Source organism: Pseudomonas sp. BS-2016 (assembly GCF_001806145.1).
Lineage (GTDB): Bacteria > Pseudomonadota > Gammaproteobacteria > Pseudomonadales > Pseudomonadaceae > Aquipseudomonas > Aquipseudomonas lundensis.
In genome coordinates this window covers 455012-512682 of the sequence record NZ_MLCT01000019.1, presented here as the reverse complement: position 1 = coordinate 512682, position 57671 = coordinate 455012, and the positions used below count along the sequence as shown (strand labels likewise).

General features: G+C 59.2%; 45 protein-coding genes and 2 pseudogenes (2 of these 47 running past the window's edge). 21 read left to right on the top strand and 26 right to left on the bottom strand.

Translation table 11 applies throughout. The features are described from left to right. Nucleotides 1-947, bottom strand: partial view of an aminopeptidase P family protein gene (locus BKD70_RS12740; RefSeq protein WP_047276464.1) — the 5' portion only. 877 nt of this gene lie to the left of the window's left edge; only the first 947 of its 1824 coding nucleotides appear in the window; its start codon is at nucleotides 945-947; the stop codon falls past the left edge of the window. A 56-nt stretch (nucleotides 948-1003) separates the two neighbouring features. Further along, the gene (locus BKD70_RS12735) at nucleotides 1004-2173 is read right to left on the bottom strand and encodes a cysteine desulfurase family protein (protein ID WP_047276466.1); all 1170 of its coding nucleotides are present in this window, start codon (nucleotides 2171-2173) and stop codon (nucleotides 1004-1006) included. 526 nt (nucleotides 2174-2699) lie between these two features. On the opposite strand from BKD70_RS12735, the gene BKD70_RS12730 reads away from it, so the two are divergent. Beyond that, complete coding sequence (locus BKD70_RS12730; RefSeq protein ID WP_047276468.1) at nucleotides 2700-3479, top strand: TSUP family transporter; 780 nt, start codon at nucleotides 2700-2702, stop codon at nucleotides 3477-3479. On the opposite strand, the gene nudC is transcribed toward BKD70_RS12730, so the two are convergent. The 5 genes from nudC to gnd all read right to left on the bottom strand — a co-directional run bounded on the left by nudC (nucleotide 3447) and on the right by gnd (nucleotide 8568). Further along, nucleotides 3447-4277: an NAD(+) diphosphatase gene (gene nudC / locus BKD70_RS12725; protein ID WP_047276470.1), complete on the bottom strand. Its 831-nt coding sequence runs from the start codon at nucleotides 4275-4277 to the stop codon at nucleotides 3447-3449. The genes BKD70_RS12730 and nudC overlap by 33 nt on opposite strands. A gap of 42 nt (nucleotides 4278-4319) precedes the next feature. Beyond that, on the bottom strand, nucleotides 4320-5132 hold the full coding sequence (locus BKD70_RS12720; RefSeq protein WP_047276472.1) for a crotonase/enoyl-CoA hydratase family protein: 813 nt from the start codon (nucleotides 5130-5132) through the stop codon (nucleotides 4320-4322). A 112-nt stretch (nucleotides 5133-5244) separates the two neighbouring features. Beyond that, entirely contained in the window at nucleotides 5245-6027 is a 783-nt protein-coding gene (locus tag BKD70_RS12715) for a Cof-type HAD-IIB family hydrolase (protein WP_047277290.1), read from the bottom strand. Between the two features lie 40 nt (nucleotides 6028-6067). Then, nucleotides 6068-7591 carry a glucose-6-phosphate dehydrogenase gene (gene zwf / locus BKD70_RS12710; protein ID WP_047276474.1) on the bottom strand — a complete coding sequence of 508 codons (1524 nt, stop codon included), beginning with the start codon at nucleotides 7589-7591 and terminating at the stop codon, nucleotides 6068-6070. Continuing rightward, nucleotides 7588-8568 carry a phosphogluconate dehydrogenase (NAD(+)-dependent, decarboxylating) gene (gene gnd, locus BKD70_RS12705; RefSeq protein ID WP_047276476.1) on the bottom strand — a complete coding sequence of 327 codons (981 nt, stop codon included), beginning with the start codon at nucleotides 8566-8568 and terminating at the stop codon, nucleotides 7588-7590. The genes zwf and gnd overlap by 4 nt, the downstream gene beginning before the upstream one ends. A 291-nt stretch (nucleotides 8569-8859) precedes the next feature. On the opposite strand from gnd, the gene BKD70_RS12700 reads away from it, so the two are divergent. The 3 genes from BKD70_RS12700 to BKD70_RS12690 all read left to right on the top strand — a co-directional run bounded on the left by BKD70_RS12700 (nucleotide 8860) and on the right by BKD70_RS12690 (nucleotide 13350). Beyond that, nucleotides 8860-9042: a DUF6026 family protein gene (locus BKD70_RS12700; RefSeq protein ID WP_047276477.1), complete on the top strand. Its 183-nt coding sequence runs from the start codon at nucleotides 8860-8862 to the stop codon at nucleotides 9040-9042. Nucleotides 9043-9210: 168 nt separating this feature from the next. Beyond that, on the top strand, nucleotides 9211-10953 hold the full coding sequence (locus tag BKD70_RS12695; protein WP_047276479.1) for a phosphoethanolamine transferase CptA: 1743 nt from the start codon (nucleotides 9211-9213) through the stop codon (nucleotides 10951-10953). Nucleotides 10954-11103: 150 nt separating this feature from the next. Then, nucleotides 11104-13350, top strand: coding sequence for a TonB-dependent siderophore receptor (locus BKD70_RS12690; RefSeq protein ID WP_047276481.1), 2247 nt, complete (start codon nucleotides 11104-11106; stop codon nucleotides 13348-13350). Between the two features lie 115 nt (nucleotides 13351-13465). Here BKD70_RS12690 and BKD70_RS12685 read toward each other — a convergent pair whose 3' ends face one another. The 8 genes and pseudogenes from BKD70_RS12685 to BKD70_RS12650 form a co-directional block, all read right to left on the bottom strand. Beyond that, nucleotides 13466-13951, bottom strand: a complete 486-nt coding sequence (locus BKD70_RS12685; protein WP_047276483.1) for a GNAT family N-acetyltransferase — start codon at nucleotides 13949-13951, stop codon at nucleotides 13466-13468. A 56-nt stretch (nucleotides 13952-14007) separates the two neighbouring features. Further along, the gene (locus BKD70_RS12680; protein ID WP_047276485.1) at nucleotides 14008-14352 is read right to left on the bottom strand and encodes a hypothetical protein; all 345 of its coding nucleotides are present in this window, start codon (nucleotides 14350-14352) and stop codon (nucleotides 14008-14010) included. Between the two features lie 118 nt (nucleotides 14353-14470). Next, nucleotides 14471-17728: a transporter substrate-binding domain-containing protein gene (locus BKD70_RS12675; protein WP_047276487.1), complete on the bottom strand. Its 3258-nt coding sequence runs from the start codon at nucleotides 17726-17728 to the stop codon at nucleotides 14471-14473. After that, on the bottom strand, nucleotides 17729-18355 hold the full coding sequence (locus BKD70_RS12670) for a response regulator transcription factor (RefSeq protein ID WP_047276489.1): 627 nt from the start codon (nucleotides 18353-18355) through the stop codon (nucleotides 17729-17731). A gap of 288 nt (nucleotides 18356-18643) precedes the next feature. Next, a pseudogene (locus BKD70_RS12665) lies at nucleotides 18644-19361 on the bottom strand (MgtC/SapB family protein). Between the two features lie 70 nt (nucleotides 19362-19431). Continuing rightward, a complete protein-coding gene (gene mgtA, locus BKD70_RS12660) occupies nucleotides 19432-22194 on the bottom strand; it encodes a magnesium-translocating P-type ATPase (RefSeq protein WP_047276492.1) in 2763 nt (920 codons plus the stop codon). 708 nt (nucleotides 22195-22902) lie between these two features. Beyond that, nucleotides 22903-24240, bottom strand: a complete 1338-nt coding sequence (locus BKD70_RS12655; RefSeq protein WP_047276493.1) for a lysine N(6)-hydroxylase/L-ornithine N(5)-oxygenase family protein — start codon at nucleotides 24238-24240, stop codon at nucleotides 22903-22905. A 117-nt stretch (nucleotides 24241-24357) separates the two neighbouring features. Beyond that, a complete protein-coding gene (locus BKD70_RS12650; RefSeq protein ID WP_047276495.1) occupies nucleotides 24358-24837 on the bottom strand; it encodes a sigma-70 family RNA polymerase sigma factor in 480 nt (159 codons plus the stop codon). Nucleotides 24838-25149: 312 nt separating this feature from the next. On the opposite strand from BKD70_RS12650, the gene BKD70_RS12645 reads away from it, so the two are divergent. The 5 genes from BKD70_RS12645 (at nucleotide 25150) to BKD70_RS12625 (ending at nucleotide 31897) form a co-directional block, all read left to right on the top strand. Next, the gene (locus BKD70_RS12645; protein WP_047276498.1) at nucleotides 25150-26322 is read left to right on the top strand and encodes an efflux RND transporter periplasmic adaptor subunit; all 1173 of its coding nucleotides are present in this window, start codon (nucleotides 25150-25152) and stop codon (nucleotides 26320-26322) included. Further along, the gene (locus BKD70_RS12640; RefSeq protein WP_047276500.1) at nucleotides 26323-28290 is read left to right on the top strand and encodes a MacB family efflux pump subunit; all 1968 of its coding nucleotides are present in this window, start codon (nucleotides 26323-26325) and stop codon (nucleotides 28288-28290) included. Nucleotides 28291-28297: 7 nt separating this feature from the next. After that, complete coding sequence (locus tag BKD70_RS12635; RefSeq protein ID WP_047277292.1) at nucleotides 28298-29692, top strand: efflux transporter outer membrane subunit; 1395 nt, start codon at nucleotides 28298-28300, stop codon at nucleotides 29690-29692. Between the two features lie 281 nt (nucleotides 29693-29973). Continuing rightward, entirely contained in the window at nucleotides 29974-30924 is a 951-nt protein-coding gene (locus BKD70_RS24750) for a hypothetical protein (RefSeq protein ID WP_047282896.1), read from the top strand. A gap of 31 nt (nucleotides 30925-30955) precedes the next feature. Further along, the gene (locus BKD70_RS12625) at nucleotides 30956-31897 is read left to right on the top strand and encodes a hypothetical protein (protein ID WP_139047516.1); all 942 of its coding nucleotides are present in this window, start codon (nucleotides 30956-30958) and stop codon (nucleotides 31895-31897) included. Nucleotides 31898-31970: 73 nt separating this feature from the next. On the opposite strand, the gene BKD70_RS12620 is transcribed toward BKD70_RS12625, so the two are convergent. Next, a complete protein-coding gene (locus BKD70_RS12620) occupies nucleotides 31971-33599 on the bottom strand; it encodes a twin-arginine translocation signal domain-containing protein (protein ID WP_047276506.1) in 1629 nt (542 codons plus the stop codon). A 227-nt stretch (nucleotides 33600-33826) separates the two neighbouring features. Between BKD70_RS12620 and dkgB the strand changes: the two genes are divergently transcribed. Then, nucleotides 33827-34630: a 2,5-didehydrogluconate reductase DkgB gene (dkgB, locus tag BKD70_RS12615; protein WP_047276508.1), complete on the top strand. Its 804-nt coding sequence runs from the start codon at nucleotides 33827-33829 to the stop codon at nucleotides 34628-34630. A 26-nt stretch (nucleotides 34631-34656) separates the two neighbouring features. Here the strand turns inward: dkgB and zapE are convergent, their stop codons facing one another. Then, complete coding sequence (gene zapE, locus BKD70_RS12610; RefSeq protein WP_047276510.1) at nucleotides 34657-35778, bottom strand: cell division protein ZapE; 1122 nt, start codon at nucleotides 35776-35778, stop codon at nucleotides 34657-34659. Between the two features lie 305 nt (nucleotides 35779-36083). Between zapE and BKD70_RS12605 the strand changes: the two genes are divergently transcribed. After that, the gene (locus BKD70_RS12605; protein WP_047276512.1) at nucleotides 36084-36338 is read left to right on the top strand and encodes a DUF2790 domain-containing protein; all 255 of its coding nucleotides are present in this window, start codon (nucleotides 36084-36086) and stop codon (nucleotides 36336-36338) included. A gap of 300 nt (nucleotides 36339-36638) precedes the next feature. Then, nucleotides 36639-36896 (top strand): DUF2790 domain-containing protein, encoded by a 258-nt coding sequence (locus BKD70_RS12600; RefSeq protein WP_047276514.1) that lies wholly within the window; start codon nucleotides 36639-36641, stop codon nucleotides 36894-36896. A gap of 133 nt (nucleotides 36897-37029) precedes the next feature. Here BKD70_RS12600 and BKD70_RS12595 read toward each other — a convergent pair whose 3' ends face one another. Beyond that, nucleotides 37030-37314 (bottom strand): hypothetical protein, encoded by a 285-nt coding sequence (locus BKD70_RS12595; protein WP_047276516.1) that lies wholly within the window; start codon nucleotides 37312-37314, stop codon nucleotides 37030-37032. A gap of 164 nt (nucleotides 37315-37478) precedes the next feature. Between BKD70_RS12595 and BKD70_RS12590 the strand changes: the two genes are divergently transcribed. Further along, on the top strand, nucleotides 37479-38480 hold the full coding sequence (locus BKD70_RS12590) for a FecR family protein (protein WP_047276518.1): 1002 nt from the start codon (nucleotides 37479-37481) through the stop codon (nucleotides 38478-38480). Here the strand turns inward: BKD70_RS12590 and BKD70_RS12585 are convergent. Continuing rightward, nucleotides 38477-40771 (bottom strand): acylase, encoded by a 2295-nt coding sequence (locus BKD70_RS12585; RefSeq protein ID WP_047276520.1) that lies wholly within the window; start codon nucleotides 40769-40771, stop codon nucleotides 38477-38479. The genes BKD70_RS12590 and BKD70_RS12585 overlap by 4 nt on opposite strands. A 312-nt stretch (nucleotides 40772-41083) precedes the next feature. Here BKD70_RS12585 and BKD70_RS12580 point away from each other — a divergent pair, with 312 nt between their 5' ends. Beyond that, nucleotides 41084-41467: a hypothetical protein gene (locus tag BKD70_RS12580; RefSeq protein WP_047276522.1), complete on the top strand. Its 384-nt coding sequence runs from the start codon at nucleotides 41084-41086 to the stop codon at nucleotides 41465-41467. Here BKD70_RS12580 and BKD70_RS12575 read toward each other — a convergent pair. Continuing rightward, nucleotides 41464-41652: a hypothetical protein gene (locus BKD70_RS12575; protein ID WP_047276524.1), complete on the bottom strand. Its 189-nt coding sequence runs from the start codon at nucleotides 41650-41652 to the stop codon at nucleotides 41464-41466. The genes BKD70_RS12580 and BKD70_RS12575 overlap by 4 nt on opposite strands. Nucleotides 41653-41801: 149 nt before the next feature. Here BKD70_RS12575 and BKD70_RS24250 point away from each other — a divergent pair, with 149 nt between their 5' ends. Beyond that, complete coding sequence (locus tag BKD70_RS24250) at nucleotides 41802-41987, top strand: hypothetical protein (RefSeq protein ID WP_080960359.1); 186 nt, start codon at nucleotides 41802-41804, stop codon at nucleotides 41985-41987. 12 nt (nucleotides 41988-41999) lie between these two features. Here BKD70_RS24250 and BKD70_RS12570 read toward each other — a convergent pair whose 3' ends face one another. Then, nucleotides 42000-42905, bottom strand: a complete 906-nt coding sequence (locus BKD70_RS12570) for a LysR family transcriptional regulator (RefSeq protein WP_047276526.1) — start codon at nucleotides 42903-42905, stop codon at nucleotides 42000-42002. Nucleotides 42906-43023: 118 nt separating this feature from the next. Here BKD70_RS12570 and BKD70_RS12565 point away from each other — a divergent pair. After that, a pseudogene (locus tag BKD70_RS12565) lies at nucleotides 43024-44019 on the top strand (aldo/keto reductase). A 59-nt stretch (nucleotides 44020-44078) separates the two neighbouring features. Here the strand turns inward: BKD70_RS12565 and BKD70_RS12560 are convergent. From BKD70_RS12560 to BKD70_RS12550, 3 genes are all read right to left on the bottom strand, one after another. Further along, a complete protein-coding gene (locus BKD70_RS12560; RefSeq protein ID WP_047276528.1) occupies nucleotides 44079-47753 on the bottom strand; it encodes a translocation/assembly module TamB domain-containing protein in 3675 nt (1224 codons plus the stop codon). Next, nucleotides 47750-49477, bottom strand: coding sequence for an autotransporter assembly complex family protein (locus BKD70_RS12555; protein WP_047276530.1), 1728 nt, complete (start codon nucleotides 49475-49477; stop codon nucleotides 47750-47752). The genes BKD70_RS12560 and BKD70_RS12555 overlap by 4 nt, the downstream gene beginning before the upstream one ends. Nucleotides 49478-49540: 63 nt before the next feature. Further along, nucleotides 49541-50191 (bottom strand): N-acetyltransferase, encoded by a 651-nt coding sequence (locus BKD70_RS12550; RefSeq protein WP_047276532.1) that lies wholly within the window; start codon nucleotides 50189-50191, stop codon nucleotides 49541-49543. 185 nt (nucleotides 50192-50376) lie between these two features. Here BKD70_RS12550 and xthA point away from each other — a divergent pair, with 185 nt between their 5' ends. Together xthA and BKD70_RS12540 are read left to right on the top strand one after the other, a co-directional pair. Further along, a complete protein-coding gene (gene xthA / locus BKD70_RS12545) occupies nucleotides 50377-51189 on the top strand; it encodes an exodeoxyribonuclease III (RefSeq protein ID WP_047276533.1) in 813 nt (270 codons plus the stop codon). Between the two features lie 142 nt (nucleotides 51190-51331). Beyond that, complete coding sequence (locus BKD70_RS12540) at nucleotides 51332-52648, top strand: substrate-binding domain-containing protein (protein WP_047276534.1); 1317 nt, start codon at nucleotides 51332-51334, stop codon at nucleotides 52646-52648. Nucleotides 52649-52709: 61 nt separating this feature from the next. Here the strand turns inward: BKD70_RS12540 and BKD70_RS12535 are convergent, their stop codons facing one another. Continuing rightward, nucleotides 52710-53924: an acyl-CoA dehydrogenase gene (locus tag BKD70_RS12535; protein ID WP_047276535.1), complete on the bottom strand. Its 1215-nt coding sequence runs from the start codon at nucleotides 53922-53924 to the stop codon at nucleotides 52710-52712. A gap of 154 nt (nucleotides 53925-54078) precedes the next feature. Here BKD70_RS12535 and BKD70_RS12530 point away from each other — a divergent pair, with 154 nt between their 5' ends. Genes BKD70_RS12530 through BKD70_RS12520 form a run of 3 tightly spaced genes read left to right on the top strand, consistent with a single transcriptional unit; the run spans nucleotide 54079 to nucleotide 56420 of the window. After that, a complete protein-coding gene (locus tag BKD70_RS12530; RefSeq protein ID WP_047276536.1) occupies nucleotides 54079-55044 on the top strand; it encodes a LysR family transcriptional regulator in 966 nt (321 codons plus the stop codon). 26 nt (nucleotides 55045-55070) lie between these two features. Then, nucleotides 55071-55466, top strand: a complete 396-nt coding sequence (locus tag BKD70_RS12525) for a MerR family DNA-binding transcriptional regulator (RefSeq protein ID WP_047276537.1) — start codon at nucleotides 55071-55073, stop codon at nucleotides 55464-55466. Nucleotides 55467-55523: 57 nt separating this feature from the next. Further along, the gene (locus BKD70_RS12520) at nucleotides 55524-56420 is read left to right on the top strand and encodes a hydroxymethylglutaryl-CoA lyase (RefSeq protein WP_047276538.1); all 897 of its coding nucleotides are present in this window, start codon (nucleotides 55524-55526) and stop codon (nucleotides 56418-56420) included. A gap of 541 nt (nucleotides 56421-56961) precedes the next feature. Here BKD70_RS12520 and BKD70_RS12515 read toward each other — a convergent pair. Continuing rightward, nucleotides 56962-57671, bottom strand: partial view of an AMP-binding protein gene (locus BKD70_RS12515; RefSeq protein ID WP_047276539.1) — the 3' end only. Its footprint extends 988 nt past the window's final position; 710 of the gene's 1698 nt are visible here — the last part of the coding sequence; the start codon falls outside the window, past its right edge; its stop codon occupies nucleotides 56962-56964.

The window sequence follows — 57671 nt, the reverse complement described above, 5'->3', positions numbered from 1 at the left end:
ACGGCATCTTCGGGCTTCTTTTGGGCTTTAGCTAACGTTGTAGGGTTTATGCCTTCAACCAGCTTGACCTCCTTGTTTACATTGGCAATCAGCCCACACGTGACACGCGCAGGATCCAGCAGTAAACGGGTCGACGCTGGCAAGGCCGCCAAGGCGTCTGCGATCTCGCTGTAATCGCGCAGCATTACGCCCTCACGCTGCAAAGTACGCTTGAGTTCGGCACCGACCTTGTTCAGATCGACAAACAAAGAGGCTTGTGTGTGTTCAATCAATGCAAACGAGAGGAATACAGGATTAAAGGAAACGTCCGAACCGCGGAGATTAAAAAGCCAGGCGATATCGTCCAACGTAGCAATAAAGTGCGCATCGGCCTGACGCTGTTGCAGCGTTTCTCGCAATTGCGCCAGCTTTTCTGCACGGCTCACAGTGGCCTGTGGCGCCGCATGTTCGTACAACGGCTGAACAGGGAGCGAGGGACGCCCCTCCCACACCAGCCCCAACACGTCGATATCGGTACGCAATTGCGCACCCCGCTCTTTCAACCTGTTTTCCAGTGTGCGGGAAGGCGCCAAGGCCAGCACTGAACCGTCCACTGCGACGGTTTCACCTTCAGGGGTTTGCTCGGCCAGCCATTCAAGCGGGCCAGGTTGCCCGGGCATCAGTTTGACCAATTCGATGCCGCTGCCCGCTAGCTCTTTGGCCGCCTGTTCCCAGTAGCGGCTATCGGCCCATAAACCTGCAAATGTCGGCGTCACGATCAACGTACCGACCGAACCCTGAAAACCCGACAACCACTGCCGACCTTGCCAGTACGCAGGCAAATACTCTGATAGATGAGGATCGGCGGAAGGCACCAGCAACGCATGGACGCCATGCTCGCTCATGACTGACCGGACCCGCGCCAGGCGCTGCACAACCGATCCTTGATTCAACAACTGAGTACTCATCCTCTCTCCTGCAGGCCAATGGTCATTGTTATGAAGCCCTGATCATGAATCAGCAACTAAGGTTGAGCAACTGCCCAAAACGGCGTGGCGACGTGTGTTGCCGCGTGAATAGCGCTGGCCAGCGCATCAACGTCTTCCTCAGATGTAAAGCGTCCAAAACTCAAGCGAAGGGTGCGCGATGCTTCTTCTGCACTCAGGCCCAAGGCGAGCAGTACATGGGACGGGGCATGACTGGCCGAATTACACGCCGACGTGGCCGAATACGCTACATCAGCCGCCAGCACCGCACTGTCGAAGTTGCCCTCAACGAAAGTCAGACTCAGTGTGTGAGGAATCCGATGAGTCTGACAACCGTTACACCGCAAACCGGCAATACCGGCCAGTTGATCCAGTAAACGCTCACGTAAGCGGCAGATATGCGCCAGCTCTTCACTAAACTGCTGCTCGGCCAGCTCAAACGCCGCGCCCATGCCTGCAATTTGGTGTGTGGCCAACGTACCGGAGCGCAGACCCAACTCATGCCCCCCGCCATGCATCTGCGCATGCAGCCGGTCCTGAGCCCGTGGGCCAACATACAAAGCGCCAATTCCTTTAGGCCCGTAAATCTTGTGCCCAGAAAAGGACATCAAATCCACCGGCAAACGGCTGAGATCAATGGCCATCTTTCCTGCGCCTTGTGCGGCATCCACGTGGAAAAGGGCTCCATGCTCGCGCACCTGCTGCCCGATGGACTGGATATCGTTGACTGTTCCCAGTTCGTTGTTCACCAGCATCAACGAAACCAGCAAGGTATCTTCGCGCAACGCATCCCGGACTTGCTGCACACTGATCAGCCCGTTGACGTCCGGCTTCAGCCAGGTCACATCAAAGCCTGATTGCTGCAAAAACAACGCGGTGTCCAAGACGGCCTTGTGCTCGATCTGGCTGGTAATGATATGTCCGCGGGTCAAGCCACTGCCTGACGCCACTCCCTTGAGCGCCAGGTTGTTGGACTCCGTGGCCCCGGATGTCCAGACAATCTGTGAGGGCATGGCTCCAACCAACCGGGCAACTTGCGCCCGGGCCTGCTCAACCACGGCACGCGCTTGCCGACCGAACACATGTGAACTGGAAGCCGGGTTCCCGAAGTTACCCTCGAAACTGAGGCAATCCACCATCACCTGAATGACGCGAGGATCGGCAGGCGTGGTGGCAGCGTAATCGAAATAAAGAGGTCGTTTGTCCATTGTGAACACTCACTGATCGAATTCCGGCATCAGGCATTGCTTGATAACAGAAGCGGGAGGCAAACAGGTTCAGGGGCCTTTACAACTACCCTATCGAAGCCTGCGAAAAAAGAGCCGCGCACAAGAAAAGCCGTAGGAGCATTCCCAAATTCTGATCTTGCACCGCAATGGCCTTAATAAAGCGCCAGAACACCGATCAAGCGCAAGTCTTATATGCAATACAGATATATAAATATGGAATTAGATAGATTTAAGGAATATAAACCCTCGCCTTTCAAGCTGACTCCGACTGACCGGTGAAAGTCAGAGCCTCAAGCAATGGCAGCGTCGGGGTCATTGGGGGGAAACCGGCAATAACACTTGCACAGGCTGCAGGGCCACGCGGTTTGTTTTACCTGACCAATTGTTGACCCAGCGGCACGTGGCAAATCATCGACATGCCTGTCGCCGCCCTGTCGGGTTATGGGTAAGATGATGCCCTTCCCGCGCACCTGCGCCGTACGTCCCGCCGAATTAAGTCGATCCCATGCCTTTTGAACTCAGCGTAGATTTGACCACCCTCGCCATTCTGGCTGCCGTGGCCTTTGTGGCCGGCTTCATCGATGCCATCGCCGGCGGTGGCGGCCTGCTTACCACGCCTGCATTGCTCACCGCAGGGTTACCGCCGCACTTGGTACTGGGCACCAACAAGCTCAGCTCGACCTTCGGCGCCGCCACTGCCAGCTTCACCTTTTACCGGCGCAAGCTGTTTCACCCACGGGAGTGGAAACTGGCGATTTTCGGCACGTTGGCGGGCGCCCTGATTGGCGCCATCGTCGCGCATTACATGCCTGCCGAATGGCTCAATAAAATGCTGCCAGTGATTGTTTTTGCGTGCGGGTTGTACCTTTTATTCGGAGGCACGCCCAAAACCCCGATCGACAACGAGGCTCCGATCAAAAAGAAGTGGCAGTTGCCTCAAGGTTTCAGTCTCGGGTTCTACGACGGCGTTGCAGGGCCTGGAACGGGGGCCTTCTGGACCGTCAGCAGCATGCTGCTTTATCCCATCGATCTGGTGAAAGCCAGCGGGGTAGCGCGCAGCATGAACTTCGTGAGCAATATTGCAGCCCTGTCGGTGTTCATCTTTTCCGGGCATGTGGACTGGATCATTGGCCTGAGCATGGGCCTGGCAGTCATGGTCGGCGCCTTCTTTGGCGCCCGCAGCGCAATCAGCGGCGGGGCCAAATTCATTCGTCCGGTATTCATCACCGTGGTATTGGGGCTGACTGTACGCCTAGCCTGGCAACACTGGTTCGGCCAGGCCTAAACGACGCGCCACGTACAGGTCGATGAGATAACGCGCAATCGAGCGCGACGCCGGCAACGGCGGCAGGTGATGCACATTGAACCATTGCGCATCTTCAATCTCGTCGGGCTGTGGCACGATTTCCCCGCCGGCATACTCCGCATGAAAACCCAACATCATGGAGTGCGGGAACGGCCAGCACTGGCTGCCCACATACTGGATATTCTTGACCTCAAGCTGCACTTCTTCGCGCACCTCGCGGATCAGGCACTCCTCCGCCGACTCCCCCGGCTCGGCAAACCCCGCCAATGTGCTGTAGACACCAGGGACAAAGCGCGGGGACCGCGCCAACAACACCTCATCTCCTCGGGTAATCAGCACGATCATGCTCGGTGAAATACGCGGATAACTGCGCAACTCGCAAGGCGAGCAGTACATCGCCCGCTCCCCGGGCACTTGAATCATCGCCCGGCCGCAACGCCCGCAGAACCGATGCTCGCGCGCCCACGTCGCAATCTGAGCGGCATAGCCCAACACCTTGTACAACGTGTGATCGCCTTCCAGCATAAAGGCGCGCAACCCTTGCCAGCGACAGCCCTCCACCTCCACCGCGCGCTCCAGCTCCAGCACATACACCGGCTCGCCATCCAGATAACCGATCCCGTGTTCAGCCATCACCGGTAGCGACTGTGAAGCCAGCCACTCACGCGAAAACAGCGGCCCATCATCGTTAACCAGAAAGCCCTCCGGGCTGCGCGCCACGGCACGGCCGCCCGAAAGGTTGGTGTCCAGTACTGCGGTGGTCCAACGCGGTGTCATACAAGGTCCTTGTCAGGGTTAAACGCTGACGCCGCGCAGGCGTCAGTCGAGAAATTGCGGAGTGTTCTTGGTCATGTGCGCCGTCATCGCGACGCGCAAATCGGCGGATTGCAGCATGGCTGCGTTCCAGGTAGCCACGTATTCCAGGCCATCGTCCACCCGGTGATCGCGCATGTAACCGATCATCTGCTTGGTGCCACCAATCGCAATAGGCGACTTGCCGGCAATCTCACGTGCGATCCCCATAACGCCTGCAAGCAGCGCATCATGGTCGGGGTAAACACGGTTGACCAGCCCGATGGCGCGCGCCTCTTCGGCACCGACCATACGCCCGGTGTAGGCCATTTCGCGGAGCATGCCATCGCCAATGATGCGCGGCAAACGCTGGAGAGTACCCACGTCGGCGGCCATGCCCATGTCGATTTCCTTGATCGAAAACTGCGCGTCTTCAGCGGCATATCGCATGTCACACGCGGCAATCAGATCAATCGCACCGCCCAGACAGTAACCTTGAACCGCCGCCAGTACAGGCTTACGGCAGCGATCCACGGCATTGAAAGAGTCTTGCATCTGCAAGATCTTGCGCCGCAACAAGCGCGCATTGCGCCCTACATCCTTGCCCATTTCGTTGGCGACCGAGGCCAGCAACATGAGGTCGATACCCGCCGAGAAATGCTTGCCGGCACCGCTGATGACCACTGCCCGAACGGCATCGGTCTCGTCGATCCAGCGGAAAATATCGATGATCTCAGTCCAGAACGCCGCATTCATCGCGTTGACCTTTTCCGGTCGATTGATCCGCACGTGAGCAATATTGCCGTCTAACTCAACCTCAAACGCCTGGTACTGAGACATCACCTGAATCCTTTGTTAAGTGCCGTTGCCGGCCATAAGCCAAGGACTATAACAAGCCGCAAACCACGCTAGCAGGCCGCGATCCTGCCAAACGCCGGACAAAATGACTTACTCAGTGCTTCTGAGGCCGAAGGACATAGCGCTCGAGCGCCTGCGCAACACCGTCTTGCACATTGGTGCCCGTGACATGGGTCGCCTTCACCTTGATGGCTTCATCCGCTTGCCCCATGGCGATTGATAGCCCGGCCTTTTCGAACATCGCCGGATCATTGCCCCCATCACCAATGGCCATGGTCCGGGACAACGGCACATCCAGCATGTGCGCCAACGCCACCAGGGCTTCGTCCTTGTTCGCCTTCGGCGCCGTGATATCGAGATAGAACGCTTGAGAGCGGCTCGCCAGTGCCTTGCCAGCCAGTTCGTCGTGCAGGCGGTGCTCAAGCTGGATCAACAGTTGCGCGTCACGACTGGCGGCCACGATTTTGTCAACGCGCTCCAGGTGCGGCTCAAAACAGTCAACCACCACAGGGGCGTAACCGAGTGCGCGCTGCTCATGATCCACCATCGGGCCGTCTGGATCGCGCAAATACCATTGATCATCAGCGAACACCCACAGATCCACCGGGTAGGCTGACAACACCTTCAAGCTCTGGCGTACCGCGTCTACCGGTATGTGGTGCGACTTCAGGTACTGGCCATCTGCATCGACCAATACTCCGCCATTGAAGGCCGCCGTGGGCAAGATGATGCCCAACTGCTCGATCTGATCGCGCATCGCGCGCGGCGGGCGCCCCGAAGCCAATGTGAACGAGACGTCAGCATCTTGCAGTTGCCTGACCGCCGCCACCGTGGCCTCACTCAGGGAGTGGTCCGGGCGCAGCAGGGTGCCGTCCATGTCGCACAGCACCAGTTGGATTGAATCGGATTTCACGCGCTCATCCTATGTTCAGCCACACCCGGCCATCGCGGGCCAACAGGTCTTTAGCTGCTTCAGGACCATCTTCGCCGGCCCTGTAGGATTGGACTTCAGTGTGTTCGCGCCAGGCGTCCAAAAAGGGCTGCACGCCTCGCCAGCCGTTTTCGATGTTATCGGCGCGCTGGAACAGCGTCTGATCGCCCGTCAGGCAATCGTAAATCAACGTTTCGTAACCCGAGGAAGGCTGGATTTTGAAGAAATCCTTGTAGGCAAATCCCAACTCGATATTGGCCATTTTCAGGCCCGGTCCCGGACGCTTGGCCTGCAAGTCAAACCACATGCCTTCATTGGGCTGGATCTGAATGCGCAAATAGTTGGGCTGCATGCGCTCAACGTCGGTATCACGAAACTGCGCATAAGGCGCAGGCTTGAAGCAAATGGCAATTTCCGTGTCCCGGGCACTCATACGCTTGCCGGTGCGCAGATAAAACGGCACGCCTACCCAGCGCCAGTTGTCGATCATCACTTTGAGAGCGACGTAGGTTTCCGTCGTGCTGTCGGGCGCCACATTGTTTTCTTCGCGGTAACCGGGCACTGGCTTACCGCCGGACTCACCCTGGGTGTACTGCCCGCGCACTGAATATTTGCGCGCGTCTTCAATCGACCAGGGACGAATCGCGCCGATGACCTTGGCCTTTTCGCCCCGCACCGCGTCTGCGCCGAACGCGGCAGGTGGCTCCATGGCCACCATCGCCAACAACTGAAACAGGTGATTGGGCAGCATGTCGCGCAACGCACCCGTGTGTTCGTAAAAACTGCCGCGTGTCTCGACCCCCACGGTTTCGGCCGCGGTGATCTGCACATGGTCAATGTAATGATTGTTCCAAAAGGCTTCGAACAGCCCGTTGGAAAAGCGGCTGACCAAAATGTTCTGGACCGTCTCTTTGCCCAGGTAGTGGTCTATCCGGTAGATCTGCTTCTCGCTCATGACCCTTAGCAGGCAAGCGTTCAATGCCTGGGCTGTTTCGAGGTCCGAGCCAAAAGGTTTTTCAATCACGACCCGGCGAAATGCATCCGGGGTTTCATTGAGCAACCCGCTGGCACCCAGACGCTGCGCCACTTCACTGAAGAAGCGCGGCGCAGTCGCCAGGTAAAACACCGCATTGCCCGTGCCACTGGCGGCAATCTTCTGTTCCAGCGCCGCGTAGGTACTGTCGTCCAGAAAGTCGCCCTGCACGTAGCTGATGTTTTTTGCCAGCGAGGCCCATAACGCGGCATCCAAGCCATGACCATCAGGATGATCGACCTTGCTGGAGGCTTCCGTGCGAATGAAGTCCTCCAGCTTCTTGGCAAAGCCTTCATCACTGATCGCATTGTGGTCAACGCCCACAATGCGCAGGCCATCGTCCAGCAAACCGTCACGACTCAAGTTATACAGCGCGGGCATCAGCAAGCGCTTGACCAGGTCACCGTGCGCACCAAACAGAAACAGTGTGGTGGGCGGTGCCGGCTTGGCGTCGGGTTGGCTGGACAGGTCAGTCATTTTTTAGGGGTCTCAACGTGGCCGCCGAAACCAAAGCGCATGGCCGACAACATTTTGTCGCCATACAGGCTTTGCTGACGGGAGCTGTAACGGGCAAACAATGCGCTGGACAGGACAGGAACCGGCGTCGATTGCTCCATGGCCGCTTCGATGGTCCAGCGACCTTCGCCGCTGTCAGCCACCGCACCCGAGAAACCGTCCAGCGGTGCATCGGTGGCCAGAGCATCGGCTGTCAGGTCCAGCAACCAGGACGACACCACGCTGCCACGGCGCCAGACTTCAGCGATATCGGCCAGGTTGAGATCAAAGCGCTGGTCTTCCGGCAAGTTTTCGGAAGCCTTCATTTTCATCACGTTGAAGCCTTCGGCATAAGCCTGCATCAGGCCGTACTCGATACCGTTGTGAACCATTTTCACGAAGTGACCGGAACCCGCTGGGCCTGCATGAATGTAGCCACGTTCGGCACGGTCATCGTCAGACACGCGGTCTTTGGTACGCGGGATGTCTCCCATGCCCGGCGCCAGCGTGGCGAACAACGGGTCGAGGTGCTTAACCACCGCCGTGTCACCGCCGATCATCATGCAGTAACCGCGCTCCAGGCCCCACACACCGCCCGACGTGCCGACATCCACATAACGGATGCCTTTTGCGGCCAGCGATGCGGCACGCCGGATGTCATCTTTATAGAACGTGTTGCCACCGTCGATGATGATGTCATCGGCATCGAGCAGTTGGCTCAAGGTCTCGATGGTGTCTTCGGTCGGTGCACCGGAGGGCAGCATCACCCACACTGCACGTGGCTTGGACAGGCCGTCGACCAGCGCCTGAAGGTCGGCAACACCGGTTGCACCGTCCTTTTCCAGCGCGCTGACGAAATCGGTATTGCGGTCAAAAACCACGGTGGTATGCCCATTGAGCATCAGACGCCGTGCGATATTACCGCCCATACGGCCCAATCCAATAATTCCCAACTGCATGTACTGATGCTCCAAACACAAAATAAAAAAGGGTTACAACACTCTAGTGCAGCGATGCGTAAAGTGCCTCGCTGAGGATTAGTCCTAGCGCATGGCGCATAGTTTCGCACATGAGAGGTAACAGATTCCCTATTCAATACGTTCTGGCGACGGACGAAGGCACGCGGACAACGAAAAATATAAAAGTTCACTTCACTGACAAAAGAAATCACAATTCACCCCGGCAGTGACCCACGACCCGCAGCGGGCCGTTCGGGTACTCGATCGAAGATGTCAAAAAAGAGGTGAACCATGACCACAGTACTGTCCGCACGACCCGCGCAAACCCTCTATGTCACGATCCGTCGTGATGAGTTGCGTCAGCTCAAGGACGACAACGCGCAGTTACTGCAACAGGTCGAGCACTTGCGCCAGCAACTGGCCCTCGGCCAATCGCCTCTTTCCCTGACACGCTCAGCCGCCCACCTGAACTGACACCCGCCCGCCATGGCGAGTGAATGCTCGCCATTTCGCGACAAAGTTTTCACATCCCCTTGTTGATACTTCAACGCTCGAATGCTGCTCAACTCTTGATGCAGCGCTGACGCGTTGGCCACGCCTTGCTGCGCCAACCATCCAAGTGGTTATCAGCTGGAGCGCTGTATGGGGATGTTTAAACGCGATGCCACCTCGGCTAAAGGGTTCGACTGGGCAGGCCTGGGCTGGCTGTTTCTGTTCTTCTGGTACTTTTCCGGCATCACTCAACTGTTGATCCAGCTGACCGGCACCTCGGGCTTTTCCGGCTTCCGTCAGGCCTTCGTCATGAGCGCAATCTGGCTCGCCCCGATGCTGCTCTTCCCCGCCCGCACTCGCGTACTCGCGGCGATTATTGGCGTTGTGTTGTGGGCTTGTTCCCTGGCCAGCCTCGGCTATTTCTTCATCTATCAGCAGGAATTTTCCCAAAGCGTCATCTTCATCATGTTCGAATCGAACATCTCTGAAGCGGGCGAATACCTGACCCAGTACTTTGCCTGGTGGATGGTGCTGGCCTTCCTGGCACATACCGCCGTGGCCGTATTCCTGTGGACGCGTTTAAGGCCGGTGTACTTGCCCCGCGTTCAGGCATGGGCCGCCGCCGTCGGTATTCTGGTCGCCGTCGTGGGTTACCCGTTGATCAAGCAAACGCTCAAACACGACACCCTGGCCGCTGCGATGGAAAGCTTTGAAAGCCGCGTCGAACCTGCGGTGCCATGGCAGATGGTAGTGGCGTATCGCCGTTACCTTGAGCAACTGGACAGCATGCAGGGCATGTTGGCCAGCGCCAGCAAAATCCCGCCGTTGACCCATCTCAAGGACAGTGAAGCGGGCAAGCCTGCCACGCTGGTGCTGATCATCGGTGAGTCAACCAACCGCCAGCGCATGAGCCTGTATGGCTACAACCGCAAAACCACGCCCAACCTCGACGCACTGCGCGATCAGCTGTCGATTTTCGACAACGTCGTGACCCCGCGTCCGTACACCATCGAGGCCTTGCAACAAGTGCTGACGTTTGCGGACGAAGAAAACCCCGACCTGTACCTGAGCACGCCGTCGCTGGTCAGTGTGATGAAGCAGGCGGGCTACAAAACCTTCTGGGTGACCAACCAGCAGACCATGACCAAGCGCAACACCATGCTCACCACCTTCTCCGAGCAAGCGGACGAACAGGTCTACCTCAACAACAACCGCAATCAGAACGCCCGTCAGTACGATGGCGACGTGCTGGAGCCGTTCTCGAAAATCCTCGCCGACAGCGCACCGCGAAAACTGATCGTGGTTCACTTGCTGGGCACCCACATGAGCTACCAGTACCGTTACCCGCCCAGCTTCGACACATTTACTGACCGCACAGGTGTACCCGCCGGCCTGACGGACGATCAGGTGCCGACCTACAACAGTTACGACAATGCGGTGCTGTACAACGACTTCGTGGTGTCGAGCCTGATCAAGGACTTCGCCAAGACCGATCCCAACGGTTTCCTGCTGTACCTGTCCGACCACGGCGAAGACGTGTTCGACTCGGTCGGCCACAGCACGCTGGGGCGCAACGAAGCAAAACCGACGGCCCCGATGTACACCATTCCCTTCATGGCCTGGGCCTCACCGAAATGGCGTGAAAACCACCCATGGAATTTCACCCGTGACCTGAGTCGCCCGTACAGCAGCTCGCAATTCATTCACACCTGGAGCGACCTGGCCGGGCTGTCCGCCGATGAGCTGGACGACAAGAAAAGCCTGGTCAGCGATCAATTCGTAGCCCGCCCGCAACTGATCGGCGACCCCTACTCGCGTCCGCAAAAAGCCTTGATCGACTTCAGCCTGATCAAACCCAAACACCCGGCTCCCGGCGAAATCGCCAAGCAATAACCCCACAACGAGGCGGCCCGACCGCCTCGTTGACCTTGAGTTGCGCAAAGACATATTTTGAAATAAGAACATTTCCCATTTGGCTAATTTGCCTCCTTATCGCTCGTTTTATGTGAACCACTTCACAACAACGATAAGGAGCCGACAGCCATGTACGCGCCCATACCCCGTCCCGTCACGTTCGCCCTCGGCCTGCTCGGCAGTGTTTTCACCGCCCAACTGCTGGCAGCGTCCGAGGCCGAGAAGGATGAGCCAGCCCCAACCCCCACGCTGGAACTCCCCAAGACCAGCATCACCGCCCAGGGTTTAGGCGCCATCACTGAGCACACAGGCGCTTACACCACCGGTTCGACCAATACCGCCACCCGGCTCAATCTGAGCATCCGCGACACCCCGCAGTCGGTTTCGGTCGTCACCCGTCAGGAAATGGACGACTTCAACCTCAACACCCTCACCGAAGCGATGCGCCATACCACCGGCGTGGTGGTGCAACACAACGACACAGATCGCGTCAGTTATTCATCCCGGGGCTATTCCATCCAGAACTTTCAAATCGACGGGATGCTCAACACATTCAGCAACATGAAAACCGACGCCGACACGATCATTTATGACCGCATCGAGCTGGTGCGCGGCGCCACGGGCCTGACCACCGGTGCGGGTGATCCGTCCGCCACTATCAACATGATCCGCAAGCGCCCGACTCATGAACTGGCCGCCAAAGTGGGCGTCAGTGGCGGTAGTTACGACGACTATTACAGCTACGTGGATGTCGGCGGTCCATTGGGCCTTGACGGCCGTTTGCGCGGCCGCAGCGTACTGGCCTACCGTGACGCCAAGTCCTTTCGCGATCACTACGCCCTCAAACGAGAAGTGGCCTACGGCATTCTTGAAGCCGACCTCACCGACGACACCACCCTCTCGGTGGGTTATGACTACTTCAACAAAGAGGTCCAGGGCACATCCTGGGGCACATTGCCCTATTGGAATGGCGCAGGGGGAAAAGCCGGGCTGGGCCGTGCAACCAATTGGGTAGCGCCCTGGAGTTCATGGCCCAAACAAGACAAAACGGCGTTTGCCACGCTGGATCAACGTCTATTCAGCGACTGGCGCCTCAAAGCGGCTTACACCCATCGCATCAGCAGTACAGACGGCAGTGTTTATTACGCCGGGGGCGGTTTTCCGCAAGCCGATGGCACGGGCATGCAGGCCTATACCAAGCACATGACGGGCGACGAATCCATGACCGCCATGGACATCAATATTTCAGGCACGTACCCGCTGTTCGGTCGCGATCACGAGCTGATGTTTGGCTACGGGGAGGCAACGTTCGTCAATACCTCGCCCTGGTTAATTGATCGCAACCCGGAAGGTTACATACAGGTGCCCGACTGGCAGAACCTGAGCAACGTGCCCAAATTCCAGGACATCAACACCGGGCTGGAGCAAAGCCGGGACACCACCCAGCAGAAAGCCGGGTACCTGGCAACACGCTTTAACCTCAGCGATCAATGGCACGCGGTGCTGGGCACGCGTTACGGCAGCTGGAAAGGCACCAACCTCAACAAGGAATACGACGAAACCACGTACCGACTGACCCAAAAAAACAAAGTCACCCAACTGCATAACGACATGCTCACCCCGTACGCCGGGCTGCTCTATGACTTCACCGAGCACCTCACGGCCTACGTGAGCTACACCGATATTTTCAAACCGTCCGAAGAGAAAACCATCAACAAGACTTACCTTGAGCCGGTGGTCGGCAGTAACTACGAAGTGGGCCTCAAGGGCAGCTTTCTGCAAGAGCGGTTGAATCTCTCGAGCGCCGTGTTCTGGAGCACGCAAGACAACGTACCTGTGATAGATGACTCCGTGCCCCGCGGCCCGAATGGCGAGGAATATTACAAATCAGCCGGCAAAGGCAACAAGATCAAGGGCTTTGAAATAGAACTGGCCGGAGAAGTCATGCGCGACTGGAACATGATGGCCGGTTACACCTACACCCATTCGCGGGACAGTGAAGGTCAACGCCTCAACAGTGCATCGCCGTTAAACCTGTTCAAGCTCTCAAGCACCTATCGGCTGCCCGGCCAATGGCGAGCCCTGACAGTGGGTGCAGCCGTAAACTGGCAAAGCGACATATTCCGTGAGGCTTGGCGCCCAACCGGTGGCAAAGATGAAAAGGGCGAGCCGATTACCGTCGCCGATACCATCACTCAAAAGTCCTACACCCTGGTGGATCTGATGGCCCGCTACGAATTCGACAAACACCTGTCGGCCACACTGAACGTCAAAAACCTGTTCGATCAGAAGTACTACGACAATGTCGGCTTTTATAACGGAGTGTTCTGGGGGGATCCCCGTACCGTCAACGTGGGAATTGAATGGAAGCTCTAATGCGCCTGCCCTAGGCAGCGGGCAACGCAGGGCACGAACGGGGCTGGCGCAAGCAGCCCCAGGCAATTCAAACACGGCTCGCCGGGCACCCGCCTGAAGCCACCGGCGGCAAGCCTTACAAGTATTTATTCCAGAACAGCATGCGCCCGTGTGCCGGATTCAGTTGGCCTTCGCTAAAGCCAAACTTGCGATAGGAGCCCTGAGCCACCGGATTGCCTTCCAGCACTTCGAGGGTGATTTTGCAGCAACCGCGCTCACGGGCGATGGCTTCAACTTTCTCCAGCATGTGTTGGCTCAAGCCCAACCCCCGATAGGTATCGACCACTGACACGTCGTGAACGTTGACCAGCGGTTTACCGGCGAAAGTGGAAAACCCTTCGAAGCAGTTAATCAACCCCGCGGCCTGGCCGCCTACGAAGGCCAGTACGCTAAACGCATGCGGACGCTTGGCCAGTTCAGCGGGCAACGCCTGAAGAACCGCATCCGATAAGGCTTCACCGCCCCCCATCGGGTCCCGGGCGTAATGGTTGAGCACATCCCTGACGGCCTGTGCGTGAACAGGATTCAAATAGTCCGCTTGCACCACAACGACGTCTGACATGCCACCGGCTCCTTTATGAACGCGCTTAAGAAGCCCCGGACATTAACGGGCCAACCTCAGTCCGACAAGCCTGACGTGGTGTCCGGCACGTCAATGCTCTGCATCAACGCGTTGACCCGTTGTGCAACGTCATGGGCACTGGCATACACCAGCACGTGTTTGTATTGCGGGTGCTCCTTGCAGGCGTCGGGTCGATCAAAACCCGCAGCGGCCGCCATGCGTTGACTGATCAGCAACACATCAAACGCATGTTTCTCGGCATCCCCGAGCCCCAGCAGGGCTTCAATCCGGTCCAGTGGCGCAATGCGGAAATAGCCCAAACCGTTAAGCGCCCTCTCTATCTTCAGAGCCTCTTTTCGCTCTGCGTCGGCGATCAAGATTCGCAATGATTTCGTTGGCATTTAAGTTGAACCATCAGCAAGTGTGTCGTTGGAACGTTTACCGATGCCTGGCAGCGCCAGGCCACGGCACCAGCAAAATAAGTGCTGCCCACACCATTTCAAGAGGCCATTTGTCTTGTCAGGCGCCCGATTCATCATCATCCAGATAAGGCGCAAGCAGTTCATCGAGCCTTTCCATGCTTTGATACAAAGCGTCTACAGTCTCGGTCAGCTCGGGCGCATGGCTGGCAGTACAAGCGTCTTCGAGGCGCTCACACCGCTGGATCACGTCCCGCGCGTCGATCAGGCGCGCACCGCCTTTAACCCCATGCGCCAACCCCATCAACCCCTTGCGATCGCCGTCCACAAACAATGCCAACAGCCGGGCCATGTCCTGCTGATTGCTCGTGGCCAGAGCGGCCAGCATCTTTTGGACCTGTGCGTCATCCCCCTGACTGGTCTCGCGCAGGTACCTCAGGTCAATTTCTGGCGCGGCGCCGCAAAGCGCATCGGCCTCCTCCCCACCAACCGACGCCAGGCAGTCGCTCAAATCCTTGAGGCTGATGGGTTTGAACAGGCATTTATTCATCCCGGCTTCCAGACAACGGTCAACCTCTTCGGGTTGAGCATTGGCCGTAAACCCCAGGATCAGGCACGGTTTCATGCCCAGCAGGTGTTCTTGTTCGCGTATGGCGCGCGCCAGGTCATACCCGTTCATGACAGGCATGTTGCAATCGGTAATGACCACGTCAAATGAGCGCGCATGCCACCTTTCAAGCCCTCGCGCGCCGTGCTCGGCATCAATCACTTGATGCCCCAGATAGCGCATCTGTTGAGCCAGCAACAGACGGTTCGCCGGATAATCGTCCACCACCAGAATCGTTAACGAACGGCTTTGCAGCGGCGCCGACTCAGGCTCAATGGGCATTGCTATCGGCTCAAGACGCGGCACCTGCAACAGCACCTCAACCTGAGTCCCCTGCCCCAGCACGCTCTGCAGGCGTAACGTTCCGCCCATCATTTCGCACAGGGTTCGACAAATAACCAGCCCCAGGCCCGAGCCACTGCGGGCGGATTGCGTGTTGTTGCTGGCTTGAATGAACGGGCTGAACAACCGTGACTGATCCGCCTCTGAGATGCCCATGCCCGTATCGCTCACGCGCACGCTCACGCTCAGGCGGGAAGGGTCGCGGCCCGGCGTCACGTACAAGGCCAGCTTCACTTCTCCGGCGTCCGTGAACTTGATGGCATTGCTCAGCAGGTTGGAGACAATCTGCTTGAACCGCAAAGGGTCAATCCAGGCGTCCGTCTCGGGCACTTCACAGACCACATGGCTGACCAGACTCAGACGTTTTTGGCGTGCCAGCCCGTCAAACATGCGCAACACCGACGCGACCAATGCCTGAATATTGGCCCGTTCAGGGCTTAAAGACAGATGCCCGGACTCAATGCGCGCGATGTCCAAAATGTCCCCGATCAGCGCCAGCAACTCTCGCGCCGACCCGGAAGCCACCTCGATGGCAAAACGGTCCAGCACACCCTGCTCGGCTTTTTTCATGGCCAGCTCGAGCATGCCGATCACAGCATTCATCGGCGTACGAATTTCATGACTCATGGTGGCCAAAAACGTGGTTTTGGCCCGGTTCGCCTCATCAGCACTTTGCTTGGCGGCCTGCAGCTGCTCCAGCAATTGCTGACGTTTAATGACCGCGCGGCGCAGATAAGCAATCCAGCCCAACGCCACCGCCAACAAAACAGCGGCAATCGCAAAGCCCTGAAGAATCGCGGCACGATTGCGCAACCAATAACTGTCTGTCTCTTGCCCGGTGGTGCGCCAGCGCTGGGTCAAGGCACTCATTTCTTCAGGGCTGATACTCAACAAGGCTTTGTCGAGAATGCTGCTTAACTCGGATGAGTGCTGCGCCGTGGCGAATCCGATATGCGCGGGCTGTGTGCCGACCGTGCTGGTGATATGCAACTGCTCGCGGAAATAGCGCGAAATCATGTAGCGCGCGCTGATCAACGCATTGACCGCCGCTGCCGCCTCACCTTGGGCCACCTTGTTCATGGCTTCCCAGGCATTTTCCACCTCAAGCACCTGCACCTGCGGGTAGTGATGCAGCACAAACTCACGCAGCACAGTGCCCCGCACCATGGCCACCCGCTGGCCCGCCATCTGGTCCAGGGTGGTCGGGCTGCCCGGCGCGACCCGCGTGACAAGCACAAAGGGCGTGGTGAGATAAGGCCGGGAAAAGCGCAATTGCCCTTCACGGGCGTTGCTGGGCGTGAAAGCGCCCATCAAGTCGGCTTCGCCCGTGGTCACCAGCGCGATCAACTCCTCGACAGAATTCCCCGTCACCGGCTCGAATACCAACCCGGTTCGAGCACTGATATTGAGCAACACATCCGCGCTCACGCCTTTGAAGGCGCCCTGCTCATCAATAAATGACAGCGGCAGGTAATGGTCATTGATGGCCACTTTCAATCGCGGGTGTTCATTCAACCAGCGCTGTTCGTTACTGCTGAGGTTTAATCGCCAATGACCGCTTACCTGCGGCCCTTCCGAACTCCAGCGACGCAGGATCGTCATGCGTTCACTGGGCGGAATGGCCGACAGAGCGGCGTTCACAATACCCAACAGCCTGGTGTTATCCCGTTCAAGGGCGAAGGCAAACGGGGTGACTTCCATGCGCGAGAAGTCAGCCAACTGCACATTGTTCAAGTAATTTCTGTTGATCAGGTAATTGGCGCCGATGAAATCGCCTAGGTAGACGTCTGCCTGGCCGAAGGCCACCGCGCCGATCGCGGTCAGGGTGGACGGGTACAGTTGCAGGATGGCCTTGGGGTAAAACGCCTGGACTTTTTGCGGCTGTAAATAATGATCCAGCAGCGCCACCCGCAGGCCAGCCAGATCGGCAGGCAAATGGCCTGTTCGCGCCGTACGCGTCACCAGCGTCGGCGCGTCTTCGGCGTAGGCCTGGGTCAACTTGAGCGCCCTGTCCTGGGCTTCAAAGTCGTTGGCGCTGCCCAGCAGGTCGACTTCACCTTGCTTGAGGGCTTGCACGGCAAGGGGCCTTGAAGGGTAGCGCCTGACCTCGATCGCGATGTGCAGCAACTGCGAGAGGAGTTGCGCATAGTCCGCCGTGATGCCTTCAAGGTACTGCTCATCTTCGGCCAGCTCGAAAGGCATGTTGTCGGGGGCAGACACCCCTAATCGCAAGACACCCTTTTGCTCAAGCCAGTGCTCATCGGCGGCCTCAAGTACCACGCTGTACTCTTCGACATTCGAGCGTCCCAACAGCTGCAAGGTTTGCACTGAGGGGTCAGCAAAGGCTTGTGGCCACCCGAATACGAGCACCACCATGCCAGCCCACGCCCGGAGGATGAGCGCGTTCATTTAGATCAGGTCATTACGTTTGGCAAACTCTGCCAGGTACACCACCGACCTCATGTTCAGCTTTTCAATCAGACGGGCTTTGTACGTACTGATGGTTTTACTGCTGAGCAACATGTCTTCAGCAATTTTCTTGTTGGTTTTACCCAGTGCCAGTTGTTTCAGAATGCTCAGTTCACGGCCAGATAAACGCTCGATCAACTCCTGCTCACTCACGGCGCAATCGCTGCTACGCACCGAGCTATCACTCAAGTTGGGAAAAAAGGTGTACCCGTCAAGCACGACTTTTACCGCTTGCAGAACTTCGGAAAGGCCTTTGGTTTTGGTGATAAACCCGGTCGCACCGGCTTTCATGCAACGCTGTGAATAATGCAGGGGCGAATGGGAGGTCAGCACCAGAATACGGCTCGTAAGGCCCGAGGTTTTTATGCGCCTGATGACTTCAAGGCCATCGAGCCCTGGCAGGCTCAGATCAAGAATAATCAGATCGACATGATGCTCGCGGGCCATTTGAACAGCGTCCACCCCGCTATCGGTTTCCCCGACGACGTGATAGCCGTGATTGCTCAAGATGGCGCTCACGGCAGAACGGATTAACGGATGATCATCAACAATCAAAATCTTATGCATATGCACCCCAGCCCGTAGTATCAATGCCGGTGTACACCGAGCGAAAATCACCGTTTTGAATAGACACGATTTAATTTCAACCCAAAAAGACAGAGTTATTGAGACCTAAATGAAGTATAGGAAAAATCCTACAAACTTCTTTCATCAGGCTCAAAAAAAACGCTGCCGGGTTAAAACCGATTTCAAATCAAGCTGCGGATAATGGCCAAAAAAAAACCATCGCGAGGAAGGGCGCTGGTGACTCTTGTTGTAAGAATTCCCTTAAAGATGCTTTCCGTTATCCCGAAGTTACTCCGTGGTACTCGGGCTCCAAAACGCCTGGACCACCAACGTTGATGTGGAAATTCGCGCGACCAGTGCATCCAGCTCGTCGCCGTCCACGGAAGTGGCAACCAGCGTGCATTCAATCTCGACTTCGTCCTGGCCAAATGCATGCAGATCCAGATCCCGCGCCGGGTAATTGCTGCGCTCAAGCTCGGCCTCCAGCAAGGCGAGCACAGCCTTTTGTTGATGACGTCGCGCAATCACATAGACCATGTAAGTGACTTCGGACGAAATCACGTCCAACGGCTGGCGGTTGATGTTGTTCACGATCGGGCGCAACAGGGTGTTGGCCGCGAGTACGAACAATGTGCCCAGCAGCGCTTCGAGAATCAGGTCGGCCCCCGCACACGCGCCCACGGCGGCAGACGCCCAGAGCGTGGCGGCAGTGTTAAGTCCGCGCACATTGCCTTCTTCCCGCATGATGACCCCGGCCCCTAAAAAGCCGATGCCGGAAACCACATAGGCCACTACCCGCACGGCGCCTTCAGCCCCGCCCAGGCGGTTGGCCATGTCGACAAAAAATGGCCGCGCCCACCGCCACCAGCACGTTGGTGCGCAAGCCGGCGGTACGTTGACGGAATTGACGCTCGAAACCGATCAACCCGCCCAGGACGAACGCCGCGCTGAGGCTGACCAAGGTGTCGATCAGTGACGAGAGGTTGATGTTGTTGAGTGCTTGCATGGTTTCATCCCTGACTCAATCGCTGTGTGGCATCGCCGCCCGGCCAGGCGGCGATGGGTAAGCACTGGCGTTACTGCCAGCCGAACTTGCGGATGTAGAACCCTTTCACCGCTTGGGTCAGCCCCATGTACGCCAGCAGGATCACGGGCAAGAACACGAAGTACAGCGGTGGCAGCGCCTCCAGTTTAAAGTAGCTGGCCAATGGCCCCATCGGCAGGAAAATCCCGATCGCCATGATCACCCCCGTCATGACCAGCAGCGGCATGGCGGCGCGGCTTTGCAGGAATGGAATCTTCGGCGTGCGGATCATGTGCACGATCAGGGTCTGAGTCAGCAGGCCAACCACAAACCAGCCCGACTGGAACAGCGTCTGATGCTCGGGCGTATTGGCCTGAAACACGTACCACATCAGGCAAAACGTCAGGATGTCGAAGATCGAGCTGATCGGTCCGAAGAACAACATGAAACGTCCCACGTCGGCGGGCTGCCAGCGCTGGGGCTTTTTCAACATGTCGTCATCGACGTTATCGAACGGGATCGCAATCTGCGACACATCGTAGAGCAGGTTTTGTACCAGCAGGTGCATCGGCAGCATCGGCAAGAACGGGATAAAGGCGCTCGCCACCAACACCGAGAACACATTGCCGAAGTTGGAGCTGGCCGTCATTTTGATGTACTTGAGCATGTTGGCGAAGGTGCGACGCCCTTCCAGCACGCCCTCCTCCAGCACCATCAGGCTCTTTTCCAGCAGGATGATGTCAGCCGCTTCCTTGGCAATGTCCACGGCGCTGTCGACCGAAATCCCGATGTCGGCGGTGCGCAATGCCGGGGCGTCATTGATCCCGTCGCCCATAAAACCGACCACATGGCCATTGGCTTTGAGCAAGCGCACGATGCGCTCCTTGTGGGTGGGCGTGAGCTTGGCAAACACATTGGTGGTTTCCACAGCCACCGCCAGTTCGGCATCGCTCATGCGCTCAATGTCATTGCCCAGCAACAAACCCTGCTGGTCCAGCCCCACTTCCCGGCAAATTTTCGCCGTCACCAACTCGTTGTCACCGGTCAGCACTTTAACCGCCACGCCGTGTTCAGCCAGTGCCTTGAGCGCGGGCGCCGTGCTCTCTTTGGGTGGATCCAGGAACGCCACGTAGCCGATCAGGGTCAGGCCTTGCTCATCCGCCAGGGTGTAGGTGTCGCGCCCGTGCGCCATGGAACGTGCGGCGACGCCCACCACCCGCAGGCCTTCTTCGTTGAACGCTGCCGTGACGCTGCGAATGCGGGCCAGCAGTTCATCGGTCAGTACTTCTTGCGCATCGCCGTGGCGAACGTACTGACACACGGACAGGACTTCTTCGACAGCGCCTTTGCAAATCAGCACGTGCGGCCGGTCGTGCTCGGCCACCACCACCGACATGCGCCGCCGGTTAAAGTCGAAAGGAATTTCGTCGACCTTGCGATAGGCCGTGCCCACGTTTAGCTCGCGGTGCACCTCAACATGCTCCAGCACCGCGACGTCCAGCAGGTTCTTCAAGCCGGTCTGGTGATAGCTATTGAGGTAGGCCATTTCCAGCACGTCGTCGGACTCTTGCCCCCAGATATCCACGTGGCGGGCGAGAAAGATTTTGTCCTGGGTCAGGGTCCCGGTTTTATCGGTGCACAGTACATCCATCGCACCAAAGTTCTGGATCGCATCCAGCCGTTTGACGATGACCTTTTTGCGCGACAGAAACACCGCGCCCTTGGCCAGGGTCGAGGTCACGATCATGGGCAGCATTTCAGGCGTCAGGCCCACGGCCACCGAGAGTGCAAACAGCAGGGCTTCGGGCCAATCGCCTTTGGTGAAACCGTTGATGAACAGCACCAGCGGCGCCATCACAAACATAAAACGGATCAGCAACCAGCTGACTTTATTGACACCGGTCTGGAACGACGTCGGGCCACGGTCGGTGGCGCCGACGCGCTGGGCCAATGCCCCAAAATACGTGGCATTGCCGGTGGTCAGCACCACGGCGGTTGCCGCCCCGGACACCACGTTGGTGCCCATGTACACGATGTTGTCCAGCTCCAGCGGGTTGCGGGTATCGCGGTCTGCCTGGTGCGGGAATTTTTCCACGGGCATGGATTCGCCAGTCATGGCTGCCTGGCTGACGAACAGGTCCTTGGCACTGAGCACGCGGCAATCTGCCGGAATCATGTCCCCGGCCGACAACACGATCAGGTCGCCCGGCACCAGTTGCTTGATCGGCAACTCGATGCGTTGCGCGCCCTTGATGTGCAACGACGCCCCATAAAATTTGCCAAACACCGGCGCCGCATCGGCACTGAAGTCACGGCGCATCACCGTGGCGGTGTTGCTGACCATGGCCTTGAGCGCATCCGCGGCCTTGTTGGACTTGGCCTCTTGCCAGAAGCGCAACACTGTGGACAACACCACCATGGTGCCAATCACCACCGCGGCCTGGACGTCATCGGTGGCCAGCGACACGCCCGCCAGCAAGGTCAGCAACAAGTTGAAGGGGTTTTTATAGCAGTGCCACAGGTGAACCCAACGGCTGAGCGGTTGTTCGTGCTCGACCTCGTTAAGCCCGTGCTGTTGGCGCAAGGCCTGCGCTTCAGCTTCGCTCAGCCCGTCAGTGTGGGTGCCGAGCCGGTCGATCAGCTCAGCACTGTCACTGTGGGCCGCGGCTACCAGGGTTTGCGCCAGGGTGGGCGGCACTTCGCGGCTGACGGTGGTGTGGGTCACGCTGTCGAGCACGGCCAGACGCCGAAAATGCCGTGCGATGTGCCGGGTCCGCAGAAAACCTGCGAAAAATTCTTTAAGGGTGAGTTTCATCGTGCTACTCCTGCGCCGCCTGCGCTCACCCTCATCGGGGCTTACGCAGGCGGCCTTAATCTCGAACCGTCATTCATGGTGTGAGTACTCGCGAGCAGGTCAAATACCTGCGTTTAACGGGGCAATCGCACAGGGCCCGGCAAGGCAGGTCGATGATGGCGACGGCGGATTGGCATAAACGTGTTACCCATGGTGAGTCCTCTGACAGACAACGTCAGCGGGATTCCACGGCAGGTCCAGGCGAGCACAGGCGCTACGCCGCAAACGCGGGGCATGAGCCTGCTTCCTGAGGCAACCGGCCTGGCAAAAGGCGTTGGTCACACAGGTTTAAGTGTCGAAGAGAGGGCTTGTCGGATCAGGTCACAGGGGACCGGTTCCAGGCGCCATTTCTCGCTGTTCAGCAAGAAACGGCAGGGGAAGCTGCGCGTTAACTTGCCGAGTATGTGCCAGTCTTGAAGACCGGCCGACTACTGTCACTCGAACTGGTACCCACTGAGGGACTCCGCTATTGATGAAAACGCCGGCAGCTTACGCCCGACCTTTTGCAGAGTAAACCGTGAAAACACGTCCCGTTGACGAATCAAACAGTTCTTCAGCACGGGTTCAGAAATGACCAGTCACCCACTCAAAAAACGTGAGCGACTGGAGGGAGGCAATGGCCAAGGCAGGGAATAGAGCGCTTCGACAGGGCCTTAAGTAGGGGCAGGTTCAGACGGCAGCGGCCAGCATTTGCTCAGCACTGACGCCGCTCTTTGTACGATCTTTCTCGTAACCATACAAAGATGCTGAAATTTCCTCGGCACGAATCGGAAGAACCGACAACAAGGTATCGCTCAAACCATGGCTGGCCTGACAGAAGCCTTGCATGTAGATCCCTGCTTTGCATCGCTCGTCGGTGACGATTCGATAATCGCGGTCCACTTCAAACTCGCCCAGGTACTCAGCCAGCGGGGCCAGCAGGTGACGGTGCATGTGCCGCTCATAGCCCGTGGCCAGAATCACTGCATCATAAGCCTGCGTGCTGACCTCACCGTTGGCGGAGTTACGCAGCGCCAGGGTGATGCCCTGCTCGTCAGCCACGGCGCTTTCAATGCCGGTCAGGCTGCGGAACGCGTGACGGGCAATGCCCGAGACTTTCTGACGGTAGAAAATCCCGTAAATACGCTCGATCAGGTCGATGTCGACCACCGAGTAGTTGGTGCTCTGGTACTCGGTAATCAGGCGCTCGCGCTCGGCGGTGTTCTGCTGGTACACCAGATCGGTGAACTCCGGCGAAAACACTTCATTGACGAACGGGCTGTCATCGGCCGGTTTGAGGGCCGAGCCGCGCAGGATCAAATCCACCTGGGCCGACGGGAAGCTGTCATTTAAATCAATGAAGGCTTCGGCGGCACTCTGGCCACCGCCAATGATTGCGATACGCATGGGCTGGCCGCTCACGCAAGGCTGCGAAGCCATCCGCGCCAGGTACTGCGAGTGGTGGAACACGCGGCTGTCATCCTTGAGTGCCTTGAACGCTTCTGGAATACGCGGTGTACCGCCCGCACTGACCACCACCGAACGCGTGGTGCGCACGTGCTGCTGGCCGCGGGCATCGCGGGAAATCACGCGCAACGCTTCGACCTGTTGCTGATGCAACACCGGCTCGATGGCCAGCACTTCTTCGCCATAGCGGCTTTGTGCTTCAAAGTGCGACGCCACCCAGCGCAGGTAGTCATTGAACTCCATGCGGCACGGATAAAAGGTGCCCAGGTTGATGAAATCCACCAGGCGCCCGTGGGCTTTGAGGTAATTGACGAAAGAATACGGGCTGGTCGGGTTGCGCAATGTGACCAGATCCTTGAGGAAGGAAATCTGCAGCTCACTCTGGGTGACCAGCGTATTGCCGTGCCAGCGGTAGTCCGCCTGCTTGTCCAAAAACAGCACGTCCAACGGGCCTTGTACCTGCCCGCGTTCTTCCAGGGCGATGGCCAAGGCCAGATTGGAAGGCCCGAAACCGATGCCGATCAGATCATGAACGACGGCCGAAGCGATTGCCTGTGTCATTTCCAGTGTCCTCTGGATTGCCCCTCAACAGAGGGAAGAAAAAGCCCATGACCCGATTGCGCTGTGGCAGCGCAGCAGGTCGTCTGTTGAGTAGGAACGAGGCTACAGAAATAAAATTTAAGCGTGGTCCCACTGCCGAATCCGAATTCGGCAATGCTTCATGGCGTTCACGATGTGCTTCTCGACCACACTGCGGGACACACCGAGGCGTTCGGCAATTTCCAGGTGGGACAGCCCTTCGAGCTTGCGCAGCAAGAAACAGTCGCGGCACACCGCCGGCAACTCATTGAGCGCGCGCTGCACCATTTCCAGACGCTGGCCCTGCGCCAGGGTGGCCTGCGGGGATGGGCTGTAAAAGCGTTCGTCGGCGTCCAGGGCCTCCAGTGGCTCGATCTGGCGCAGCGTGTTGCGTCGATGCCCATCGATCACCAGGTTCAGGGCCGTGCGGTACAAAAAGGCCCGCGGCTGCTCAATCGGCTCATCGCTGGAACGCTCCAGTACGCGTACATAGGCGTCATGCACCACATCTTCGGCGGCCTGTGCATTGCCCAGTCTGGCGCTCAAAAAGCTGACCAGCTCGCGGTAGTAGTTTTCCAACGTAACTCCTGACCGCAGCGGGTGCGGTAACTTTCCATGAGCGCTGAAACAGGGCCGAATCAGATGGCGGCATGATGATGGCACTTTAGGGGACGTAATTTATAGTAATTCTCATATAGATTTAAAGTCCGACTGTAGAAACAAACAGGAAATATTCAGTAACAGCCCATTCCGAACAGCCTTAAATTCATGGCTCACGCCTACGTCTACTCAACAGCTCCCCGTAACTGTCATCTCGCGACAGCGTTAGCTGTAGGGCATTTCAGCTCGATAACCTGACGACGGGCCGAATCCCATTGGCCGGAACCCTGCATGAAACGCCCCCGACAGACCCGCCGCGCGTTGCTGATCGTACTTTCTTCACTGCTGGTTGGTGCCCTGGTTGCCTGGCCTTTTCTGACACCCGGTCGCGAAGCGTATGACACGGTCCCCGTGACACGCGGCAACATCGAAAGCAGTGTGACGGCACTCGGCACGCTGCAACCGCGTCAGTACGTCGACGTCGGCGCCCAGGCGTCCGGGCAGATCCGCAAGATCCACGTCGACGTCGGCGCCGAGGTCACGCAAGGCCAGCCGCTGGTCGAGATTGATCCGTCGACGCAAACTGCAAAGCTCGACGCCAGCCGCTTCGCCATTGAAAACCTCAAAGCCCAGTTGCAAGAGCAGCGCGCCCTGCACGATCTGGCGCAACAGAAATACCAGCGCCAGCAGCGCCTCGCCCAGGGCGGCGCCACCCGCGAAGAAGACATCCAAAGTGCCCGGGCTGAGGTGCGCACCACCCAGGCGCGCATCGACATGTTCCAGGCACAGATCCGTCAGGCCCGGGCCAGCTTGCGCAGCGACGAAGCCGAACTGGGCTATACGCGCATCTTCGCGCCCATGTCCGGTACGGTGGTGGCCATCGACGCCCGCGAAGGGCAAACCCTCAACGCCCAGCAGCAAACGCCCTTGATCCTGCGGATCGCCAACCTGTCGCCCATGACGGTCTGGGCCGAGGTCTCGGAAGCCGACATCGGCCACGTCAAACCGGGCATGCAGGCGTATTTCACAACCTTGAGCGGCGGCAACCGGCGCTGGGCCAGCACCGTGCGGCAAATCCTGCCCGTGCCGCCCAAGCCCCTGAACGAGGCCAGTCAGGGCGGCGGCAGCCCCGCCAGCTCAGGCAAAAGCGGCAGCGCGCGGGTGGTGCTGTACACCGTGCTGCTCGATGTCGACAACACCGACCAGGCGTTGATGCCTGAAATGACGACCCAAGTGTTCTTCGTCGCCAATCAGGCGCGCGATGTCCTGCTGGCGCCGGTCGTGGCGCTGCAAGGCAGCACCGACAGCGATCGCCAGACCGCGCGGGTGGTGGCCAAAAACGGTGACATCGAAACCCGCCAGATCCGCACTGGCATCAGCGACCGCTTGCGCGTCGAGATCCTTGAAGGGCTCAACGAAGGCGATCACCTGCTGATCGGCCCCGCCCCCGGCAACGGAGGTTAAATGCCCACGCCACTGATTGAACTGCATGACATCCGCAAGGTGTACGGCGGTGTCGACACCCCGCAGGTGCAGGTGCTCAAAGGCGTCAGCCTGTCGATCCATGCGGGTGAATTCGTGGCCATTGTCGGCGCCTCGGGTTCCGGCAAGTCGACGCTGATGAACATCCTCGGCTGCCTCGACCGCCCGACGTCCGGGCGCTACCTGTTCGCCGGCGAAGACGTGGCCAGCCTCGACACCGACGAGCTGGCGTGGCTGCGCCGCGAAGCCTTCGGCTTTGTGTTTCAGGGCTACCACCTGATTCCCTCTGCCTCGGCCCAGGAAAACGTCGAAATGCCTGCCATTTATGCCGGCATGCCTGCCGCCGAACGCCATGCCCGCGCCGCTGCCCTGCTGACGCGCCTGGGCCTGGCCGAACGCACCGGCAACCGCCCGCATCAACTGTCCGGCGGCCAGCAACAACGGGTGTCCATCGCCCGCGCCTTGATGAACGGCGGGCACATCATCCTCGCCGACGAACCCACCGGTGCCCTCGACAGCCACAGTGGCGCCGAAGTCATGACGTTGCTCGATGAACTGGCCAGCCAGGGCCATGTGGTGATCCTGATTACCCACGACCGCGATGTCGCGGCACGGGCCAACCGCATCATCGAAGTGCGCGATGGCGAGGTCATCAGCGACAGCGCCAATGGCGCGCCGCCCGTCTCTGACAACCCGAACGCCTTGCAAGCCATCGACCTGCGCCAACGCCTCAACCAGGGCAGCGAAGCGCGCGGTGCCTGGAAAGGCGAGCTGGTGGACGCCGTTCATGCAGCCTGGCGGGTGATGTGGATCAATCGCTTTCGCACCGCCCTGACCTTGCTCGGTATCGTGATTGGCGTGGCGTCGGTGGTGGTGATGCTGGCCGTGGGTGAAGGCAGCAAGCGTCAAGTGATGGCCGAAATGGGCGCGTTCGGCTCCAACATCATCTACCTCAGCGGCATGTCGCCCCGGCCTCGGGCACCGCTGGGGATTATCACGCTCAATGACGTGGCCGCGCTGTCCACGCTGCCGCAGGTGAAGATGATCATGCCGATCAACGGCGCCGAGATTGGCGTGCGCTATGGCAACGTCGATCACACGATGTACACCGGGGGCAACGGCATCGATTTCCCGGCCATCTTCAACTGGCCGGTGGTGCAAGGCAGTTTCTTCACCCAGGCCGACGAAGACGCTGCGGCCGCCGTGGCCGTGATCGGCAAGAAAGTGCGGGAAAAGGTACTCAAGGACGTGCCCGACCCGATCGGGCGCTACATTCTGCTGGAGAATGTACCGTTTCGCGTGGTGGGAATTCTGGCCGAAAAAGGCGCCAGCTCCGGGGACTCGGACAGCGACACGCGCATCGTGGTGCCCTATTCCGCCGCCAGTGTCCGCCTGTTTGGCACCCACAACCCGGAATACGTGGTGATCGCCGCGGCCGACGCGAGCAAGGTCAATCAGACCGAAAAAGCCATCGAGCACTTGATGCTCAGGCTGCATAACGGCCATCGCGATTTCGAAATCACCAACAACGCCGCGATGATTCAAGCCGAGGCCAAGACCCGCAACACCCTGTCGTTGATGCTCGGCTCGATTGCTGCCATCTCATTGCTGGTGGGCGGCATCGGGGTGATGAACATCATGCTGATGACGGTGCGTGAGCGCACCCGTGAAATCGGTATTCGCATGGCCACCGGGGCGCGCCAACGCGACATCCTGCGCCAATTCCTCACCGAAGCGCTGATGCTGTCGGTGGTGGGGGGCGCGGCTGGCATCGGCCTGGCTTTCATCGTCGGCGCCGTGTTGTACCTGTGCGACGTGGCCGTGGCGTTCTCGTGGATGGCCGTCTTCGGCGCCTTTGGCTGTGCCCTGGTGACCGGCGTCATTTTCGGCTTTATGCCGGCCCGCAAAGCTGCCCGGCTCGACCCGGTCACGGCCCTGACCAGTGAATAAACAATTGATAAAGCCGTCCTTGAGCCTGTTGTCCATGTGCCTGTTGCTGGGGGCTTGCAGCCAGAACGTTGCGCCTGACGCGACGGCCGTTGTCCCGCCGCCGAGCTGGCAGTTTGCCCAAGAGCGCGCCTCCCTGGCCGTCAACCAACCATGGTGGCAACAGTTTGGCAGCCCTGAGTTGAATCGCCTGATTGCCCAAGCTCAGGCGGGCAGTTACGACCTTGCGGCGGCCGTCGCCCGCGTGCAGCAAGCGCAAGCCGGCGCCGTGATTGCCGGTGCGCCGCTGCTGCCCGAGGTTAAGTTCGGTGGCAGCGGCAACCGGGAAAAACTCCTGCGCGGCAACGGCTACAGCCAACTGGATGCCACCGATGACAACAAAGCCGTGGACTACTTTGATGCCAACCTGACCGCCAGCTATGAAGTGGATTTCTGGGGGGGCAAGGCCGCTGCCCGAGACAGTGCGGTTCAGGCGCTGCGGGCCAGCGAGTTTGATCGCGCCACCGTGGAGCTGACCTTGCTCAGCAGCGTCGCCAACCGTTACGTGCAGACCCTGGCCTTTGATGAGCAACTGCGTATCGCCCGCCTCAACCTCGCCAACGCTCAACGGGTGCTCAAGGTGGTGCAAACGCGCCATGACGCGGGCTCGGCCACGGCACTGGAACTCGCCCAGCAAACCAGCCTGGTGGCCAGCCAACAACGGCACGTGCCGCTCGTGGAACAGCAAGCCCGAGAGGCGCGCATCAGCCTGGCCGTTTTGCTGGGTAAGCCCGTGCAACAGCTGCAACTGGGGGCGACGCCTTTCGCGCGCCTGCACTGGCCAAGCATTGGCAGCGGCGTGCCCAGCCAATTGCTGAGCCGCCGCCCGGACATCGCCAGCGCCGAAGCCAAACTGGCGGCGGCACACGCCGACATCACCGTCGCACGGGCCGCCATGCTGCCCAGCCTGACCTTGGGCGCCAGCCTGGGCTCGGGCGCCGACCGCTTGAGCGACGTGCTGCGCAGCCCGTTCTACAACCTGACGGCAGGGCTGGCGGCGCCCATCTTCAACAATGGCCGTCTGAGCGCCGAACGTGACAAAGCCATCGCCCGCCAGCAGGAACTGCTGCACACCTACCGCGCCAGCATCATCAGCGCCTTTGCCGACGTCGAGAAAGCCCTGAACAGTGCCAACGGGCTGGACCGCCAGCGCCAGTGGCAAGACGAAGAACTCAAGCAGGCGCAACAGGCGTTCGACATTGCCCAACACCGTTATGCCGCCGGAGCCGAAGTATTACTGACGGTGCTGGACACCCAACGCACGCTGTACCAGGCGCAAGACCAGCACGTGCAACTGCGCCTGGCGCGCCTGCAAGCCAGCATCGCGTTGTATAAAGCACTGGGCGGGGGATGGCACGCGCGGTAACGGCCAAGGGCATTCAGTGCATCGCTGCTGTGCCCATAACGCCGTAAACGTCACCCTATATATCTACCCCTTCAACGCCCCCGCCCCGCCTTAGAATGTCGACATGCCGTTAACAACAACGGCATTTAACATTCATCACCCCACATTAAGCACGCGAATGAGCACGCGTTGTGGCTGAACTGACTCGCCTCAACATTGATGCGACGGCGAGTACTCGGCTCACGCCGTATTTAATTATTTTCTTTATCCACTTGCACTTTACCGTGCAGAAGGAGTGACGCTTGAACACACATTCCAGCGATAACAGGTTCAACCTACTTTCGGACACGCAGACCCAGGACACTCTCCCCTGCCAGGCTTGGCAACTGGTTCTTCCTATAGAAGGCACAGGTATTAACAGCGGTGTTTCGGCCGTCGAACATCAGGGCAAGTTATATGCCTTCTATAACAAAGGCAGTAGTGCGCAAGACGGAATAATTGGCTATGCCATCGTGTCCAAACATCCAAACAACCAACTTGTTTTAGAGGGCCTGCATGAATTGCCCACTGAGCCGGGTATTCAATACCGACCTCTAGGGGGTTATCGTCCTGCGGTCACGGTGTATCAAAACAGGTTGTTCTGTTTTTACAGAGATACCAGCGGCGGTATTAGCTTCAGTGTGGGCTCAGGCGCTTTCTGGGAAAACGCGCAACAGGTGCCCAACGTCCTGACCAGCGACGCCCCCTCTGTGGCAGCGTTGGGCGAACAACTGTTTTTGGTACTGCGAGGTACAGAGGGCGGTGACTTTTATCACAAGGTGCTTGAACCTTCAGGCTGGCAGCCGCATCAGCGCGACCCTCACATAAAATTCAATGGCAGCCCTTCCCTCTGCATCGCGGGCGGCCTGCCCACCGTCGCCGTCAAAGGACTGGATGAACGTCTGTACCTGTTCAACTTCCATGAGAGCGGTTGGGCACCCGTCTTGACGTCAGCACTGAACGATATATATGAGGCCCCCGCCGTTGCCGGATGGGACAGGTTCCTGGTTGACGCCTCACTCAAACGCTCAAACAACCACTACAGCACTGAACTCGTTCGCTCCCCCACTGAATTAAACGACTACTACCAGACCGCGGGCGCCTACACCTCCCCACCGTGCCTGGTGAACTACCACAGTGACCTGTATTTAATTGGAAAGCGCCCCTGTGATGATCTGGGCATTTCGATCTTCAACCCTGAGTGCATTAAATAACCATTAACTTATCAACATTAAAGGTGCGCCCTTGAGTACTGAACCCGACCATTCCGCCCTTCGACCCACACGTCAAGTCTTGCCTCAAGATCCGCAGAAAAGTATGCCCTGCGAAACATGGGATCTTCATTTATTGATTGAAGGCACCGGCATGTCCACCGGCGCCTCAGCGGTTGAATTCAAAGGCAAGTTATATATTTTTTACGCCCTGCAAAAAGCACCGGGAGTGTTTACGCTGGGTTTTACCGTGCTGTTCAAAAACTCAGCCAATCAAATGATTATCCAGCACATCTCTGAATTGCCGACCACACGGACCCGCCCGCTTCGACCTTCCGTCACCGTGTATGCAGATCACTTGTATTGTTTTTATACCGCGCCTGATCAATCCATACGGTTTATCACGTTCTCCGGCACTCAGTGGTCGCCCGTTGAAACCGTCCCCCAGGTGTTAACGTCTGATGCTCCTTCGGCAGTGGGTAATGGTGTCAATCTTTATCTCGCCTTACGCGGGGCAGACAGCCGCGCACTTTATTACAAAGTGCTGGAGCCTTCCGGCTGGCAACCCCACGTACGCGAAGACCACAAAAGCGTCGTCGAAAGTCCTTCCCTGTGTATCCATAAAGACATGCCCTTCGTTTCAACCCGAAGTGCCACCGGGCAACTGGTCACCTTTCAACTGATCGATGAGGAGTACCCGATCCATGTGTCCAACCAACCGGACACCTATGGCGCCTCCGCGCTGCATACCCAGGGGGAATACTTTTATTGCGCCACCCGCAAACGGTCGGGCAACCAATACACCGTTGAAACGTTTCGTCCGTATCTCGATGTGGATATCTACTCGCAAACGGCAGGACGCTTCGTGTCTGCGCCCTGCCTGACCAGCTACCTGGGCGATGTGTACCTGATCGGGCAACGGCCTTGCCAGGACCTGGCCCTCCTGAAACTCAACCCGGTTTGTATAACAAAATGAACGGGGACCCTGGCCGTTGAATTCATGACGCTTACCCGTCACGGTCCCCCATCGGATACGCCCGCCTTCAGGGTCACTCGCGGTGCGGGGCCTTGGTCACCAGATGCCGCGCATACCAGGGGCGGCGCGGAATTTTTCGGAACAAGCTGTCCAGGGTCTTTTCATCCCCAAAGGTAATGCGTAACGCCAGTTTCATGGTTTCAGGGTCCATTTCCACGGTTTTGCCCGACGCCAGCCCCGGCGTGGTGCTGCACCCGTGGGTGATGGGCCCCAACCACGGGTCGTCGACTTCGACCCAGCGACCCGGTGCGAACCACGGCACACCGTTGACTTCCCTACGCGTCAGTTCGCCAGGGTGAAAGCGTTCGTGGGCGCGAAACCAGTCTTCCAGGCGATCATCGATCCAGCCGTGAAAGCACCAGAACACGGGGTTGACGTGGGACGAAAACGGATCGCCCAGAAAGTCGTTTTCAGGCACGTACCAGCGCGCCGAAAAATCCGCAGGGTCACGCGCCCAAGGCACCGGAGCGCCGTTGGAAGGATCGCGCGGCACTGACGCCCAGCGCATGTGCAGCCAGTCATGCAGCCCCAGCTCAACCTCGGAACCAAACTGGCCGAGGGTCAATGTCGACAGGTAACGCGGGTCACGGTAGCGCGACTCCCACACCTCAAAATTACTGTGAAAGGTCTCAGGCTGTTTGATATCACTCAGCCACTGGGTGTAGAACTCATCACCCTCCGCCAACCAGGTCGGTGGCAAGGCGCTGCCGTCGTGGTTGTCAAAGTAACGGGCGAACCCCGCGCGGTCGCGCTCCAGCTCCGGCTGGGGCATCGGGAACGCGGGCCACGAGGGCAAATGCTGCATCGAGCGCGCCGTGCGCAACATGTGCCGGTGCATAAAAAAGAAATCCACCCCCGAGCCATTGCGGTCTTTGCGTGGCCCGCGGGCGTCGCGCTCCTTGTCGCGCTGACCGGGCTGCCAGCCGATGCCGCGCAAGGCATTGCGCTTGGTCTCGGACAAGTCGTGCCAGGTGTCGCGTGAGGCATGCCAAAGCTGGTGAAACAAACGGTGTTCCGGGGACACCAGCCACGCCAGCAGGGTCGGGTTCAGGCCGATACGCTCGCGGGCTTCAGGAAAGGTGCGTTTGAGCGCGACAACGTGGTTGTCCTGCTCGGGCAATGCCAGCGGGCGATCCAGACGCTGCACCCGGCCACTCAACGTGCCGCTGCCCGCGTTGCCATACATGCCCCACACCTCATCAAGGCTGAAACTCAACTCGTAATCGGGCACGCCATGAGGCGCATCGCTGCGCGTCAGGCGCCAGTGCAGGTGTTTGGCGTCGGGTTCAACCAGGTCGCCCAGAATGCGGTAGCGCGGGGTTTGCTGGCTGTGCAACACCTGCGCCGTGTCCAGATAGCCACGTACCCCTCGGCCACGCGGCGCGATGTCCAGCCACATTTCGAGGTCATCGGACGGCAAGCCGTCCAGTCCGGCATCGCGGCCGTTGAAGCGGATCGTCCACAGGCCACGCAGTTGGTCAGCCAGTTGCTGCCCGGCAGTGTCCGCAAGGTCGACCGTTGCCTCGCCGGGGGTGACCGGCTCGTCCACCCGGGTCAACTCGCGATGGCCATAGAACGCTGCTGGCGCTGCTGCGCCGGTGATCGCTAAACCCGCGATGAACCCTCGTCGAGAAATCGTCATTGCCCTACCTGTCCCAGCCTGAATGCAGGCGTTATCCAAGCTAGAACGTGCGTGCGCCGACGAAATTTAGGCCGTGAGCCTGTATCCGGCAGCCGGAACTCCTGCGCGTGAGCGCACTCAGTGATTCATGACCTGAGCTCACGAGAGCTTTGTCTCAGGACGGGTTTTTCAGACCCGCAAGGACAGGGATACTCAGCCTCATTCTTACAACCTCCAAGGAGTTATCCATGACAGTTCCAGCCTTCGGCCTCGGTACTTTTCGACTTAAAGGCCAAGTGGTCATCGACTCGGTCACAAACGCCCTTGAACTGGGTTACCGCGCAGTGGACACCGCGCAGATCTACGAAAACGAAGCGGATGTGGGCCAAGCCATTGCCGACAGCGGTGTGGCGCGTGACTCGCTGTACATCACCAGCAAGATTTGGGTCGATAACTTCAGCCAGGACAGACTGATCCCGAGCCTGAAAGAAAGCCTGAAGAAACTGCGCACCGACCATTTGGACCTGACCCTGATTCACTGGCCGTCCCCTCAGGGCGCCGTTCCGGTTGCCGAGTTCATGGGCGCACTGCTGGAAGCCAAAAAGCAAGGGCTGACCAAAGAAATCGGTGTGTCCAACTTCACCATCGCACTGATGAAAGAGGCGATTGACGCCGTCGGCGCCGAACACATTGCGACCAACCAGATCGAACTGCACCCGTACTTGCAGAACCGCAAAGTGGCCGAATTCGCCAAGAGCCAGGGCATTCACATCACGTCATACATGACCCTGGCGTACGGCGAAGTGCTGAAAGACCCGGTGATCCAACGTATCGCTCAACAGCACAACGCCACCCCGGCGCAGGTCACGCTGGCGTGGGCCATGCAACTGGGCTATTCGGTGATCCCGTCGTCCACCCAACGCGCGAACCTTGAGAGCAACCTCAAGGCGTGTGCATTGAAACTGACTGAAGACGATATGCAGCAGATTGCAGCGCTGGACCGCGGCCACCGCCTGACCGACCCAAAAAGCGTGGCCCCGACGTGGGACTGATGTCGTCGGAGGCCTTAAGGCGGCAACTACAGAGGCTGGCCGAAGCGTTGTAACTGCATTTCCTGCAATCGGCTTAAGGTGCGGCGGAACGCAAACGCCAGGTAGCCCTGGGTGTACAACTGATCCATGGGCACCTGCGCCTCAATGCAGACCGGCACTTTGCGGTCATAGCATTCATCGATCAGCGCAATGAAACGCCGCACGCTGTCGTCGAACTTGGACAGCTGCGGCAGCTCCCGATCCCCTGCCTCAACTTTCACTGCCCCATCCTCAGTGCCGCGTGCAATCTTGCCTTCACGTTGCTCGGCACTCAGGCAGGGGACGTCGCTGAGCAACAGGACCTTGTAACGGTCGCACAGGTCCATGAAGTCCGTGGCGGCCAGCGGTTGCTCGCACAGTTCATGAAAGCTGCACCACAGCACGTTGTCACTGGCGCCCCGGATGTTGAGCGAACGGTGCCCGACCACCCTCGGCTGATGGCTGCGGGTCTGCCCCTGTGTGAGGCGCTCGAATAAAGGCCCCATGACGCTGGATGGCCCCGCGGGTGTCACCCAATAACGCTGTTCGGCGATGCCCGGATGCAGGCGATGATCCTGCGCACCGTCGACCGAAATCACGTCCATGTGCTTGAGAATCGCGGTAATTGCTGGCGCAAAACGATCACGGTTGAAGCCGTGGCCATACAACTGCTCGGGCGGCTGGTTGGAAGTGCATACCAACACCACGCCTTCATCGAACATCACCTGAAACAGACGGCCGAGGATGATCGCGTCGCCGATGTCATTGACGAACAGTTCATCAAAACACAGCACCCGCACTTCGTGAGCCAGCCCTTGCGCCAAGGCCTTGAGCGGATCAGCGGTCCCGATCAACTGAAACAGACGCTGATGCACCCACTGCATGAAGTGATGAAAATGCTGGCGTCGGGCTGGCACGTGCAGGCTCTGGTAGAACTGATCCATCAACCAGGTTTTGCCACGCCCAACCGGGCCCCACAAATACACCCCTTTGACCGATTTGACGCCCTGGTTCAGTTGCTCATGACAACGCTGCAAGGCTTGCACCGCGCGCCATTGCGCGGGGTCGTGAACAAAGCCGTGTTGTGCGACGGCCTGCTCCCAGGCACTGAGGGGGGAATCCACATTCATACGATGGCTGGCTCCAGAATCTGACGCGGCAGTATGCCAGCAAGGCCTTGATGACGCGCCCTTGAAAAGGTGATCGACGTCACCACATTGTTACCCATGCGGTAACACAGCCTTTTGCCATCAGGGCTTTTTCAGAAGATTAAACGGCGTAAACTTTGCGACATGTAATACACAACTTATGAACTGTCTTACCGGTACTTCGTACGGGCTTATTGAATAATCAACGGGCGCCGTAACTTCTTCCCGCCCGCCTGGCAAATGAAGTCAGTCAGTGTTACCCCTTGATTACTTTAGAGGCCACTTTAATGAAACAGTTAATTGCTTTATTGATGGCTGGCATGGCAACAGTTGCCATGGCCAGTGAAACAACCCACCCTTCGCAACCGGCGGTCGAGCACTATTCCTACGGGTCGAAGCTGGACATTGCCAAAGTCATTCATTTGTCGACGATCCCGAAAGTGTGTGAAGTGGTACCGGCACAGATGACCTACGAAGACCATCAGGGTCAACGTCATACCGTTGAGTACCAAGTGATGGGCGACGGCTGCAGCACCCACTAAAACCGTGCGCTGTACCTCCGGTTGCCCGCACGGATGCGACCCTAGGCCCCCTCTTTGCAGGGGGCTTTTTTATGGCGGGTTAAAAACACCGTATTGTTACCGATCCGACAATACTTCTTGGCGATCTTTTGACTTTAATCAATGTTTTGATTCGGTACTCTATGTACATCCCTAGCCGAAACATTGAAACAGGGCACGGTACTTCGTGTTACGTCATTGAGCACTCAGGGCGTAACAACTTCTCCCGCCGGCACGGCAATTGAAGTCAGTGACACGTGATTGTTTTAAGGTCTTGAATAAATGAAACGTTTGATCGCACTTGCTTTGATGGGTATTTCGACACTGGCCGCTGCTGATGAAGTTCACGTTGCGCAGGCCCAACCGGTGGTTGAACACTACACCTACGCCACCGATCTCGACGTTGCCAAAGTTATCAGCGTGACCCCCACTGCCGATGTGTGCGAAGTGGTCCCGGCGCAAATGATCTACGAAGACCATCAGGGTCAGCGTCACATCCTTGAGTACCGCATCATGGGTAACGGCTGCTCGAACGGCTAAGCCCGGCACACCACAACCCTTTGCCAACCAAGCCTCCGTTGAACGGGGGCTTTTTGTGCGTAAAAAGCACGCTCGGCAGGGTCCGGCCCTTAAGTACAGGGCCGGACGTTCAAGGCGATTCAGACGCCGAGGATCAGTCTTTTTTCTCGGAAATCACTTTGCCTGTATGGTCAATCGTCGTTTCGTACTCCACTTCCACACCGTCGATCTTCTTCAGGCCTTCAGCTTTCCAGATACCCGCCTGCGGATTTTCCAGCTCGATTTTCTTGAGCGTCACGAACCCGGCCTTGGTCTTGAAGACTTCAATGGCTTCTTTGGAGAACGCCCAGTTTGGATCCTCCGGAGCTTTTGCCATCGCAGCGCCAGCGCTCAACAGAACAGCAGCAGTGATTGCAGCAGTAAGGGTTTTTTTCAACATTGTCTTAACTCCATTAATTGATGTTGCGTCTGTTACCTAGCTTGCCGCAGTAAACGTAGCAGAGAAAAAACCAGCCATGAGACTCAAATGACATGCTTTTGACATGACTCAGGTTCTCGTTCGCTCTGGCACAGGGGTAGAATGCCCAAAACCAGGAAGAGCCAATGAGCGAAACACGCCTCACCGAAGCCCAATACGATGCCATCACCGAGGCCGCTGCTCAGTGGTGCATGCGCCTGCATGAGCCCGATTGTACGGATCGGGAGCGTGAGGCGTTTACGGTGTGGCTGAACGCCGACCCCCTGCACGCGTTTGAATATCAAGCGATGCAAGATATCTGGGAAGTCAGCGAACACCTGCCCAAGCCCGAGCCTGTTACCCCGCAAGTGATTGCACGGACTCAACGCTCGCGCCAGCCAGCCTGGCGAAAGCTGGCTATCGCTGCGGCCATCACCTTGCTGGCAGTTCCGGTCGCAGCTTACAGCGGTTGGGAGTTGGGTTGGGTGCCCAATGCCTACGAGCGGGTGCAGGCGCACTCCCACCTGCAGACCGTGACCCTGCCGGACGGCAGTGAAGTCGAGCTCAACCTGGGCACGGAACTCACCTACGCCAACTACAAAGACCAGCGCCGGGTCACCCTGAGCAAAGGTGAAGCTTTCTTTAAGGTGAGTCACGATGTCACGCACCCGTTTGTGGTGCAGGCGGCGGAAGGCCGTGTGCGCGTCACCGGTACCCAGTTCAACGTCTGGATGTATCAAGATCAGGTCAAAGTGACATTGCTGGAAGGCTCGGTGCTGGTGACCAGCAATAAAAAGCTCAGCGGTGACGGGCTGCGCCTGGAGCCGGGCATGCAGGCACGCTACAAGGCGGGCGACTATGCCCCGCAAATCAGCCAGACCTACGCCAACTCGCCGGATCTGGCGTGGCGCAACGGCAAGTTGGTGCTGGACAACCTGACCCTGGCCGAAGCGCTGCCCCTGATCAACCGCTACCTGAGTACGCCGCTGGAACTGGCGGACAGTGCCACCGGCGCCCTGCGCGTGGGTGGCGTGTTCAACACCACAGAAATCAACAGCCTCGTGACTTCCCTTCCCAAAGTGTTACCGGTCTACCTGACCCTGAGTCAGGACGGTAAACCGGTGCTCAACGCCCTGCCGCGCGGTTAACGGCGCTGCCGGATCTCAACCCGCTGGTAGTTCGGATCGGCGTTGATCTGCGCGTCGGTAAACGGCAAGGTTTGCCACTGTTTTTTCGAGAACGCTCGGGTCTGATCCGACGCGTGCCGGGACGCCGGGTCGCTTGAGAGCGAAAACGCCAGCATGCCTTGGGCCTGTGGGCCGTGTTCGTCAAACGTGACGGTTTGCACATAACTGGTGCCGCTGACGACCTGTTGCTTGCCACCCTCTCCCGGCACGCTCTGCATGGCGTTGTAAACGCCGAGTACCGCCGGGCCACCATGAATCGGCGTGCGCTGGCCACCCACGCTGACACCTTGAATCTCGCCCCACGTCACGTCCGCGCTCAACCCTGCTTGCGCCACCTGCGCGGCCGAGGCCGCGAGCGCCTCGTGCACCGCCTGGCGCACCGTCGGCTGCTCGATATTCAACCCGCGCGGCGTGTGCTGCGGGTCCGCCGGACTGAACGGCACCCGCCACACGTCAGGCACCTCGAACAGCTGCGCCATGAGGTTCTGGAAATGCACCAGGCCGATACCGCTGTCCAGATTCGCTTGCTGATCCCATGCCTTGAGGCTCGCGCACACGGCAACCAGCGGCGCCTGCTGTTCTGCTTGGCAGACGTGAAGCAGATCGGGCATCACCTGCCCGGCCAGGTACACCCGGTTGTCCATCACCATCCCTTGCAGGTCCGAGACTCCGAGCGTTCCGGGTTGACTCAGGCGCTGCAAGGCAAAGCGCGCACGTGGCCCCAAGGGCTGACCGTCCTGACTGATCAACGGCGAATAGCCGCGCAGAGGCGCCTGCGGGTTGGCCATCCAGGCTGAGTCGTTGGAATGCTGCACGTAATCCGTGCGCCGCAATTGCGGCAATTGGCGGGCCGGGTAAATCCCGGCCTGGGCCGCATGGGGGTCGACGGTCCATGCACACGTGCTGCGACTGCCATCGAGCAGGATCATCTCCAGCCCTGCCGCAGGGTCGCTGCACGCCGCCAGTTTGGCCTGATCGACATACGGCACCACCGACAAGTTCATGTAGAGCGTCTGGCCCTGGTCATCCACCGCCAGCGTGTTGACCCACGGGATGCCTTGCAGGCGATTGACCGACGCTTGCAGGGCGTCGAGGCTGTGCGCCTGATTGATCGCGTACCACTGCTGCAACACGCGATCGTTATCAAGATTGGCGTCCCGCAGGCTGAACGCCACGTGATCGTCCCAGTCCAGCTTGCCCGGCCACTGCACGACCGGCCCGAATGCCGAACTGTAAATGACCCGTGATTGCGGCTTGACGCTGCCATCGGCCTGCTTGACCTCAACGCTGACGGTTTGCTCATGCAGCGGCAACGACTGGCCATCCAGCAGGTAACGCTTGGGATCCTGCGGATCGAGGGCCAGCCGGTACAAGGTGAAGTGTTTAGAGGTGTCGACCGTATGGGTCCAGGCCATGTGCCGGTTGAAGCCGATATTGATCAATGGCAGGCCGGGCAAGGCAGCGCCCATTACATCGAGTTTGCCGGGGATGGTCAGGTGCATTTCATAAAAGCGCATGCCGCCGACCCATGGAAAATGCGGGTTGGCCAGCAACATCGCGCGGCCGGTATTTGAGCGTTCGCGGCCGATGGCCACGGCATTGCTGCCCCGGTCCAGGGCAAACCGCTGCATGCGCTCGGCAGCCAACGCGAAGGGCTGCGGGCGACTGGCCAGCCGGGCGCTGGCCTGAGGTGGCGTAGCCCCCACCAGCCCTTCGGCAAACTGCCCCACCCCGCCTTCCACCAACAGACGGCGGGTCAGCTTGACCAGATCCTGTGGCGTGAGCGGGCGCACCGAGGGATTGTCGCACGCTGCCGGCAAAGGGTTGCGCTCGCTGAGCTGGCGGTTGTAACCGGCGACGTAACCTTCAATCAGCGCTTGGACCTGCGGGGTTTGCGCCTGCCAGAACGCGTCCACGGCGTGCGGCGTGTTCAACCATTTGAAAAACACATCGCTGGACAGGTTGTCACGCTGCTCCAGGGTCTGCCCCTCAGGGCCGAAGAATTTCGAGCGCTCGCCATTTACCGTGGTGACTTCATTGGCCAGCAAACACAGGTTGTCTTGCGCGTAGGCATACCCGATGCCGTAACCCAGGCCGCGCTCATCGGCGGCCTTGATGTGCGGCACGCCGAACGTGGTGCGCCGGATTTCGGCACTCACGTCCATTGAGGGTGTCTGAGCCTGGGCTGAAACACTTAGCCCCAGACACAGTCCTGCAAGACACGCTTTGCTTAATGGCCTGGAAATAATCACGCGGACTCCTGCTTTGTCTTAGAAATGCCTGGCGGCGCGCGCGATCACACGCGACTGCCCGGCCGATGCCTGCCCCCCGTGGGGTTTCGTAGCGCATGCAATGAAACGGGGACAGACCCTAAAGACGAAGCCGGTGAAAAAAAATTAATCCGCCGCTGCAACCTCGTCTGCACGGGGGCTTTGACGCGCCTGCACTGGCGTGACGACAAAATTTCTACAACCCACTGTTCATGATTTTGGCTGCTCATTCGTCTAGTTACTAAAGAGCACTTTTTTGTTTTCCTGATCAGGCTCTGAAAAGGAGTTTTTTGCATGCATAACTCGCAACTGCCAACGGACGGTCATCAACAACGCAAATCAGCTTTTCAACCCGACAACGGGTTGCTGGAGGCCCAGGTGCAACTGCACGGCAATGAACGTATTCGACACTTACTGAAATTTTTCGGGCTGCGCACCAGCCTGGTGCGGCTCAAGGTGATCGACGCGCTGTTGACGGCCGCCGGCAATGATCGTCGGCTGGGGGTGCGCGGTATGCACAGCCACTTGCAGGCGCTGGATATTCCGCTGTCTTTTCTGAGTGTGCGCGAGGTGCTCAAGCGCTTGTGCAGCGAGGGGGTGGTGGTGCTTAACAGTGACAAGAGCTACAGCCTGCATCCACAGGCTGAAGCGGTGCTGACCGGTCAGATCGAGGCTTAAAGCTTGGTCTTGCGGCGCATGACGCCATTGATGACCACGACCACCACGGCCACGCCGATGGCGATGTACTGGAACATCTTCTCGGTGATCATGCCGGCGTTTTGCATGTACGAAAGACCAAACATGATCCCCAGCACAACCAGAGAGATCAGAATCGAGTATTTCAAGCGCTGCGAAGGAGTCATTACCTGTTCCTGAAAGTAAGGCGGAAAACACAGGCCGGAATTTAACAAATATGTCCGGCTCATGGAGATGAATTGAAACAATCCTGGTCTCATCTTACAGCCGGAGAAGCGTTTTCGCTTGAGCCGGCTTTCACCCTGAGGATTGATCCATGCTCCGTCGTACTGCACGCCCGCTTGCACTCTTGCTCATGTTGACCCTGAGCGGGTGCGTCTTTTATCCAGACCATGGAAGGCATCACGATCATCGGCACGACTCGCGATACGATCAGCGCTATGACCAGCAGCGCTATGACCACCGTTACGACGATGGCCGGCCGGGTTATAACCGCCGCTGAACCGCATTCCGGTTAACGCCTGAAACCACTGGTGGGCCTGGCGCACAGGTCCACCAACCAGTCGACAAACACCCGCACCCGTGGCGACAGTTGCCGATGCGGCGGGTACAACGCCGTCAGCGCCATCCGCGGCGGTGGGCAATCCGTCAAGACGGCCTGCAAGCGCCCTTCGCGCACCAGCTGTGTCACGTGGTAGTGCGGCGCCTGCACCAGCCCATAGCCCGCCACACACGCCGCCAAATACCCTTCTGCACTGTTGACCGATACCTGCTTGGGCAAATTGATCAACTGCACGTCCTCGCCATGCTGAAATTCGAGCCCGTAGCGCTTGCCTGATGCACCGGAGAAATACTCCACCATCTGATGCCCGCTCAACTGCGCGAGGGTCAGCGGCACCCCATGGGTCAGCAGATAGGCGGGGCTGGCGCAGGTCACCTGATCCATCTGCACCAGCGGCCGGGCCACCAGTGAGTCGTCCAGGGTGAGGCCACCGCGAATCACGCAGTCCACCCCCTCGCGAATCAAATCCACCGGGCGGTCATTCAGGCCGATTTCCAGGTCGATTTGCGGGTAGCGCCCGGTGAACTCCGGCAACGCCGGGAACACCACCAATCGCCCGACCGCCGCGGGCATCTCGACCCGCAGCGTGCCTTTGGGCTGACGGGTGCTGAACAGCCCCTCCGCTTCTTCCAGGTCAGCCAGCAGGCTGACGCAACGCTGGTAATAGGCCACACCATCGAGAGTCGGGCTGACCTGACGGGTGGTGCGGTGCAGCAATTGCACGCCCAAATGGGCTTCAAGTTGTTTGATCAGTACCGTCACTGACGCGCGGGGCATGTGCAGGCTGTCAGCCGCCTTGGCAAAACCACCCAGCTCCACGATGCGGGTAAACACCCGCATCGCATTGAATCGGTCCATATCCGCTCCCGTCCCGGCCTGGATTATTCGGATTATCCGAACAGTGATAGCGTTTTTACCCGGTTTATCTTGCATGTGTCGAGGTTAAGAATAGGCCACCCACTCAGGAGGACTTCACATGCACACCCGCCCACTCGGAAAAAACGGCCCGCAAGTCAGCGCCATTGGCCTTGGCTGCATGGGCATGACTGACTTTTACACCACCGGCAGCGATACCCGCGAAGCCGTGGCCACCTTGCACCGCGCGCTGGAGTTGGGGGTCAATTTTCTCGACACCGCCGACATGTACGGCCCACACACCAACGAAATCCTGATCGGCCAAGCCCTTCGCGGCAAACGTGACCAAGTATTTCTGGCCAGCAAGTTCGGCATCGTGCGCGACCCGGCCAACCCCAAGGGGCGGGCAGTGAACGGCCGCCCGGAGTACGTTCGTCAGTCCATCGACGGCAGCCTGAAACGCTTGGGCGTCGACACCCTCGACCTGTATTACCAACACCGCATGGACCCCGAGGTGCCGATTGAAGAGACCGTCGGCGCCATGGCCGATCTGGTCAAGGCGGGCAAAGTCCGCTACCTGGGCCTCAGCGAAGCATCGGTGGCCACGCTCGAACGTGCGCATCACGTGCACCCCATCAGCGCCCTGCAAAGCTAATACTCGCTGTGGAGTCGCGATCAGGAAGACAACGGCTGCCTTGCGGCTTGCCAGCGTCTGGGCGTTGCCTTTGTGCCCTACAGCCCCTTGGGGCGCGGTTTTCTGACCGGCGCACTGAAAAGCCCCGAGGACTTCGCGGCGGACGACTATCGCCGCTCCAATCCGCGGTTTCAGGCCGATAACTTTGCGAAAAACCTGCAACTGGTGGATCAGGTTAAGCAACTCGCGGCCGACAAAGGCGTCACGGCCGGGCAACTGGCGCTGGCCTGGGTATTGGCGCAAGGGGATCACCTGATCCCGATTCCGGGGACCAAGCAACGTCATTACCTGGAAGAAAACATCGCGGCGCTAGACATCAGTTTGAGCGCTAACGAGTTGGACGCCCTGCAAACCATCTTCCCTCCAGACGCCGTGGCCGGTTTGCGCTATGCCGAAGAAAACATGAAGCAGCTTAATCGGTGATTGCAGATCACCGCCTCACGCTGCCGGGCAGCGTGAGGCGGCGAAGGCTGACACACGGGCTAAAAGTCGCGTTTGTAGAAGATGTCCAGCGAGCTGGCAAAGCCGCTGGCCACTTCCACGTACACCCGTTTGCTCAACTTGTACCGCAAGGCAATGGTACTCGCCGGCTCAAACACCCCGACGCCATACCGCACACTCAACCGCTCATTGATCTTGCCGCTGGCAACCACCGAGGTGCTGTCACCGCTGCCTTCGGTGTCGAGTTCGAAGTCCTTGATGCCCAAGTGATTGGCCAGCCCCGAGGTAATCCCCGAGCTGCCCATCAAGCCAAGGCCCAGCGCAGCCTCCGCCAGCATGTTGTTGTCTTCGCCGGTGCCCGACAGCGGACGCCCCAGAATCAGGTAGGAAAGCGCCTGCTCCTGGCTCATGGCGGGTTCAGAGAAGATCTGCGTGGTCGGCTGTTCTGCGCTGCCGGTCAGGCGAATGCCCGCAATCACGTCATCCGTCTGGCGAATCGCCTCGATGTCGAGATACGGCTGCGCAATCGGCCCGGCGAACAGCAAGCGCGCCCGGCGTATGGTCAGGCGCTGGCCATAGGCACGGTAGCGGCCGTTGTTGAGGCGCAACTCGCCGCGGGTGTCCAGGTTGTTGCCGATGTGCACCTGGCCCACCAGATCGGCGTTCAAACCGAACCCCGAGAACGTCAGCAGCTCTTGCCCGACGATGACGTCGATGTCCATGTCGACCACCATCGGGGCGTCTGCATCGGAGGTTTGCTGGCCAACGATCACCGTGTCATCAGACACCTTGACCGTCGACGGCGGCAGTTCGCGCACGGTGATTTCGCCCTTGGGCACGTTCACGTTGCCCGCGATCAGCAAGGTGTTGTCGGGGTTGAGCGAAATTCTCAGGTCCGGGGCCACATCCAGTTTGGCATAGGGCTCAACCGTTACGGGCAGGTGACTGCCCTTGACCAGCACGTTGACGGCCATGGTGTTGCCCCACGCCACATTCCCGCTGATACTGCCCAGCCCCAACTGGCCGCTGGTCCAGCCGCCGTTGAGCAAAGCCGTTTCGCCCACAATGTTGGCGGTCAGTTGCAGGTTCTCGAGAGTGGTTGGCAGTTGCGGCCCGGAAATCTGCCCGCCGGTCAGGGCCACTGTGCCGTTGATGCGCGGCGCCAGTAATCCGCCCGTGAACGTGCCCGTGCCATTCAATTGGCCGGCGAGTGTTTCGACCATGGGCACAAACGGACGAATCACCGACACATCCAGCCCGCTCAAGCGAAAATCGCCAGTCACCGGCTTGCTCTTGGGCAGAGGATTGATGCGCGCATTGAGCATCAGTTGCCCGAGTTTGCCGCCGTTGAAATCAAAGCGGGTGTCGACCCGGCTCGGCGTCAGTTGACTGGTCAAGCGCAACGTCTGGTACGGGAAGTCCAGCCACTGGCCTTTGTCCTTGATGCGCAACGTGCCGCCGCTGGCGTCCACCACCACTTGTCCTTTAGGCCCGCTGGCTGGCAAGTCGAGGGATAAGTCGGCATTGAGCTGACCTTGCCACCGGAAGTCGTCGGGCAGCCACTTGGCCAGGCTGTCGAGCGGGAACTGCTTGAGATGGAAACGCAGTTTGGGGTCCGGCATCAGGCGTTGTTCTTCGCTGCACAGACTGGCAGGCCCCGACATCCAGCACTGGGCCCCCAGGTTGATCCGGCCATCGGCCAGACGCTCCAGACGCGCCGGTTTTTGCAAGGCCCAGTCCTGACCACCGGCCTTGACGTCCCCGCTGAGCAAACGCCCGCGCCATTGGTCTTTGTCCAGACCGCCATCGAGTGCCAGGGCGAGTTGCAGCATCGGCCCTTGCAGCGCAAGTTTGAGTTGCTGTCGCTTCAGATCCCCGCTGCCGTTGACGGTCAGCACACCCAACTGCGTATCGCCACTCGTGATCCCGCTGCCCTTGAGGTCAATCCGCCCGTGCTGATTGCGATCGAGCGCGGCATCCAGGCTGAGGTGTTGCAAGTGGTTGTCGGCGAAAGCCAGTTGCTGGCCATTGAGTACCAGCTTGCCCTGCGGCGCCTTGAGGGTGCCGCCGACATCGACCCGGCCTTTGAGCTGACCGCGCAGGTCTGGCCACAACTGCCCCAAGCGCGGCAGGTTGAGGTCCAGTTGCGCCTTGAGTTGCTGCTGCACACGGGCCGTGCCATTGATGCGGTTGTCCCCCAGGCGAATGTCCAGCGCGCTGAGGTTCCAGTCCTCGCCCGCCCCTTGGGCCTTGGCCTGCAACACGGCGGGCAAGCCGCGCAAACGGCCTTTGAGGTCGAGGTTAGCGTTCAGCTCCAGACGTTCATCCTTGAATGAACCTGTGCTGCGCAGCGGCCCCCCGAGATTGCCCGGCAACTCGGCCACCCAATACGCCGGGTCGATTGCGCTGAGGTCCAGTGCGGTATCCCAGGCCACGCCGTCGGCAAACTGCACTTTGACGTGGCCTTGGGCCTTGCCCTGACCCGCCACCAGTTCCAGTTGCGGCAGGTAGAGGTTGCCCAGATCACCGCTGAACGGGCTGGCCAGGCTAAACGCCCCGGCCGGGCCATCCAGGTTGGCCTTGAAGTTGCCCAGGTAGTTGCCATCGGTGTAAGACACTTCGCCGTTGAAAGTGCGCAGGTCCACCTCCGGCTTGGCGATGACCGGGTACAAGCGGTGCCAGGGAAACGCCAGCCAGTCGATCTTCGCGTCGGCCTTCACGCCTTCCTGCCAGTCCACTCGCCCGGACAGGTTCAGGTGCTGCTCGGGGCTGACGGTCAAATTCAGTGCCGACACCTGCGCGCCCGTGGCGTCTACCCGCCCCTTGAGCAGCACACAGACGGGGGCTGTTTCGGCGGGCAGGCTGGCGCTACCGTCCAGCACATAGCCGTCCTTGAGGTCGCCCTTGGCCGTCAGCACAAGCTGATTGACTTGCAGGGTGTCCGGCAGCTCGGGGCTGGCCTTGAACGCGTCAGCGGTGATACTGACCTGTGCTGGCAAGTGCTCGGCCAGCGGCTGCAATTGGCCTTTTAGCTGTGCGTTGAGGTAGCCGGTACTGTCAGCGATCAGATTCAGGGAGGTACGCAAATGGCCGTCGACCTTGAGCGCCAGCGCCCAGGGTGTTTGATCAGGCGAGGGCAGCCGGATAGTGCCTTGCAGGGTCAACGGCCAGTCACCATTGGGCTGCAACAGACCGGACAACTCGACGTTCACGTCCTCGCGATCCACGTGCACCGAATCGATCTGCAACCCTTTGGAGGTCCATTGAGCCGCCATCTGCATGCCCTTGAGCTGCTCGATACCGTTAAACAGCACATTGCCGACTTTGATCACACCCACTTCGATGGACACCGGCAACGTCAATTCAGGCAGGCTGACCGGCCCGCTGCTGCTGTCTTCACTGGGCGGGAATTGCAGGCTGACACGCTCGGCCTGCAACTGATCGATGCACAGGGTCATGCGTGTCAGGCAGGACGGCGACCAGGCAAAAATCGGTTTATCCACTTCCACACGGCTGGTGCCCTGCTCCCACAGCAGATGGTCAGCGCTCCATTGGCCGCCCAGGCGCCCGGCAAAATTGTCGATCTGCAAACCCGGCACCTGGCCCAACACCCAGCGACTGCCCGCTTGCGTACCCAGCACGATCCCCAGCGCCAATGCCACCAACACCACCAGGGCCAGCAACACCAGACCCGCTATTTTCAACCCACGAATCACAGTTCTGGCCCCATGGAAAAGTGCAAACGAACGCCGCCGTCATCATCCAGCGCGTGGGCCAGGTCGAGGCGGATCGGACCGACTGGCGAGACCCAGCGGATCCCCACCCCGACCCCGGTTTTCAGGCTTGGAAAATCAAGGTTGTTGAAGGCATTGCCTTTGTCGACAAAGGTTGCCCAGCGCCACTTATCCGCGAACTGGTATTGATACTCGACGCTACCCGCGACCATGTAGCGGCCGCCGATCCGGTCACCGTCGGAGTTTTTCGGTGACAGGCTCTGGTAGTCATAGCCCCGTACGCTTTGATCACCACCGGCGAAGAAACGCAGCGACGGTGGCACTGATTTGTAGCCGTTGGTGGCACTGCCGCCGAACTGTATTCGGCCGAGGAAACGGTGTTTTTCCCACAGGGTTGTCAACGCCTTGAATTGCGCGTTGCCGTGCAACAGGTTGGTGTCCGACATCAGCCCTTCCTTGGCCACCTGCGCATCCAGCGACACGCTGTAACCATGGGACGGGTCGATGCGGTTGTCGCTGCGCAACACGGCATAGCTGACGCCCGGCATCAACAGGGTGCTGAGCCCCGAGTCATCGCCCAACCGGTACTCTTCGTGCTGCCAGCGCAACGAGACAATCCGTGTCCAGCCGTTATCCAGCTTGCTGTGCCACTCGGGGCCTACGGTCAGCAATTTGCTCAAGGTGTCGGTGTTGGCGATTTCTTCATACTGATACCCGGCCGCAAAACGCAGTTTGTCGGTCAGCGGCGGGTCGAGCGGAATGTCGTACCAGGCGCCAACGTTTTGCTTGGGTTGTGAAATTTCAGACTCAAAACCGTAACTGTCCCCACGGGCATTGTCCCAGTGACGCATCCAGCTGGCCTTGCCTCGCGGCCCGGTATCGGTCGAGTAGCCCAGGCCCAATGTCATGGTGCGGGGTTTGCGCGTATGCAGGTCGACGTCCACCGGGATGACCTGCCCGACAGCCGTACTGGGCGCCGCATCGACCCGCACCACTTCAAAATAGCCGCTCGATTGCAGGTTCTGGTTCAGTTCGTTGACCAGTTCCGAATCGTAGGGCGTGTCCGGCTTGAACGGCACCATGCGCTGCAACAGCACGTCATCGAACGGCGTGTCACCCGTAAAGCTGACCTTGCCCAGCACGTAACGCGGCCCGCTTTCGTAGACAAGATTGATATCTGCGTAGCCCCCCTTGGGGTCGACCAGCAGCTCGTGGCGGGTGAATTTACCGTCAAAGAAACCGTAGCGCAGCGCCCGGTTCTGGATCATTTGCTTGGCGCTTTCGTAATTGCCCTGGTTAAGCACGGCCCCCGGCTTGAGGTCGTCAGCGGGCGGAATTTGAAACGCCTTGAGCGAAGCCGCCGGGCCTTCGACACGCACGTTGACGTTGCGCAGATGCACCGGCTCGCCGGGATCGATGCTCAACACCAGACGCGGCGGCGTGCCGGGCTGGACTTCACTTTCAATTATGGGGTTGTAGTACCCCAAGGCTTGCGACGCTTTGAGGGCCTGCTCGTGCGCGCCGCGTTTGAAGCGCAGCAAAGCCGCCTCGTCGCGGTCGCCGAGGCTGCCTATATAGCCTTCCACATTGGCCTTGAGGGCGTTATTGGCGGGCTTGACCCTGACCACCAGCTCGCTTTGCGCACAGACTGCAAAGCTGCTGAGCAGCAGGACCACACCGCTGGTAAATCTTCCTGGAAACGTCATAGGCGCGGATGCTAACACGGGCAAGGAGCGTCATAGAGCACACCTGGGGGAAGAAGTTCGTCCTCAACCCGTTGCTGTATGTAACACCTGCGGATTGGCGTGAAAGAAAACGTGCTCACGCACCGGCCCGATGGCGACTTCGCCAATTTCGACGTAACCCTGCTTCTTATAAAACTCCAGGTAACGCGGGTTGCCCGTATCCAGCACCACCCCTTCGGAGTGTTCGTCTTCGGCGCACCAGTTGTGCACGGCTTCGAGCAACTGCTCGCCATAATGCTGGCCCTGAAATTCAGGGTGAATGCCCAGCAGCGGCAACATGTGCACGGCATCGCCCGGCACACAGGCCAACACCGCCTGATGGTACTCAAGGTAACGGCGGGTACAACGCAACCCGGTACTGAGCACCATGCGCAACTGCCAGGCCCAGCTTTCAGTGATGTCCAGACGCCGCATCGGCGGCGCGATCAGGGCCACCCCCACCAGCCGGTCATTGACCAGCAACCCCAGCCCCGGACGGTCCTGCAAAAAATGCTGTTTGACCAGTTCCCGCACCGTCGCCCTGACCCGCTGTTCGTAACCCCGGCGGTCAGCATCGAACAAAAAGCGGAACGTCGGTTCATGCCGATAAGCCTGATACAGCAACGACCTCGCCTCGCGTGAGTACCCCCCATCGAGCAACTGGATCTGGGCGGTGGCATTCGACGTTTGCGTCATGACGTTCAATCTCCGTGGCGGCGCTTGGATGGCGGCGCTTCTAGTGAGTACGAGCCCCCGAGTGCCACAACAGTTCCATCGTGGCGCATGCAACCTACGTTAGCAGTGCATTTGCCCTACCGCACGCTGGCCGCTGAGGCGTCAGTCCGCTAGCATCGCTGTTTTTTGCTCAGGACTGCCCGCCCATGAAAATTGTGTCATTCAACATCAACGGCCTGCGCGCTCGGCCTCATCAGCTGGCAGCGCTGATCGAAAAACATCAGCCGGACGTGATCGGCCTGCAAGAAACCAAAGTCAGTGACGAACAGTTCCCTTTCGCTGACATTGAAGCGCTGGGTTATCACGTGCAGTTTCATGGCCAGAAAGGCCATTACGGCGTCGCGCTGCTGTCCCGTCAGGCGCCGCTGAGCATTAATAAAGGCTTTGCCACCGATGAAGAGGACGCCCAGCGCCGCTTCATCTGGGGCGAATTCGCGGACGAAAACGGTCAGCCGGTGACCATCATGAACGGGTATTTCCCACAAGGTGAAAGCCGCGATCACCCCACCAAGTTCCCTGCCAAGCAACGTTTCTACAGCGATTTGCAGCAGTTGCTTGAAAGCCGGTTCAGCAACGAACAGCCTTTGGTGGTTATGGGCGACATCAATATCTCGCCTCAGGATTGCGACATCGGTATCGGCGAAGTCAACGCCAAGCGCTGGCTGAAAACCGGCAAGTGCAGCTTTTTGCCCGAAGAACGCGAGTGGATGGAGCGCCTCAAGGGGTGGGGCCTGGTGGACAGCTTCCGCTACCTGTACCCGGACGTCACCGACCGCTTCAGCTGGTTCGACTACCGTAGCCGCGGCTTCGAAGACGAACCCAAGCGCGGCCTGCGCATCGACGTGATTCTGACCTCCCAAGGGTTGGTGCCGCGCATCAAGGACGCAGGCGTCGACTACGACCTGCGCGCCATGGAAAAACCATCAGACCATGCGCCGATCTGGCTGGAACTGAGCTGACAGCGCGCCTGTGCGCCGCTGCCGGGCCACGCCATCGCGCGGAGCACGTCAGCGGCACGCCGCACGATCCGGCTGTCATCGGCTTGCAACGTTTCTGACTTAAATTGCTGGCACTTTTATGGCCCCAGGAAGGTGCCGGATCATGCTGCGTTTAACGTCTTTCATCCTGCTGTGGGCCATGACGGCGTTGGCCTGGGCCGCACCGGTGGCTGACCTGAGAATTCAGGGTTCCAACACCATTGGCGCCAACCTTGGCCCGGCGCTGGTTGCCGCCATGCTTGCCGGGCAAGGCTTGCGCGACATCCACAGCGTGGCCGCGCCGCCTCCCAACGAACAGACGATCATCGGCACTGACGCCCACGGCCGACAGGTGCGGGTGGACGTCGCGGCCCACGGCTCAGGCACCGGATTCTCCGCCCTGAATGCCGGTCAGGCCGATGTGGTGGCGTCTTCACGCCCGATCAAGGACCGCGAGCTGGTGGAGCTCGAACGCCTCGGCGACCTCAAAAGCCCGGACGCCGAACAGGTGATTGCCATTGACGGGCTGGCGATCATCCTCCACCCGCGCAACCCGCTCACAACGTTGAACACCGAGCAACTGGCACAGGTCTTCAGCGGCCAGATCCAGACGTGGGAAGCATTAGGCGGCATCGGTGGGGCGATTCATCTTTATGCGCGGGACGATCAGTCCGGCACCTGGGAAACCTTCAAGGAGTTGGTGCTTAATCGCAGCCCGCGGGGGTTGAGCCCGGACGCCAAGCGTTTCGAGTCCAGCGAGCAATTGTCCGATGCGGTCAGCCGGGACCCGCAAGCCATCGGGTTTATCGGCCTGCCCTATGTACGTCAGGCCAAGGCCGTGGCCATCGTTGACGGTGCCTCCCAACCGATGCTGCCGCTGGAGAGCCTGATTGCCAGCGAAGATTACCCGTTGTCGCGGCGCCTGTTCTTTTACCTGCCGCCCAACGCGAATAATCCTTGGGCCAAAGCCCTGATTACCTTCACTCAAAGCACCCAAGGCCAGGCCATCGTCGCGCGCAACGGCTTTGTGGCCCAAAGCATCGTGGCAGGCCACGTGACGCCCGGGCCGCACATGCCGGCCGAATACCGGACGCTCACGCAACAGGCGCAGCGCTTGTCGGTGAATTTTCGTTTTGAAGAAGGCAGCGCCTCGCTGGACAACAAGGCCCGGCAGGATGTGTTGCGTGTCGTGGACTATTTGCGGGCCCACGACAAACTCGGCAAACAGGCGACGCTGGTGGGCTTTGGCGATGTGAAGGACGACCCCGAGCGAGCGCAGCTGTTGTCAAAGTTGCGGGCAATGGCCGTGCGCCGGGAATTGGCGAAAAGCGGTGTCATCCTGCGCGAAATCCGTGGCTACGGCGCACAAATGCCGGTGGCGGCCAACACCGAAGACGAAGGCCGCGTGAAGAATCGCCGGGTTGAGGTGTGGGTGTATTGAGACGGCTACCCGTTGCAGACGCGCAAAGCCGCTTCCCACGGCAACGGGTACACGCTCCGATTCAGCTCGACGACTTGGCGTACTTGTCCAGTTCACACTTGCCCACAGCGGCGCGGTGCACCTCATCCGGCCCGTCGGCCAGGCGCAAGGTGCGCTGCATGGCGTACATGTAGGCCAGCGGAAAATCCCCCGAAACCCCTGCACCGCCATGCATCTGGATGGCCCGGTCGATGACCCGCAGGGCCACATTCGGCGCGATCACCTTGATCTGCGCGATCTCGCTTTTCGCCACCTTGTTGCCCACGGTGTCCATCATGTACGCCGCTTTGAGGGTCAGCAGGCGGGCCATGTCGATCTCCATTCGCGACTCGGCAATCGTGTCGAGATTGCCGCCCAGGCGTGCCAGCGGTTTGCCGAAAGCCGTGCGCTCCAACGAGCGCTTGCACATCAATTCCAGCGCCCGCTCGGCCATGCCGATGGACCGCATGCAGTGGTGAATCCGCCCCGGCCCCAGTCGCCCCTGAGCGATTTCAAAGCCCCGGCCTTCACCCAGCAACACGTTGTCATAGGGCACGCGGACGTTGTCGAACAGCACTTCAGCGTGGCCGTGGGGCGCATCGTCGTAACCAAACACCGGCAACGGCCGCACGATGTGAACCCCGGGCGTGTCCACGGGCACCAGGATCATCGAATGCTGCTGATGGCGCGGGTTCTGCGGGTTGCTCAGCCCCATGAAGATCATGATTTTGCAGCGCGGATCACACGCGCCCGAGGTCCACCACTTGCGTCCGTTGATCACCCACTCATCGCCCTGGCGTTCGGCGCGGGCCTGCATGTTGGTGGCGTCCGACGAGGCCACGTCCGGCTCGGTCATGGCGAACGCCGAACGGATCTCCCCGCGCAGCAAAGGGGCCAGCCATTGTGCTTTTTGGGCCTCGCTGGCGTACCGCACCAGCACCTCCATGTTGCCGGTGTCTGGCGCCGAACAGTTGAACGGCTCGGGCCCGAGCATCGAGCGCCCCATGATTTCGGCCAGCGGCGCGTACTCAAGGTTGGTCAGGCCCGCCCCCAGTTCAGACTCGGGCAAAAACAGATTCCACAACCCTTCGGCTTTGGCCTTGAGTTTGAGGGTTTCCATAATGGCCGTGGGTTGCCAGCGATCGCCTTGCGCCACCTGCTGATCAAAAATCGCTTCGGCCGGGTACACATGGGCGTCCATAAAAGCCGTGACCCGCTCGCGCAGCGCCTGAACGTTGGGGGAATAAGCGAAATCCATGGGTGGCTACCTTCTACCGGGAATGTGGGAACGTGTGACCGATGCTAGTTGAGCGCCCCATCATTTACCTTGTCTATTTACCGCGTGTATCACCATTCATAAGCAATATATGATTCACCACCAACCTCCCCTTCGCTAACACGAGTGGCGTGCCATGAACCTGAACAAGGTCGATCTCAATTTGTTTGTGGTGTTCGATGCGATCTACACCGAAGCCAACCTGACCCGCGCCGGACAAATCATCGGCATCACTCAGCCTGCGGTGTCCAATGCGCTGGCCCGGCTGCGCGAAAGTTTCAACGACCCGCTGTTTGTGCGCACCGCCCAGGGCATGGTGCCGACTCCCATGGCGCAAAACATCATCAACCCGGTGCGCAGTGCGCTGGCTTTGTTGCGGGTCTCGGTACAAGAGAGCCGCACCTTCAACCCCTTGCAGGCCAACAAGACCTTTCGCATCAGCATGACCGACCTGACAGAAGCCGTGGTCTTGCCCCCGCTGTTTCAGCGTTTACGCAAGCAGGCTCCTTCTGTGGTGGTGGAAAGCTTGTTGTCCCATCGACGTGAGACCACCAGCGATCTGGCTGCGGGACGTCTGGACTTCGCCATTGATGCGCCACTGAACACCGACCCGCAAGTTCGCCACGTCAAGCTGATGGAAGACCGCTACGTGTGCGCGATGCGCCCCGCCCATCCGCTGGCGGGTCAGCCGTCGATTTCACTCGATGAGTATTTGGGGCTGACGCACATCCACATTTCGACGCGGCGTAACGGGCTGGGCCAGGTCGACCTGGCCCTGGGCAAAATGGGTTTGCAACGCAAAATCACCCTGCGTTCACAGCATTACCTGATGGCCTCCAACGTGTTGCAGCACACCGACATGGTGATGACCGTGCCCGAGCGGTTTGCCCGGCGTCATGCGCTGCACTTTGTGGCGCTGCCGCTCAACGAGCTGCCCAACGTGGAAACCCATTTGTATTGGCACGAAAGCACCGAGCAAGACCCGGCCAACCGCTGGATGCGCGAACTGTTGATTGAGCTGTGCGAACAACAAGTGGCCCATGAAACCAAGCGGCGGGCGCAGCCCTTGCTTGACGTAAACGTCAACCAGCCATTAGCTTAACCCCACGAACTTTCCAGAGCCCGCCCATGAGCAGCCAGACGTACAGTATTTCCGACCTTGCCCGTGAGCTGGACATCACCACCCGTGCGATCCGTTTTTATGAAGAACAAGGGTTGCTGGCCCCTGAACGGCGAGGCCAGGAGCGGGTGTATTCAGGCCGGGACAAGGTCAGCCTGAAGCTGATCCTGCGTGGCAAGCGCATTGGCTTTTCTCTGGCCGAGTGCCGCGAGCTGATCGAGTTGTACGACCCCACCAGCGGCAATCAGAAGCAACTGACCAGCATGCTGGCCAAAATCGCAGAACGCCGTCAGCAACTGGAGCAACAACTGCTCGACATTCAGCAGATGCAACTGGAGCTGGACACCGCCGAAGAGCGTTGCACCCAAGCGCTGGAACACACCATCAAAAACCAGACGGCCTGAACCCGCCCTCCCGTGGCCGCTCACACAGGCAGGCCCCCCACTCAAACCGGTGACCCCATGACATTACCCACCCACGTGCGCCTGATCGAAGTCGGCCCCCGCGACGGCCTGCAAAACGAAGCCCGGCCGATCAGCGTGGCTGACAAGGTGCAATTGGTTGACGCCTTGACCGATGCCGGACTCGGGTACATCGAAGCGGGCAGTTTCGTTTCACCCAAATGGGTGCCGCAAATGGCGGGTTCGGCTGAGGTCTTCGCCCGCATCCAGCGTAAACCGGGCGTGGTGTACGGTGCGCTGGCGCCCAACCTGCGCGGGTTTGAAGACGCGGTGGCCGCCGGGGTCAAGGAAGTCGCGGTGTTTGCAGCCGCGTCTGAAGCCTTCTCGCAACGCAATATCAACTGCTCGATCAGCGAAAGCCTGGCGCGGTTCGTGCCGCTGATTGAAGCCGCCCGGCAGCACGGCATTAGCGTGCGCGGTTATGTGTCCTGCGTGCTTGGCTGCCCGTATGAAGGCGATGTAGCGCCGCAGCAGGTGGCGGCCGTGGCCAGCGAGCTGTATGCCATGGGCTGTTATGAAGTGTCGCTGGGCGACACCATCGGCACCGGCACTCCCAGCGCCACCCGCACGCTGATTGAAGCTGTGAGTGCTGCCGTGCCCCGGGAGAAACTGGCCGGGCATTTCCATGACACCTACGGTCAGGCGCTGGTGAATATTTACGCCAGCTTGCAAGAAGGCCTCGCCGTGTTCGACAGCTCCATTGCGGGGCTGGGTGGCTGCCCTTATGCCAAGGGCGCCAGCGGCAATGTCGCCACCGAAGATGTGCTGTACATGCTCAATGGCATGGGCATCGAAACCGGTGTCGACATGGACAAATTGTTGCTCGCCGGTGAACACATCAGTCGGGTATTGGGCCGGGTCACCGGTTCACGTGTTGCCCGCGCCCGACAGGGCTGAAAAGTGTGCCGCAGTGTTACCGCACGGTAACCCACACGAGTAACAAGGAAACAAACCGGCCCGTCGCAAGGCCGGTTTTTTAATACCTAAAAAAACAAACCGTTGATTTATAAGGGTTTTTAAAAGTTGGCACGGGTTCTGCTATCTCTATGGCATAACAAGAATAAAAACTGCAGCAACATAATAAAAACAATACGAAACGACTCTGACATAACAAAAACAACACGGCAGAGACGCAGCTAACAGATTTTTTTGGAGAAGGTTTACTTTTCCGGGGAGCCAAAAGCCACCTCGCAACCGGGCAGAGAACAATAAAACTACCTTCAGGTAGCACCCGTTCAGGTTGGATCGCAGGTTTCAAACCTGTGATGAAAGTGGATCAGCGCTCAAAAAAATACGTTTGCTCTTGATCCCGGATGGGGATCGCCAAAAACAGCAGTAAAGGGTCACGGTCACAAAAACAACAACAGACCGCCCCTCAATAATAAAAAGAGCAGGCAACAACACATTAAAGGGGAGCTCAGGCTCCCCTTTGTGTTGCTCAGGATTTGCCCCGCCCTGCCTGACCAAGCTCCTGAATGCTGACTTCGCGCATTTTGAATTTCTGGATTTTGCCGGTCACGGTCATCGGGAACGTGTCGACGAACTTGAAGTAGCGCGGGGTTTTGAAGTGCGCAATGCGAGCCTTGCACCAAGTCTGCAACTCCAGCTCGTTGGCGGTGTGGCCGGGGTGAAACTTGATCCAGGCGACAATTTCCTCACCGTACTTCTCGTCCGGAATGCCCACAATCTGCACGTCCGCCACGGCCGGGTGGGTGAAGAAAAACTCTTCCAGCTCACGCGGGTAAATGTTTTCGCCGCCACGAATAATCATGTCTTTGTTGCGCCCCACGATACGCACATACCCCTGCTCGTCCATTTGCGCCAGATCGCCGGTGTGCATCCAGCCTTCGCTGTCGATAGCCTCCAGCGTGGCGTGCGGGTTATTCCAGTAGCCCAGCATCACGCTGTAGCCGCGCGTGCACAGCTCACCGATCTCACCTCGCGCTACGATCTGCCCTTCAGCGTCGATCAGCTTGTTCTCCAGGTGCGGCTGAGTGCGCCCGACCGTGGTCACACGTAATTCCAGCTCGTCCGCAGGGCCCGTCTGAATGGACACGGGGCTGATTTCGGTCATGCCATAAGCAATTTGTACCTCGCTCATGTGCATCTCGCTGATGACACGGCGCATCACTTCAATCGGGCACGTGG

What these genes read in the sequence shown, in the direction of transcription:
- BKD70_RS12735 (WP_047276466.1), bottom strand. Translation starts at nt 2,173, where the DNA reads ATGGACAAACGACCTCTTTATTTCGATTACGCTGCCACCACGCCTGCC.
- BKD70_RS12730 (WP_047276468.1), top strand. Translation starts at nt 2,700, where the DNA reads ATGCCTTTTGAACTCAGCGTAGATTTGACCACCCTCGCCATTCTGGCT.
- nudC (WP_047276470.1), bottom strand. Translation starts at nt 4,277, where the DNA reads ATGACACCGCGTTGGACCACCGCAGTACTGGACACCAACCTTTCGGGC.
- BKD70_RS12720 (WP_047276472.1), bottom strand. Translation starts at nt 5,132, where the DNA reads ATGTCTCAGTACCAGGCGTTTGAGGTTGAGTTAGACGGCAATATTGCT.
- BKD70_RS12715 (WP_047277290.1), bottom strand. Translation starts at nt 6,027, where the DNA reads ATGGACGGCACCCTGCTGCGCCCGGACCACTCCCTGAGTGAGGCCACG.
- zwf (WP_047276474.1), bottom strand. Translation starts at nt 7,591, where the DNA reads ATGACTGACCTGTCCAGCCAACCCGACGCCAAGCCGGCACCGCCCACC.
- gnd (WP_047276476.1), bottom strand. Translation starts at nt 8,568, where the DNA reads ATGCAGTTGGGAATTATTGGATTGGGCCGTATGGGCGGTAATATCGCA.
- BKD70_RS12700 (WP_047276477.1), top strand. Translation starts at nt 8,860, where the DNA reads ATGACCACAGTACTGTCCGCACGACCCGCGCAAACCCTCTATGTCACG.
- BKD70_RS12695 (WP_047276479.1), top strand. Translation starts at nt 9,211, where the DNA reads ATGGGGATGTTTAAACGCGATGCCACCTCGGCTAAAGGGTTCGACTGG.
- BKD70_RS12690 (WP_047276481.1), top strand. Translation starts at nt 11,104, where the DNA reads ATGTACGCGCCCATACCCCGTCCCGTCACGTTCGCCCTCGGCCTGCTC.
- BKD70_RS12685 (WP_047276483.1), bottom strand. Translation starts at nt 13,951, where the DNA reads ATGTCAGACGTCGTTGTGGTGCAAGCGGACTATTTGAATCCTGTTCAC.
- BKD70_RS12680 (WP_047276485.1), bottom strand. Translation starts at nt 14,352, where the DNA reads ATGCCAACGAAATCATTGCGAATCTTGATCGCCGACGCAGAGCGAAAA.
- BKD70_RS12675 (WP_047276487.1), bottom strand. Translation starts at nt 17,728, where the DNA reads ATGAACGCGCTCATCCTCCGGGCGTGGGCTGGCATGGTGGTGCTCGTA.
- BKD70_RS12670 (WP_047276489.1), bottom strand. Translation starts at nt 18,355, where the DNA reads ATGCATAAGATTTTGATTGTTGATGATCATCCGTTAATCCGTTCTGCC.
- mgtA (WP_047276492.1), bottom strand. Translation starts at nt 22,194, where the DNA reads ATGAAACTCACCCTTAAAGAATTTTTCGCAGGTTTTCTGCGGACCCGG.
- BKD70_RS12655 (WP_047276493.1), bottom strand. Translation starts at nt 24,240, where the DNA reads ATGACACAGGCAATCGCTTCGGCCGTCGTTCATGATCTGATCGGCATC.
- BKD70_RS12645 (WP_047276498.1), top strand. Translation starts at nt 25,150, where the DNA reads ATGAAACGCCCCCGACAGACCCGCCGCGCGTTGCTGATCGTACTTTCT.
- BKD70_RS12640 (WP_047276500.1), top strand. Translation starts at nt 26,323, where the DNA reads ATGCCCACGCCACTGATTGAACTGCATGACATCCGCAAGGTGTACGGC.
- BKD70_RS12620 (WP_047276506.1), bottom strand. Translation starts at nt 33,599, where the DNA reads ATGACGATTTCTCGACGAGGGTTCATCGCGGGTTTAGCGATCACCGGC.
- dkgB (WP_047276508.1), top strand. Translation starts at nt 33,827, where the DNA reads ATGACAGTTCCAGCCTTCGGCCTCGGTACTTTTCGACTTAAAGGCCAA.
- zapE (WP_047276510.1), bottom strand. Translation starts at nt 35,778, where the DNA reads ATGAATGTGGATTCCCCCCTCAGTGCCTGGGAGCAGGCCGTCGCACAA.
- BKD70_RS12605 (WP_047276512.1), top strand. Translation starts at nt 36,084, where the DNA reads ATGAAACAGTTAATTGCTTTATTGATGGCTGGCATGGCAACAGTTGCC.
- BKD70_RS12600 (WP_047276514.1), top strand. Translation starts at nt 36,639, where the DNA reads ATGAAACGTTTGATCGCACTTGCTTTGATGGGTATTTCGACACTGGCC.
- BKD70_RS12595 (WP_047276516.1), bottom strand. Translation starts at nt 37,314, where the DNA reads ATGTTGAAAAAAACCCTTACTGCTGCAATCACTGCTGCTGTTCTGTTG.
- BKD70_RS12590 (WP_047276518.1), top strand. Translation starts at nt 37,479, where the DNA reads ATGAGCGAAACACGCCTCACCGAAGCCCAATACGATGCCATCACCGAG.
- BKD70_RS12580 (WP_047276522.1), top strand. Translation starts at nt 41,084, where the DNA reads ATGCATAACTCGCAACTGCCAACGGACGGTCATCAACAACGCAAATCA.
- BKD70_RS12575 (WP_047276524.1), bottom strand. Translation starts at nt 41,652, where the DNA reads ATGACTCCTTCGCAGCGCTTGAAATACTCGATTCTGATCTCTCTGGTT.
- BKD70_RS24250 (WP_080960359.1), top strand. Translation starts at nt 41,802, where the DNA reads ATGCTCCGTCGTACTGCACGCCCGCTTGCACTCTTGCTCATGTTGACC.
- BKD70_RS12570 (WP_047276526.1), bottom strand. Translation starts at nt 42,905, where the DNA reads ATGGACCGATTCAATGCGATGCGGGTGTTTACCCGCATCGTGGAGCTG.
- BKD70_RS12555 (WP_047276530.1), bottom strand. Translation starts at nt 49,477, where the DNA reads ATGACGTTTCCAGGAAGATTTACCAGCGGTGTGGTCCTGCTGCTCAGC.
- BKD70_RS12550 (WP_047276532.1), bottom strand. Translation starts at nt 50,191, where the DNA reads ATGACGCAAACGTCGAATGCCACCGCCCAGATCCAGTTGCTCGATGGG.
- xthA (WP_047276533.1), top strand. Translation starts at nt 50,377, where the DNA reads ATGAAAATTGTGTCATTCAACATCAACGGCCTGCGCGCTCGGCCTCAT.
- BKD70_RS12540 (WP_047276534.1), top strand. Translation starts at nt 51,332, where the DNA reads ATGCTGCGTTTAACGTCTTTCATCCTGCTGTGGGCCATGACGGCGTTG.
- BKD70_RS12535 (WP_047276535.1), bottom strand. Translation starts at nt 53,924, where the DNA reads ATGGATTTCGCTTATTCCCCCAACGTTCAGGCGCTGCGCGAGCGGGTC.
- BKD70_RS12530 (WP_047276536.1), top strand. Translation starts at nt 54,079, where the DNA reads ATGAACCTGAACAAGGTCGATCTCAATTTGTTTGTGGTGTTCGATGCG.
- BKD70_RS12525 (WP_047276537.1), top strand. Translation starts at nt 55,071, where the DNA reads ATGAGCAGCCAGACGTACAGTATTTCCGACCTTGCCCGTGAGCTGGAC.
- BKD70_RS12520 (WP_047276538.1), top strand. Translation starts at nt 55,524, where the DNA reads ATGACATTACCCACCCACGTGCGCCTGATCGAAGTCGGCCCCCGCGAC.